47 protein-coding genes (2 of these 47 only partly in view) are annotated in these 57,671 nt (G+C 62.0%); 33 read left to right on the plus strand and 14 right to left on the minus strand.

Annotation, left to right across the window (positions count from 1 at the left end; genetic code table 11):
- Positions 1 to 500, plus strand: the 3' portion of a protein-coding gene (locus ACU8HS_RS23290) for an SDR family oxidoreductase (RefSeq protein WP_447016288.1). The gene continues 268 nt to the left of window position 1, outside the view; only the last 500 of its 768 coding nucleotides appear in the window; its start codon lies beyond the left edge, outside the window; the stop codon is at positions 498 to 500.
- Positions 501 to 789: 289 nt separating this feature from the next.
- Here the strand turns inward: ACU8HS_RS23290 and ACU8HS_RS23295 are convergent, their stop codons facing one another.
- The 3 genes from ACU8HS_RS23295 to ACU8HS_RS23305 are packed head-to-tail and all read right to left on the minus strand — an operon-like array spanning position 790 to position 4,548.
- Positions 790 to 2,469: an ABC transporter permease gene (locus tag ACU8HS_RS23295; RefSeq protein WP_113413289.1), complete on the minus strand. Its 1,680-nt coding sequence runs from the start codon at positions 2,467 to 2,469 to the stop codon at positions 790 to 792.
- Positions 2,470 to 2,480: 11 nt separating this feature from the next.
- Positions 2,481 to 3,440, minus strand: a complete 960-nt coding sequence (locus ACU8HS_RS23300; RefSeq protein WP_113413290.1) for an ABC transporter substrate-binding protein — start codon at positions 3,438 to 3,440, stop codon at positions 2,481 to 2,483.
- A complete protein-coding gene (locus ACU8HS_RS23305) occupies positions 3,433 to 4,548 on the minus strand; it encodes an ABC transporter ATP-binding protein (RefSeq protein WP_447016289.1) in 1,116 nt (371 codons plus the stop codon). Before ACU8HS_RS23305 ends, ACU8HS_RS23300 begins: the two co-directional genes overlap by 8 nt.
- Positions 4,549 to 4,989: 441 nt before the next feature.
- Here ACU8HS_RS23305 and ACU8HS_RS23310 point away from each other — a divergent pair, with 441 nt between their 5' ends.
- Positions 4,990 to 5,820 (plus strand): MBL fold metallo-hydrolase, encoded by an 831-nt coding sequence (locus ACU8HS_RS23310; protein WP_112570494.1) that lies wholly within the window; start codon positions 4,990 to 4,992, stop codon positions 5,818 to 5,820.
- Here the strand turns inward: ACU8HS_RS23310 and ACU8HS_RS23315 are convergent.
- Together ACU8HS_RS23315 and ACU8HS_RS23320 are read right to left on the minus strand one after the other, a co-directional pair.
- On the minus strand, positions 5,802 to 6,569 hold the full coding sequence (locus tag ACU8HS_RS23315; RefSeq protein WP_447016290.1) for a polysaccharide deacetylase family protein: 768 nt from the start codon (positions 6,567 to 6,569) through the stop codon (positions 5,802 to 5,804). The genes ACU8HS_RS23310 and ACU8HS_RS23315 overlap by 19 nt on opposite strands.
- A complete protein-coding gene (locus ACU8HS_RS23320; RefSeq protein ID WP_447016291.1) occupies positions 6,559 to 7,653 on the minus strand; it encodes a glycosyltransferase family 4 protein in 1,095 nt (364 codons plus the stop codon). The genes ACU8HS_RS23315 and ACU8HS_RS23320 overlap by 11 nt, the downstream gene beginning before the upstream one ends.
- Before the next feature lie 192 nt (positions 7,654 to 7,845).
- Here ACU8HS_RS23320 and ACU8HS_RS23325 point away from each other — a divergent pair, with 192 nt between their 5' ends.
- The gene (locus ACU8HS_RS23325) at positions 7,846 to 9,561 is read left to right on the plus strand and encodes an adenylate/guanylate cyclase domain-containing protein (protein WP_112703390.1); all 1,716 of its coding nucleotides are present in this window, start codon (positions 7,846 to 7,848) and stop codon (positions 9,559 to 9,561) included.
- Positions 9,561 to 10,439, plus strand: coding sequence for an FkbM family methyltransferase (locus ACU8HS_RS23330; protein ID WP_447016489.1), 879 nt, complete (start codon positions 9,561 to 9,563; stop codon positions 10,437 to 10,439). The genes ACU8HS_RS23325 and ACU8HS_RS23330 overlap by 1 nt, the downstream gene beginning before the upstream one ends.
- A gap of 3 nt (positions 10,440 to 10,442) precedes the next feature.
- On the opposite strand, the gene ACU8HS_RS23335 is transcribed toward ACU8HS_RS23330, so the two are convergent.
- On the minus strand, positions 10,443 to 10,922 hold the full coding sequence (locus ACU8HS_RS23335) for a class I SAM-dependent methyltransferase (RefSeq protein WP_447016292.1): 480 nt from the start codon (positions 10,920 to 10,922) through the stop codon (positions 10,443 to 10,445).
- Positions 10,923 to 11,042: 120 nt separating this feature from the next.
- On the opposite strand from ACU8HS_RS23335, the gene ACU8HS_RS23340 reads away from it, so the two are divergent.
- Positions 11,043 to 12,218 (plus strand): DUF3095 domain-containing protein, encoded by a 1,176-nt coding sequence (locus ACU8HS_RS23340; protein ID WP_112755200.1) that lies wholly within the window; start codon positions 11,043 to 11,045, stop codon positions 12,216 to 12,218.
- Here the strand turns inward: ACU8HS_RS23340 and ACU8HS_RS23345 are convergent.
- Positions 12,208 to 13,551: a nucleotide sugar dehydrogenase gene (locus ACU8HS_RS23345; RefSeq protein ID WP_447016293.1), complete on the minus strand. Its 1,344-nt coding sequence runs from the start codon at positions 13,549 to 13,551 to the stop codon at positions 12,208 to 12,210. The two genes, ACU8HS_RS23340 and ACU8HS_RS23345, sit on opposite strands and share 11 nt — an antisense overlap.
- Positions 13,552 to 13,977: 426 nt before the next feature.
- Here ACU8HS_RS23345 and ACU8HS_RS23350 point away from each other — a divergent pair, with 426 nt between their 5' ends.
- The 10 genes from ACU8HS_RS23350 (at position 13,978) to ACU8HS_RS23395 (ending at position 28,638) form a co-directional block, all read left to right on the plus strand.
- Positions 13,978 to 15,318: an adenylate/guanylate cyclase domain-containing protein gene (locus ACU8HS_RS23350; protein ID WP_112570508.1), complete on the plus strand. Its 1,341-nt coding sequence runs from the start codon at positions 13,978 to 13,980 to the stop codon at positions 15,316 to 15,318.
- Between the two features lie 183 nt (positions 15,319 to 15,501).
- Entirely contained in the window at positions 15,502 to 17,391 is a 1,890-nt protein-coding gene (locus ACU8HS_RS23355; protein ID WP_113497300.1) for an ABC transporter ATP-binding protein, read from the plus strand.
- Entirely contained in the window at positions 17,391 to 19,295 is a 1,905-nt protein-coding gene (locus tag ACU8HS_RS23360) for an ABC transporter substrate-binding protein (protein ID WP_112570512.1), read from the plus strand. The genes ACU8HS_RS23355 and ACU8HS_RS23360 overlap by 1 nt, the downstream gene beginning before the upstream one ends.
- Before the next feature lie 3 nt (positions 19,296 to 19,298).
- Positions 19,299 to 20,297, plus strand: a complete 999-nt coding sequence (locus tag ACU8HS_RS23365; protein ID WP_447016294.1) for an ABC transporter permease — start codon at positions 19,299 to 19,301, stop codon at positions 20,295 to 20,297.
- Entirely contained in the window at positions 20,297 to 21,472 is a 1,176-nt protein-coding gene (locus tag ACU8HS_RS23370; RefSeq protein ID WP_162702901.1) for an ABC transporter permease, read from the plus strand. The genes ACU8HS_RS23365 and ACU8HS_RS23370 overlap by 1 nt, the downstream gene beginning before the upstream one ends.
- Before the next feature lie 95 nt (positions 21,473 to 21,567).
- The gene (locus tag ACU8HS_RS23375) at positions 21,568 to 22,776 is read left to right on the plus strand and encodes a glycosyltransferase family protein (RefSeq protein ID WP_447016295.1); all 1,209 of its coding nucleotides are present in this window, start codon (positions 21,568 to 21,570) and stop codon (positions 22,774 to 22,776) included.
- 11 nt (positions 22,777 to 22,787) lie between these two features.
- A complete protein-coding gene (locus tag ACU8HS_RS23380; protein ID WP_447016296.1) occupies positions 22,788 to 24,035 on the plus strand; it encodes a glycosyltransferase family 4 protein in 1,248 nt (415 codons plus the stop codon).
- Complete coding sequence (locus tag ACU8HS_RS23385) at positions 24,032 to 25,165, plus strand: glycosyltransferase family protein (RefSeq protein WP_447016297.1); 1,134 nt, start codon at positions 24,032 to 24,034, stop codon at positions 25,163 to 25,165. The genes ACU8HS_RS23380 and ACU8HS_RS23385 overlap by 4 nt, the downstream gene beginning before the upstream one ends.
- Before the next feature lie 194 nt (positions 25,166 to 25,359).
- Positions 25,360 to 28,074, plus strand: coding sequence for an ABC transporter transmembrane domain-containing protein (locus tag ACU8HS_RS23390; RefSeq protein WP_112703381.1), 2,715 nt, complete (start codon positions 25,360 to 25,362; stop codon positions 28,072 to 28,074).
- A 96-nt stretch (positions 28,075 to 28,170) separates the two neighbouring features.
- Positions 28,171 to 28,638 carry a cyclic nucleotide-binding domain-containing protein gene (locus tag ACU8HS_RS23395; protein ID WP_025669918.1) on the plus strand — a complete coding sequence of 156 codons (468 nt, stop codon included), beginning with the start codon at positions 28,171 to 28,173 and terminating at the stop codon, positions 28,636 to 28,638.
- Between the two features lie 71 nt (positions 28,639 to 28,709).
- Here ACU8HS_RS23395 and ACU8HS_RS23400 read toward each other — a convergent pair whose 3' ends face one another.
- Positions 28,710 to 30,041 carry an MFS transporter gene (locus tag ACU8HS_RS23400; protein ID WP_112570524.1) on the minus strand — a complete coding sequence of 444 codons (1,332 nt, stop codon included), beginning with the start codon at positions 30,039 to 30,041 and terminating at the stop codon, positions 28,710 to 28,712.
- 375 nt (positions 30,042 to 30,416) lie between these two features.
- On the opposite strand from ACU8HS_RS23400, the gene cyoA reads away from it, so the two are divergent.
- From cyoA to ACU8HS_RS23425, 5 genes are read left to right on the plus strand one after another with little or no spacing between them, the layout of a single operon-like run.
- Positions 30,417 to 31,523, plus strand: coding sequence for a ubiquinol oxidase subunit II (cyoA, locus tag ACU8HS_RS23405; protein WP_447016490.1), 1,107 nt, complete (start codon positions 30,417 to 30,419; stop codon positions 31,521 to 31,523).
- Positions 31,524 to 31,572: 49 nt separating this feature from the next.
- Entirely contained in the window at positions 31,573 to 33,576 is a 2,004-nt protein-coding gene (gene cyoB / locus ACU8HS_RS23410) for a cytochrome o ubiquinol oxidase subunit I (protein WP_112570528.1), read from the plus strand.
- 6 nt (positions 33,577 to 33,582) lie between these two features.
- Complete coding sequence (gene cyoC, locus ACU8HS_RS23415; protein ID WP_112570530.1) at positions 33,583 to 34,203, plus strand: cytochrome o ubiquinol oxidase subunit III; 621 nt, start codon at positions 33,583 to 33,585, stop codon at positions 34,201 to 34,203.
- Positions 34,200 to 34,601: a cytochrome o ubiquinol oxidase subunit IV gene (cyoD, locus tag ACU8HS_RS23420; RefSeq protein WP_112703378.1), complete on the plus strand. Its 402-nt coding sequence runs from the start codon at positions 34,200 to 34,202 to the stop codon at positions 34,599 to 34,601. Before cyoC ends, cyoD begins: the two co-directional genes overlap by 4 nt.
- A gap of 43 nt (positions 34,602 to 34,644) precedes the next feature.
- Complete coding sequence (locus ACU8HS_RS23425; protein WP_447016298.1) at positions 34,645 to 35,403, plus strand: SURF1 family protein; 759 nt, start codon at positions 34,645 to 34,647, stop codon at positions 35,401 to 35,403.
- 69 nt (positions 35,404 to 35,472) lie between these two features.
- Here ACU8HS_RS23425 and ACU8HS_RS23430 read toward each other — a convergent pair whose 3' ends face one another.
- From ACU8HS_RS23430 to ACU8HS_RS23440, 3 genes are all read right to left on the minus strand, one after another.
- Positions 35,473 to 37,398: a PAS domain S-box protein gene (locus ACU8HS_RS23430; protein WP_447016299.1), complete on the minus strand. Its 1,926-nt coding sequence runs from the start codon at positions 37,396 to 37,398 to the stop codon at positions 35,473 to 35,475.
- A gap of 75 nt (positions 37,399 to 37,473) precedes the next feature.
- Positions 37,474 to 38,880, minus strand: coding sequence for an FAD/NAD(P)-binding protein (locus tag ACU8HS_RS23435; protein WP_112570661.1), 1,407 nt, complete (start codon positions 38,878 to 38,880; stop codon positions 37,474 to 37,476).
- Between the two features lie 273 nt (positions 38,881 to 39,153).
- A complete protein-coding gene (locus ACU8HS_RS23440) occupies positions 39,154 to 40,023 on the minus strand; it encodes an aldose 1-epimerase family protein (protein WP_447016300.1) in 870 nt (289 codons plus the stop codon).
- Between the two features lie 356 nt (positions 40,024 to 40,379).
- On the opposite strand from ACU8HS_RS23440, the gene ACU8HS_RS23445 reads away from it, so the two are divergent.
- The 5 genes from ACU8HS_RS23445 (at position 40,380) to ACU8HS_RS23465 (ending at position 46,956) form a co-directional block, all read left to right on the plus strand.
- On the plus strand, positions 40,380 to 42,188 hold the full coding sequence (locus ACU8HS_RS23445) for an ABC transporter ATP-binding protein (RefSeq protein WP_377312718.1): 1,809 nt from the start codon (positions 40,380 to 40,382) through the stop codon (positions 42,186 to 42,188).
- 24 nt (positions 42,189 to 42,212) lie between these two features.
- Positions 42,213 to 44,108 (plus strand): ABC transporter ATP-binding protein, encoded by a 1,896-nt coding sequence (locus ACU8HS_RS23450; protein ID WP_112570540.1) that lies wholly within the window; start codon positions 42,213 to 42,215, stop codon positions 44,106 to 44,108.
- A gap of 188 nt (positions 44,109 to 44,296) precedes the next feature.
- Positions 44,297 to 44,602, plus strand: a complete 306-nt coding sequence (locus ACU8HS_RS23455) for a hypothetical protein (RefSeq protein ID WP_112703372.1) — start codon at positions 44,297 to 44,299, stop codon at positions 44,600 to 44,602.
- Between the two features lie 480 nt (positions 44,603 to 45,082).
- On the plus strand, positions 45,083 to 46,123 hold the full coding sequence (locus ACU8HS_RS23460) for a LacI family DNA-binding transcriptional regulator (protein ID WP_447016301.1): 1,041 nt from the start codon (positions 45,083 to 45,085) through the stop codon (positions 46,121 to 46,123).
- A 20-nt stretch (positions 46,124 to 46,143) separates the two neighbouring features.
- The gene (locus tag ACU8HS_RS23465; RefSeq protein WP_447016302.1) at positions 46,144 to 46,956 is read left to right on the plus strand and encodes an inositol monophosphatase family protein; all 813 of its coding nucleotides are present in this window, start codon (positions 46,144 to 46,146) and stop codon (positions 46,954 to 46,956) included.
- Between the two features lie 7 nt (positions 46,957 to 46,963).
- Here the strand turns inward: ACU8HS_RS23465 and ACU8HS_RS23470 are convergent, their stop codons facing one another.
- Positions 46,964 to 47,896 (minus strand): LysR substrate-binding domain-containing protein, encoded by a 933-nt coding sequence (locus tag ACU8HS_RS23470; RefSeq protein ID WP_447016303.1) that lies wholly within the window; start codon positions 47,894 to 47,896, stop codon positions 46,964 to 46,966.
- 111 nt (positions 47,897 to 48,007) lie between these two features.
- Between ACU8HS_RS23470 and ACU8HS_RS23475 the strand changes: the two genes are divergently transcribed.
- The 3 genes from ACU8HS_RS23475 (at position 48,008) to ACU8HS_RS23485 (ending at position 51,541) form a co-directional block, all read left to right on the plus strand.
- Positions 48,008 to 49,168: an FAD-dependent monooxygenase gene (locus ACU8HS_RS23475; protein ID WP_112570549.1), complete on the plus strand. Its 1,161-nt coding sequence runs from the start codon at positions 48,008 to 48,010 to the stop codon at positions 49,166 to 49,168.
- A gap of 13 nt (positions 49,169 to 49,181) precedes the next feature.
- Positions 49,182 to 50,018 carry an alpha/beta fold hydrolase gene (locus tag ACU8HS_RS23480; protein WP_447016304.1) on the plus strand — a complete coding sequence of 279 codons (837 nt, stop codon included), beginning with the start codon at positions 49,182 to 49,184 and terminating at the stop codon, positions 50,016 to 50,018.
- Between the two features lie 62 nt (positions 50,019 to 50,080).
- Positions 50,081 to 51,541, plus strand: a complete 1,461-nt coding sequence (locus ACU8HS_RS23485; RefSeq protein ID WP_447016305.1) for an MFS transporter — start codon at positions 50,081 to 50,083, stop codon at positions 51,539 to 51,541.
- A gap of 62 nt (positions 51,542 to 51,603) precedes the next feature.
- Here the strand turns inward: ACU8HS_RS23485 and ACU8HS_RS23490 are convergent, their stop codons facing one another.
- Positions 51,604 to 52,896 carry an MFS transporter gene (locus ACU8HS_RS23490; protein ID WP_447016306.1) on the minus strand — a complete coding sequence of 431 codons (1,293 nt, stop codon included), beginning with the start codon at positions 52,894 to 52,896 and terminating at the stop codon, positions 51,604 to 51,606.
- Positions 52,897 to 53,069: 173 nt separating this feature from the next.
- Here ACU8HS_RS23490 and ACU8HS_RS23495 point away from each other — a divergent pair, with 173 nt between their 5' ends.
- The 5 genes from ACU8HS_RS23495 (at position 53,070) to ACU8HS_RS23515 (ending at position 57,367) form a co-directional block, all read left to right on the plus strand.
- Positions 53,070 to 54,335, plus strand: a complete 1,266-nt coding sequence (locus tag ACU8HS_RS23495) for a glycerate kinase type-2 family protein (RefSeq protein WP_447016307.1) — start codon at positions 53,070 to 53,072, stop codon at positions 54,333 to 54,335.
- A gap of 99 nt (positions 54,336 to 54,434) precedes the next feature.
- The gene (locus ACU8HS_RS23500) at positions 54,435 to 55,223 is read left to right on the plus strand and encodes an ATP-binding cassette domain-containing protein (RefSeq protein WP_447016308.1); all 789 of its coding nucleotides are present in this window, start codon (positions 54,435 to 54,437) and stop codon (positions 55,221 to 55,223) included.
- Positions 55,224 to 55,294: 71 nt separating this feature from the next.
- Positions 55,295 to 55,666: a hypothetical protein gene (locus tag ACU8HS_RS23505; protein WP_447016309.1), complete on the plus strand. Its 372-nt coding sequence runs from the start codon at positions 55,295 to 55,297 to the stop codon at positions 55,664 to 55,666.
- Between the two features lie 57 nt (positions 55,667 to 55,723).
- The gene (lhgO, locus tag ACU8HS_RS23510) at positions 55,724 to 56,941 is read left to right on the plus strand and encodes an L-2-hydroxyglutarate oxidase (RefSeq protein WP_447016310.1); all 1,218 of its coding nucleotides are present in this window, start codon (positions 55,724 to 55,726) and stop codon (positions 56,939 to 56,941) included.
- Positions 56,942 to 57,043: 102 nt separating this feature from the next.
- Positions 57,044 to 57,367 carry a hypothetical protein gene (locus ACU8HS_RS23515; RefSeq protein WP_447016311.1) on the plus strand — a complete coding sequence of 108 codons (324 nt, stop codon included), beginning with the start codon at positions 57,044 to 57,046 and terminating at the stop codon, positions 57,365 to 57,367.
- A 30-nt stretch (positions 57,368 to 57,397) separates the two neighbouring features.
- On the opposite strand, the gene ACU8HS_RS23520 is transcribed toward ACU8HS_RS23515, so the two are convergent.
- Positions 57,398 to 57,671 carry the 3' portion of a TenA family protein gene (locus ACU8HS_RS23520; RefSeq protein ID WP_447016312.1) on the minus strand. The gene runs 371 nt beyond the window's last position, so 274 of the gene's 645 nt are visible here — the last part of the coding sequence; the start codon falls outside the window, past its right edge — the gene reads right to left on this strand; it ends in the stop codon at positions 57,398 to 57,400.

Raw genomic sequence — 57,671 nt, forward strand, 5'->3', positions numbered from 1 at the left:
TCCTGATCAACAATGCCGGCATGCAGTTCCGCACGCCGCTGGAGGAATTCCCGGTCGAGAAGTGGGACGAGCTTTTCCGCACCAATGTGTTCAGCATCTTCTATGTCAGCCAGCCGGTGGCGCAGGCGATGATTGCCCGCGGCCGCGGCAAGATCATCAACATCGCCTCGGTGCAGGCCGAGCTCGCACGGCCGAACATTGCGCCCTATACGGCAACCAAAGGCGCCGTGCGCAACCTCACCCGCGGCATGGCGACCGACTGGGCCAAGCATGGCTTGCAGGTCAACGCCATCGCACCGGGCTATTTCAAGACACCGCTCAATCAGGCGCTGGTCGATGATCCGAAATTTTCCAGCTGGCTCGAAACGCGCACACCGGCCGGCCGCTGGGGCAACGTGGAAGAACTGGTGGGGGCGGCCGTCTTCCTGGCGTCGAATGCTTCGTCCTTCGTCAATGGCCATATGCTGATGGTTGACGGCGGGATCACGGCGTCGCTCTGAGGCTAATCGCCTCCTCCGTCACCACCGCCATCGCCTCCATCATCGCAGTCAAAACTCAACTTGAGGCCGGCTTCAGCTCGGCCACGAACGAAACGCCCTGGAAATCGCAGGCGTGTCCCCAGCGGGGGTTCCAAGGCAGGAATACGGCAGTACGACGATCAGGATAGAAACAACCGAGAGGCCTATGAGGATCTCCGTGACTGGAGCCAAGTTTGCTCCGAAGGTTGCCTGAGGAAATCATCCCAGCAATATCGGCGGGAAACAAGAACCATTCAATTTGGAGCATGCCTCAATCCGCGACCATATTGCCCCGCCGCATAAGCCCCATCAGGATGAGCGGCAGCAGCGTCGTGATGCAGATGGCAATAAAGGCCATCGCCATGCCGAGGCCGATCGAACCCTGCTCGAACTGGCGCCAGATGAACGTGGCGATCGTCTGCATGCCGACAGGCGCCACGACGACGGACGCGACCAGTTCGCGCGAGGCGAGCGCGAAGACCAGCAGCATGGAAGAGGCGAGGCTCGGAAAGACGAGTGGCAGCAGGATGCGGCGGAATGCCGTCACGCCACTGGCCCCGCAAACGCGGGCTGCCGCCTCCAGGTTGTCGCCGATCTGCTGGAAGGCTGCCGTCGTGTAGCGCACCGGCTGCGGCAGCAGGATGCAGCAATAGGCCAGCAGCAGGATGAAAGCGGTGTTGTAGGGCGTGAACGGCAGGCCCGGCATGTTCCAGGCAAGGATGAGGCCGACGGCAACGACGATGCCCGGCAGGGCATTCGGCAGGATGGTCATCACATCGATTGCCGTGCGGCCGGACATCCTGGTCTTCACCACCGTATAGGCGGCGGTCACGCCGATCAGGCCCGTTATCAGCGCCGTGCCGATGCCGAGCGAGAAACTGTTGATCAGCGCGGTCACCGCACCGGCACTGTTGCCGAAGACCGCCGTGAAATTGTCCAGGCTGACATTGTCGAAGGCGAGACCGCCGGATATCGTGCGGGCCAGTGCCGTTGCAAGGATCGCGAGCAGCGGCACGCCCGTCGCAAGAAACGCGACGACGGCAAAAGCGATCATGACAGGCACTTTCAGCGCGCCGAGCGGCCGTTTATCCTTGGCCGTCGGCTTGCCGCCCACCGTCTGGTAGGAGCGGCGGGCGAGAATCCAGCGTTGCAGGAGGAAGGTGACGAGCGACATGGCGACCAGCACCAGCGACAGGATGGCAGCTCCCGGCAGATCGATCGGCCAGTCGGTGACGCGCAGGTCGATGCCCGTCACCAGAACCTGAAAACCAGCGCGTCGGCCGAGCGCTGCCGGTGTGCCGTATTCTTCGATCGCAGCGGCAAAGACCAGCATCAGGCTCGCCGTCAGGCCGGGTGCCGAGAGCGGCAGCGTGATGCGCCAGAAGGCGCGCGCCGGCGAGGCGCCGAAGACGCGGCCGACATCGGCGTAGCGTGCGCCGACGGCCTCGACCGTGCGCGATACGGCGAAATAGACGACCGGGAACGTGTTGAAGGCCATGACCAGCGTCATGCCGAAGATCGAAAACAGGAAGGGCGCGAGATTGAAGCCCGCAAGCTGCTGCAGATAGCCGCGCGGCTGCAGCGTCATGATCCAGCCGAGTGTCGCGATATAGGGCGGGATCATGAAGGGCACGAGCAGAAGCACGTCCCAGAGGGGCGCAAACGGAATCCTGTAGAGGGCGCGGAATACGCCGAGCGGTACGGCGACCAGCGCCGAGGCGAGCACGACGCAGCAGCCAAGCAGGATCGTATTGCCGCCCATGCGGATCAGGGAACTGTCGGCAAGCGTTGCATAGAGCGAGGAGAAAGGGCTCGCAAACGAGCCCTGTCCGAGTTCGGGGAAAATGCCTTGCAGCACCACCGCGATGAAGGGAACGGCAACCACGAGAGCGAGGCCCGCTGTTGCCAGCCAGGCGGCCGGAGCCGTGCCGCCGATGCCGTTTCCTCTCATCAATCCGGACCTTACTTGGCGCCGTAGAGATCGGCGAAGGTCTTCAGCGTTTCCTTGCGCTTGCCGTAGACAGCGGCCGTGTCGTACTTCAGGAGCGTCAGGTCGCCGATCAGCGGACGGGAAGCGGCAACGTCGGTGCGCGACGGCATCAGCATTTCGCCGGCAACGAGTGCCTGACCTTCGTCAGACAGCATGTAGTCGATGAACTTCTTGGCGTCGTCCTGGTTCTTGGACCAGTTCATGATCATGGCCGGGCGCGGCGCGATGACCGTGCCGGACTTCGGGAACACGACTTCGATATTCTCGCCCTTCTTCTGGGCAGCAAGAGCGATGTAATCGACAGCGCCGAAGACGACAGCCTTCGCACCCTGCAGAACCGGGTTCAGCGCGTCGGCATTTGCACCGGCGATGATGGCGCCGTTGGCCTGCAAAGCCTTGAACAGCTTCCAGTCGTCCTGGCCGGCGAGAGCGGCGGTCAGTTCGAAGGAGGAGCCGGACTGTGCCGGGTCCGGAATGTTGACGAGGTCCTTGTATTCCGGCTTCGTCAGGTCGGCCCATTCAGCCGGCTTCGGCGTGCCGCTCTTGGTGTTCCAGACGATGCCGAGCGCCGAGATGCCCTGCGCAACGGCGCCTTCGGACTTCAGGAAATCCGGAACCTTGGCAGCGTTCGGGCTTGCATAGTTGACGAGCCAGCCGCGCTTGGCGAAGTCGTTTGCCGTATCCCAGGAAGCGGAGATGACAACGTCGACAACCGGGTTGGCGGCTTCGGCTTCGATACGGGCCATGACCTTACCGGTCGTCGCTTGGAATACGTTGACCTTGACACCGGTCTGCTTGGTGAAGCCGGCCGACAGCTTGTCGATCAGGCTCTGCGGGCCAGCGGTGTAAACAGTGACGTCGGCATGGGCGACACCGGCCATCAGGGCAGCGGCGACAACGCCAAAAGTGATACTCTTCAACGACTTAAACATGTTCCACTTTCTCCTCTATGGATTGGGGTATTTCCTGCTGAAACCAACGGATCTGCGCTGTGTCGATCACAAGGCCGATCGCCTCGCCGGCGCGCAGCTTGGCGCGGCTCAGAACCTGCAACTCCAGGCCCGGCAAGCCCGCGAGCGAAACGCTTGCCAGATGGCCGTCGCCGCGAAACTGCGAGCGCAGCACAGTCGCGGCAAGGCGGCCGGCAGAGACCTCGCCGGCCGCAATAGAGGCGACCGGGATCAGCACGCGGGCGCTGTTGCCCGCAACACCTTCGGCATCGCCGAGCACGATATCGCTGCCCTTGAAGTGCCAGACGTGCCCGCGCCGCTCGATATCGGCAAGGCAGCCAAGCCGCAGGAAATCGGCAACCTCGGGGCTCGCCGGCCGCTCGATCAGATCGTCGGGCGAGGCAAGCTGTTCGATCCGGCCGGAGCGCATGACAGCGACCTCGTCGGCCAGCGTCAGCGCCTCGCTATGGTCGTGCGTCACATAGATCGCCGTCAGGCCGAGCGTGGAGATGAGTTCGGCAAGCTCGCCCACCATGTTTTCGCGCAACTCGCGGTCAAGGTTCGAAAGCGGTTCGTCGAAAAGGATAAGCTGCGGCTCGGCGACGATGGCGCGCGCAATCGCCACGCGCTGCTGCTGGCCTCCGGAAAGATCGCTCGGCCGCCGGTCGGCATAGGCGGACAGGCCGACGCGCTCCAGCGCCCGCATCGTCCGGGTCTGGCGCTCGGCCCTGCCGACGTTGCGCATTTCCAGCGGAAAGGAAACATTGCCGCCGACAGTCAGATGCGGCCAGAGCGCGTAATCCTGAAAGACCATGCCAAGCCCGCGCCGCTCCGGCGGAACGAAAACGCCGGTCGCGCCATCGGCAACCATGGTACCGGCAATCGAAACGGACCCTCTGGTCGGCGCAAGCAGACCCGCCACCAGCCTCAAGAGCGTGGTCTTGCCGCATCCAGATGGGCCGAGCAGCGCCAGCGTCTTGCCTTTTTCCAGAGAAAAATCAATGCCTTTAAGGATCTGCGTCGATCCGTAACTCAATTCCAGACCTGCCGCTGCAACGGCGGAAGACGATCGAACTGAGGGGGTGTTCATGGGCAGACCAAATGTCGCTTAAAGAAAGTATGGCGACATTTAGGCATCCCGGATGACAGCTTTGCGACAGTTTTGCTTCAGTTTTATGACAATACCCTTGACGGAAGCGAGCCGCGGCTTTTCCCCGAGCCGGCGGCCGACATGCCAGCCGTTAGGGCCATAAAATCAGGGGGTTTGCATTTTCGGTCGCGCGCAACCATTTAAGATGAACGAACCCGCGGATGTGTCGCGACCTCGCATATGCCGGAACGTTTACCGAAAACGAACCATACCGGCTTGCATTCTGAGCCAAAAGCCGATTGCTTAGGAAAATCTACTTCTTCTTCGGCTAGCCGTTGGAAGAGTGCGAGGGGATATAGGCAAACCCGTGGAATTCTGCAGCTTCGGATCGGGATCGATGGTGACTACGATGATGAAGCGGGAAAGCTGGTTTGAAGGAAAATGAGCAACGATCTGTTTCAGGTAAAATTTTGGGGCGTCCGGGGAAGCATCCCCGTATCAGGCCCGGAATTCGACCGATATGGAGGCAACACCTCCTGCATAGAAATTCGCTGCGGCGAGCACCGGATGATCTTCGACGCGGGCTCGGGACTGCGCGAGGCCGGGCTTTCGCTTCTTGCGGACGAGGTCCGCGATGTCGACCTCTTCTTCAGTCACTGCCATTACGACCACATCATCGGCCTGCCCTTCTTCAAGGCGATCTACTATCCCTCGATCAACGTCAACATCTGGTCCGGTCATCTTGACGGCAAGATGAGCACGCGCGAGATGGTGGAGCAGTTCATCAGCCCGCCGTGGTTCCCGGTAAAGACCGATATCTGCCAGGCGACGATGAACTTCCGCGATTTCCACGCCGGCCAGACGCTGACCCCGCACAAGGGCGTCGAGATGCAGACCTATATGCTGAACCATCCGGGCGGCGCGATCGGCTATCGCATCCACTGGAAGGGCCGTATCGTGGCACTGATCTACGACATCGAGCACGTTCCGGGCACGCATGACCCGGTGGCGCTCGAGATGATGAAGGATGCCGATCTCGTCGTCTACGATTGCACCTATAACGAAGACGAGATGCAGCGATTCAAGGGCTTTGGCCATTCCACGTGGCAGCACGGCACGGAACTGGCGAAAATGGCAGGCGCCAAGCGCTTTGCCCTGTTCCATCATGCGCCCTCGCGCACCGACGAACAGCTTGCCGTGATGGAAAGCGAGGCGCAGGCCGCCTTTGCCGGCGCCTTTGCCGCCCGCGACAATCAGGTGATCGACATCTGATCCTGCACCAGCGACGCTGCTGAGACCCATTCCACTGCGGGATGGCCTGCCGTCGCCTCGAAGAGTTCGGCAAGGAAATCCCAGGCGGCCGCGTCATGCACCAGATGGTGCCCGAGCACGCCGATCGGCTCGCTGCGGCCCTCGAACCTGTCCTGCAGCTCCGCGACCAGTTCGCCGATCAGCTCAGCCATCGGCCGCCCGCCGCGCGTGCCGTGCCAGTCCATCAGGTCGACATGGGTGTTGACGATAGCGAGCGGGCCTTTTCCCTTGACCCGGCCGTAGGTGGAAAGCGATTGGAAGCCGAGTGCCGGAAGCTTGGGAACGAGGCCCTTGTCGATCCGGTTCCAGGGTGGGACCAGCATGGTCAGAAAGCGTGTCGGGTAGAGATCCTTCAGCTTCAGGAAGCCTTCAAAAAGCTCGCCGAGAACGGTTTCTTCCAGACGTGGTCCGCCCAGTTCCTGCTTCTTCTCATCGGGTCCGGCATGATTGTGATGCGCCCAGCCGTGGACAGCCACGCTGACATGCGCTTCCTCCGCAAGCCGCTGCGCGAGCGGCGTGCCTGTAAAGGCCGGAATGACGGCAAGAGTGATGGGGATATGATAGTTTTTCGTCTCGGCAATCAGCCGCTCAACCGCCGCCGTCGGCTCGATTGCATCGTCGTCCCGCAACCAGAGCCGCGCTACGCGGCCAGCGTCTCGCCAGCGCTCCAGCTCCCGATGCAACGGCTCGCGAATGGTGCTATCGATCATATGTTGCCCCTGCATGATTGCGTAGGATCAAATCCAGTTCTCTCGCCGCGCCGGCAAGCGAGCGCTCGTTGATGACAAAGCTTCGGGCGGCGAATGACATGGCCTCACGACGCGCCCCATCGTCCAGCAGCCCGGCAATGGCGCGCGCGTAAGCTCCCACATCGCCATCAGCCGTCAACAGCCCGGTGATGTCGGCCTCAACCACGGCGGCCACGCCGGCGGTCCTCTGCGCCACGACAGGAAGCCCCGCCGCCTGCGCTTCGAGATAGGCCAGTCCGTAGGCTTCGCCGCAGCCCGGCCAGACATAGATGCCGCCCCTTGATAGCAGGCTGGCTATGTCCTCCGGCTCCCTCTGGCCGAGCCAGTCGATACGACCGGACGCAAAGCCTGCAAACAGCGCCTCCACCTCGCTCCTCAGCGGACCGCCGCCGACGATGCCGAGCGTCCACGGCCGATCCTCGATGACGCGGAGCGCCGCAGAGAGCATCCTGTAGCTCTCCATCTTGTCGCCGGCCCGCATCATCGCCACGGTCATCAATCGTTGCGGATCGGGATCAGGCTTTACCGGCTCGAAGAGCGCCGTGTCGATAAAAGGTTTCAATCCTGCGATACGCGCTTCGGGAAAGGCGTCTTCCAGCCCTCGGCGATCGCGGTCCGTGAAGGCGATATTGATGGCCGCCCGACGGATCGCCTCGCCCACCGGTGTCTGAAAGTCCGTCCAGCCCGTCGCATCGCGCTTGCGCGAATAGGATGCTTCCGCCGTGACATAGGGAATGGCGAATTCGGCTGCGATCCCCGGCCCGAGGAGATCAGGGGATTTGTAATAGGGGTGATAGCAGAACCAGAGCTCCGGTTTCGGCTCCTGCTGCCACTTGCGTCTCAGCCTTTCGCGTTCCTCTTCGGCCTTCACCCGCAGTTCGGCTGCCGCTTCCGGCGTACCGGCATAGATGCGCAGTTCGGATACGACTTCGACCGAGTGGCCCGCCATTTCCAGCGCCCGCACCAATAGCTGCGCCATCAGCCGGTCGCCCGAAGGCACCGGATGGTTCGGCGATTTCATCGGCGCGTAGAAAGCGATCCGCATCGCGACACTCCGCCTGTGACAGTGTGTTTACAATCGGCGCTCGCGCCGCAAGCGAAAATTTCCGCTATTGTCACTATCCTTGAACGATACAGACAGGCATACCGAAGCGATCGTGATTAGACGAGACGATAATTCCGCCCTTTTTCGTCTTCTCTAGTGCATTTGCGATTTGAGCTTCAAGAACAGGAATTGATGACGACGGTCTGGGCCACAGGGATTTTTTCGGAGCGCGCAATCAGGAAGGCCAGGCTCGGCTCCGGCCTTGTGATGTTTGTCTTCATCATCCTGCACATGTCGAACCATGCGCTGGGGCTCGTTTCACTGACGGCGGCCGACGATGCGCGCCGGCTGTTTCTGGCGATCTGGCGCAATCCGCTCGGCACCGTGGTCTTCTACGGCTCGGTCCTGGTCCACATGTCCCTGGTACTGCGCGGGCTCTATATGCGTCGCAGCCTCGTCATGCCCAGGAACGAGATGGCACAGATCGTTCTTGGGCTTCTCATTCCGCTGCTGCTTATCGACCATGTCGTCGGCACGCGCATCGTCCATGCGCTCTACAGCTATACCGACAATTACGAGACGATCGTTCGCACGCTCTGGATCAATTCGCCCGACAACGGCGTGCGCCAGACGTTCGCGCTGCTTGCCGTCTGGATCCACGGCTGTATCGGCATCCATTTCTGGCTGCGCTATCGGCCCTGGTACGACAATTCCGCATCGCTGCTTCTGGCGATCGCCATCCTGCTGCCGGTGCTGGCGCTGCTCGGTTTCGTCGAAATGGGCCGCACCCTGTCCGATCCCTCCTATATCGAGGCAGAATCCGGGCACTACGAGGAAACGATCAATACGCTTTATTACAATAATCCTGATGCGCGCGCGCAAATCGCGACGATTCGCGCCGGGCTCTACGGCAGCTTCTCCGCAGCGCTTGCCCTCGTCATCCTCGCACGGGCGCGCCGGAAGCTGAAAGAGCGGACGAACCAGGTCGCGGTTCACTATCCCGGCGGCGAGACCGTGCGCGTTCCACGCGGCTTCACCGTGCTGGAGGCAAGCAGGCTTGGCGGTCTGCCGCATTATTCGGTCTGTGGCGGCAAGGGCCAGTGCTCCACCTGCCGTGTGCAGATCCTCGGCGACTACTGGACCCTGCCGCCGCCGGACAAGCTGGAGCAGACGACACTGAAACGCATCAACGCGGCACCTGACGTGCGCCTCGCCTGTCAGCTCCGCCCGGACAAGAACCTGACCGTCGCGCCGCTGCTCGTGCCGCAGACAGAGGCTGCCCTTCCCGCCAACAGCCAGGAAACCAGTCCCGGCCGCGAGCGCGAGATCGCAGTCCTCTTCTGCGACATGCGCCACTTCACAACGCTGACCGAGACCCGCCTGCCCTTCGACGTTGTCTTCCTGCTCAACCGTTATTTCGGGATCGTCGGCAAGGCGGTGGAACAGGCAGGAGGACGGCTCGACAAATTTATCGGCGACGGCGCCATGGCACTCTTCGGCCTCAACAGCACGCCCGAGGAAGCCTGCCGGCAGGCGGTGGCGGCCGCAACCACAATTGTTGCCGAAATTGAAAAGCTCGCCGCCGAACTTGCCGGCGAACTGCCCTTGCCGCTGGAGATCGTTATCGGCATCCACACCGGCCCGGCCGTCGTCGGCACGATGGGCTATGGGCGCGTGCGCAGCCTGACGGCCGTCGGCGATACGGTCAATGTGGCAAGCCGTCTGGAAACGGCAGCCAAGGAACTCAACGCCGCCATCGTCATTTCCGAGCCGGTCGCGAGGCACGCGGGCATCAATGCGGAGACGGTCGAAAGCTGCGAAATCAACGTGCGCGGCCGCGCGCTCCCCTTGAAAGTCTACGTGGTCCCGAGAGAGAAAGCGGCCGAACCGCTCAAGGAAAGACAATGATGCCCGGCCAAGCATGGCTTACTGCCAAATATTGGAAGCGCCGTCTGCGCAAGGCGCGCAATGCGCTGGCCACACGCTTCTTCGATACCCGCTTCGGCCGCCGGCTGCTGATCGAGAATATCGGGCCGCGCGTGACCTCCATGACGGTCGATGCCGGCGATCACCTGATGAGTTTTTCGCCCGCCGACTATATCGGCCGCAAGGTTTTCCGGAAGGGCCATTTCGAACGCGGAGCCGTCGACCGGCTGCTCGTGATCCTGCGCCAGCACGGCCTGCTGAAGAAGGACGGCACGCTTCTGGAGATCGGTGCCAACATCGGCACCCAGACGGTCTATTTTGCGCTGGCCCGCGCCTTTGCCGGAATCGTCAGCATCGAACCGGACCCGCGCAATTTCCGCCTTCTGGAACAGAATATCCGCCAGAACAGCCTCACCGACACGGTCCGCCTCGTCAACTGTGCCGCGGGCGAAGCCGAAGGCGAGATCGACTTCTTCCTCAACCGCGCCAATCACGGCAAGAGCAGCGCCATCCGCCAGAGCGCCAGCGACGAGAAGATCAGCGTACCGGTGCGGTCGGTGACGGGCATTCTCGACGGTCTCGGCATTGACGAAGCGGAGATCGGTCTCGTCTGGATGGATATCGAGGGTTACGAGCCTGTCGCCTGCCGTTCGATGCTGCCGCTGCTTGCCCGCCGCGCGCCGCTTTACATGGAATTCACGCCGCTCTTTTACGGCCCGGAGGGGACGCGGGATTTCGTCGCGTGGCTCGCCGGCTTCTACGAGGACTGCCTCGTCTTCTTCGAGGATCATGAGCAGGAGATGAAGGTGCGCGACCTGCCCGGCGGCCTCGACCAGTACGACGTGCTGTTCCTGCCGTAGGGCTTATTTCCGCCGGTAGAGGAAATACCGCCCTTCCTTGATTCCATCGGGCAGCGGCAGCGGCAAAAGGTCGGGGTGATCCAGCGGCAGGCCGCTGACGGCGATACCGTCATGAACCAGCACGCCAGCCATCAGTTGCGGCAGCCAGGTCAGCGTCACGGCATCGATCTCGTCATGGCCGGTGCCGATATCGGCATGGGCAAGCGCGGCGTCGATCCCGAGAAAGGCCTGGCCGGTATCGCGGATATTGCCCGTCACCATATTTTCGGCCGGCGGCGTGGAGGTGGAATAGGAGCGGATTTCCCAATCGAAGGCGATAATGCGGCGGTCGGGAAAATGCTCGCGCAGATGGTCGTAGGTGCGGCCGTTGCCAAGGCCGAATTCGAGCACTGGCCCTTCCACCTCTTCCACCAGACCAACGATGGCATTGAGAATATCGCGTTGAGCCGTCAATCGGCGAATGAAGCTGTCGAGGCGGCTCATCTTGTCCTGTCCGTCATAAAATATGTCAGCGGTGCTACCATATTGATGCCGTGCAAGTCGATTGCCGGAAACGCAAATTGCCGTTGCAGCGACAATAAGGGTCTGTGATAAACTCGGCGCATGAACGAGATGTCCGACGACGCATTCTTTGCCAACGTGCCTGTTTTCAGTGACTTCGAAGGCGTGACCGACGAAAGCAATTATCAGCCGCTGCCCGAAGGGTGGGTGCTGGCAATGGCCGATATCGTCGGCTCCACGAAAGCGATATCCGGCGGCCGCTACAAGGACGTCAACATGGCCGGCGCCAGCGTTATCTCCGCAGTGCTGAACGCCGTCGGCAAGGGTGACTACCCTTTTGTCTTTGCCGGCGACGGCGCGCTGATTGCCTTGCCCGCTTCGCTGGAGAAAGAAGCGCGCGAGGCGCTGGCGGCGACACAGGTGTGGGTGAAGGAGGATCTGGATCTCGATCTGCGCATCGCCATCGTGCCGATCGCCGATATCCGCGCGGAAGGTCTCGATGTGCGTGTCGCCCGCTACTCGGCCAGCCCCTATGTCACCTATGCGATGTTCTCGGGCGGCGGCACGAGCTGGGCCGAAAAGAACATGAAGATGGGCCGTTACGGCGTCGAAAGGGCTGCACCGGGCACCCGGCCGAACCTTGCCGGCCTCTCATGTCGCTGGAGCCCGATCGAGGCCCGCAACGGCGAGATCGTTTCGATCATCGCCGTGCCCGGCGAGGGCGGCCCCGGGCCGGAATTTCAGGCCCTCGTCACCGGCATCGTTTCCATCACCGCCGAACAGAACCGCAGCGGGCATCCCGTGCCGGAAGAGGGGCCGGAACTCGCCTTCTCGATGAAGGGCATCAATCGCGAGGTGAACGCCACCGCACCCGAGGGCAAGCGCCTGCGCCAGAGGCTCTTCATTCTCCTGCAGATCGGCCTGACCGTTCTTCTGCACAAATTCGGCATCACCTTCGCCCATTTCAACGCGCGCCGTTACAGGAAGGACGTTTCGGGCAATTCGGATTTCCGCAAGTTCGACGACGGCCTGAAGATGACCATCGACGTCGACGCCACCCACCTTGCCCGTATCGAGACGCTGTTGAAAGAGGCGCAGGAAAGGGGCGTGGCCCGCTATGGCCTGCACCGCCAGTCATCGGCACTGATGACCTGCTTCGTGCCGACGCCGCTGTCGCGCGACCACATGCACTTCATCGACGGTGCCGCCGGCGGTTATGCCGTTGCCGCCAGCCAGATCACCGGCAAGCAGCTTTCCGGCATTTTGGTTACGCCTTGATGAGGTGATCGGCCGAGAGGCCGAGCCGGCCGAACACGTTTCGGGTATCGACAATCAGCCTGGCGTTCTTCGAAAGAGCCGCATAGTCGATTATGTCGTGATCGGTCGCGATGAGGACCACGTCGTATCCCGCAACGGCTTCCGGCGTCAGATCGATGGATTTGCGGCCCTTCAGCGCCTGATATTCGCGGGTCGGCGGAATCTCGGCGACGAAGGGGTCGTGATAATCCGCCTTGCCGCCGCGTTCCTCGATGATCTCGATCAGGCGCAGCGACGGGCTTTCCCTGATATCGGCGACGTTCTTCTTGTAGGCGAGGCCAAGCACGAGGACGCGGGAGCGGCTGAGCGCCTTGCCCGCACGAATATCCAGCGCCTCGGCCAGCTTGCCGACGACATAGCGCGGCATCGCCGAATTGATCTCGCCGGCGAGTTCGATGAAACGGGTCGGCAGCTCGAATTCGCGCGACTTCCAGGTGAGGTAGAAGGGGTCGATCGGAATGCAGTGACCGCCAAGACCGGGACCGGGATAGAAGGGCATATAGCCGAACGGCTTGGTTTTGGCCGCGTCGATGACTTCCCAGACATCGATGCCCATTGCCGCATAGACGGTCTTCAGCTCGTTGACGAGAGCGATGTTGACCGAGCGGAAGATGTTTTCGGTGAGCTTGACGGCTTCCGCCGTCGCATTGGAGGAAACCGGAACGACGCTCGAGACGGCGGCACCGTAGAAGGATTTCATCAGCGACAGGGCTTGTGCGCCATCGCCCGCAACGACTTTCGGGATGGTGGCCGTGTGGTAATTCTGGTTGCCGGGATCCTCGCGCTCCGGCGAAAAACCGACGAAGAAATCGGAACCGGACTTAAGCCCGGTCTCTTCGAGAATGACCTTCACGATATCGTCGGTGGTGCCGGGATAGGTGGTCGATTCCAGCACGATCAGCTGGCCCGCGCGCAGATGGGCGGCAATCGACCGCGACGTCGCCTCCACGAAGGAAAGATCGGGATCGCGATGTTTCGTAAGCGGCGTCGGGACGCAGATGACGATCACGTCGCAATCCGAGAGGCCGGCGAAATCGGTCGTCGAGACAAAGCGCCCGGCATCAATCTCGGCCGTCAGCGCCTCGTTTGTCACCGCGTCGATGTAGGAGCGGCGGGCATCCAGCGCGACGATCTTCTTCGGATCGATGTCGAAGCCGGTCACGGCAAAGCCGCTGCGGGCGACCGCCATCGCCAGCGGCAGGCCGACATAACCGAGACCGATGATGCCGGCGCGCGCCGCGCGCGTCTCAATCTTCTTGGAAAGTGTCTCGAAAGTGGAAGAGCGTGCGTCCAAGGCCATGCCTCTTGCGAAAAGTGAATCCGAAGGCTGATCTAATGCATGATCCCGCCAAATTAAACCCGGCCTGCAACCGACACCTAACTGCGCCATGCGCCGGCTTCATCGGCCGGGTGTGGCCCGAATGACCCGGGGTCGGCCATCCCGGCAACCGGGACGCACAAAAAAAATCGCAATCCCATTGTTTCGCACTTTCAGCGTGCCTATTTTGGCAAATGATAATGAACCACTTTGCAAAGATTGCTCGCCCGTTTCCAGGAGGTCGGAAGCCGGCGGGTGTCAAAGCCGGTTGTCGGCAATCGTTGACACGATAATACCGCTCGTACATCCTGATTTTTTTTGTGATCTGCTCACCGTGAACGGGCAGGTCATGGTCGTTTTTGCATTTCGGGATGGACGTGCGACATGAGGATAATACCAAGAATGAGCACGATCGAATCCAGCGTATCCTCCATTTTGTTGGACCGTGTTGCTGAATGGCTGACGAATTCTTCGCTGGCCGGTGACGACCTTGAAAACATCGTGCGCGGTTTCTGCGAGCGGCTTGCGGCCGCCGGCCTGCCGCTCGCGCGCGTGCACCTGACCTTCTCGATGCTGCATCCGCTCTACGATGCGCTGAGCTTCACCTGGAAGCGCGCCAGCGGCGTGACCATCGAAGGCTTCCGCATGCCGGCCGGCCAGAAGCCGGACCGTTTCCTGCAAAGCCCCTATTTCCATCTTCTCGACAACAACCTGCAGCATATACGCCGCCGCATCATGCCTGACGGCCCGAGCGAGTTTCCGATCTTCGAGGATCTCAGGCAGGAAAGGATCACCGATTACCTCGCCTTCGTGCAGCCATTCGGCGACGGATCGGTGCAGGGCATGATGGGCTCCTGGTCGACCGACAGCTCCGCCGGTTTTTCCGACGACATGATCGATGCGCTGCTGCGCATGCAGAACCATCTGGCGGTGGCTGCCAAGATGGCGGTGCTTGCCAAGCTCGCCAACAATATGCTGACCACCTATCTCGGCGGCGACGCCGGCAAGCGCGTGCTGAACGGCCAGGTTCGCCGCGGCGACGGTGAAACGATCCGTGCCGCTCTCGTCATGGCCGACATGCGCGAATCCACCATGTATGCCGAGAAGGAAGGCCGGCAGGCCTATATCGATACGCTGAACCAGTTCTTCGACGCGATCGCCGCGCCCTTCAACCGCAACGGCGGCGAAATCCTGAGCTTCCTCGGTGACGGCTTCCTGGCCGTCTATCCCTGCGGCCGTCACAAGGACCCATCCAAGATCGCCTGCGAGGCAGCGCTTTCTGCCGTGCACCATGCGCAGGCGCGGGTTGCCGAATTGAACAAGGATCGCGAGGCGAAGGGCCTGCCGAAAATCGGCTACGGCATCGGCCTGCATGTCGGCAATGTCATGTTCGGCAATGTCGGCCTGAAGGACCGCCTTACCTTCTCCGCCTTCGGCTCCGCTGTAAACGAGGTGCAGCGCCTGCAGGTGCTGACGAAGAAATACGGCCGGGAGGTCGTCGCAAGCCAGGCCTTTGCCGGCTATTGCGGCGGCGAATGGATCACGCTCGGCGAGGAAAAACTGCGCGGCATCCGCCAGAAGGTCACAGTGCTTCAGCCGCGAGCGCCGACATCCGGCATCCACGTCGACGAAGGTTTCCGCGAATCCGTGCAGAACGGCCTTTCGGAAGCCGAACAGGTCATCATGCTTCACCGCGACAAGAAACAGGTAAAACGTACGCCGATCGAAAAATTCATTCAGTAATTACGCGCGAACATTGCAGCGGCGTTGGCCGCTGCACCGTATATGGCCACCCTCGCATCAGGCGCCTTGCAAAACAGGCGCCGTGCGTTGTTTTTCCCATGTCTGTCATCAACTGGACACCCCGTTTACGGTACGATAGTGTGCCTTAACGGGAACACATAAGGACTGGGGAATTTCATTGGTATGGCGTCTGCAGCCGATCTGTTGCGTATTGAGAACCTGGATGTCGCCTTCTCCGTCTTCGGCGACCGGCTGCGTGTCGTAAAGGAAGCCAATCTCCGCATTCTGCCAGGCAAAGTGACTGCCCTTGTCGGCGAAAGCGGCTCGGGAAAATCGGTCATCAGCCAGTCGATCATGGGCATCCTGCCGGCACCCGCCCAGGCGAGCGGCCGCATCCTGTTTACCGACCCGCTGGACGGCAAGGCGACCGATATTCTCTCCCTGTCGCGCGACAGCGCCGAGATGCGCGACCTGCGCGGCCGCCGCATGGCGACCATCTTCCAGGAGCCGATGACCTCGCTCTCGCCGCTCCACACGGTCGGCAACCAGATCAGCGAAGTGCTGTTGATCCATACGGATGCCGACAAGAAGGAAGCGCGCGAGCGCACCGAGGAAATGCTCGGCCTCGTCGGCTTTTCCAATCCGAAACGCACTTACGACATGTATCCGTTCGAGCTTTCGGGCGGCATGCGCCAGCGCGCGATGATTGCCATGGCGCTGATCTGCAAACCGGCGCTGCTGATCGCCGACGAGCCGACCACCGCGCTCGACGTGACGATCCAGGCGCAGATCCTCGAACTTCTGCGCGACCTGCAGGCCAAGCTTGGCATGGCCATGCTGCTCATCACCCATGACCTCGGTGTCGTCGCCAACATGGCCGACGAAGTGGTGGTGATCTATCACGGCGAGATCATGGAAGCCGGCCCGGTCGAGGCAATCTTCCGCAATCCGCAGCATCCCTATCTCAAGGCCCTGATGGCCGCGGTTCCGCATTTCGACATGAAGCCGGGCGAGCGGCTGAAAGCCCTGCGCGAGGTTCCGGTCAATCTGGAATCGCTGATCGGCAAGAAGAAGCCGGTTGAAAAGGAAGCGCCTGGCACGCTGCTTTCCGTCTCCAATCTTTCCAAGACCTACAGGACGCGCAAGCGCGGCTTTTTCGGCGGCCAGGAAGCGGCCATCGTGCATGCCGTGGATGATGTCAGCTTCGATATCCGCCGCGGCGAATGCCTGGGGCTCGTCGGCGAATCCGGCTGCGGCAAGACCACGGTCAGCAAGATTCTCATGCGTGCGATCACTCCGGATAGCGGCGCGGTCGTCTTCAACGACGGCAAGGAGACTATCGACGTCCTCTCCGTCAAGGGTTCGGAGCTGCAGGACCTGCGTACCAAGATCCAGATGGTTTTCCAGGACCCGGTCTCGTCGCTCTCGCCGCGCATGACGGTGCGCAATATTCTCAGCGAACCGCTGGAAATCCATGATCGCGGCGACAGCGCCGAGCGCAGGGCCAAGGTCGAGGCGCTGATGGGCGCGATCGGCCTCGACCGGCGTTATCTCAACCGCTATCCTCACAGCTTCTCCGGGGGGCAGCGCCAGCGCATCGGGATTGCGCGTGCACTGGCGCTCGGTCCCAAGCTCATCATCCTCGACGAGCCGGTCTCGGCCCTTGACGTCTCGGTGCAGGCACAGATCCTCAATCTCTTGAAGGATCTGCAGAAGGAACTGGGGCTCACCTATCTCTTCATCTCGCACAATCTAGCCGTCGTCGACTATATGGCAGACCGCATCGCCGTCATGTGCAAGGGCCGCATCGTCGAGATCGCCCCGCGCGAAATCATCCTGCGCAATCCGGTCCATCCCTATACGAAATCGCTGCTTGCCGCCGTTCCCTTCCCGGATCTCGACAGGCCGCTCGACTTCAAGGCGCTGCAGGAAAACGGTGCAGCCGACAAGCAGAATTGGGGCCAGGTCTTCACAGCCGAGCATGACGATGCCTCCGAACTCGCCTTTGCCGATCTCGGCGGCGGTCATCTGGTGCGCGCCCGCAAGGGCGCCGATGCAAAGGAACTGGTCTGATGGTGACGCGCCGCATCTTCCTCGGCGGTCTGATCGGCTCGGCTATCGCACCCTCGGTGTTGCGGGCACAGCAGGTCGCCGAGCCCGAATTTTTAAAGGCCCGGCTCGCCGACGGCAGCCTGCCGCCAATGGCGCAGCGCATCCCGGTCGAACCGCGTGTCGTCGATCTCAAGGAGATGGGCCGCGTGCCCGGCACCTATGGCGGCAACGTGCGCACCATCATCGGCAGCGCGCGCGATATCCGCTATATGACCGTCTACGGCTATTCGCGGCTCATCGGCTATGACACCAAGCTACAGTTCCAGCCCGATATCCTGCGCGACTTCACCTCTGAGGATGCTACGGTTTTCACCTTCCGCCTGCGCGAGGGGCACAAATGGTCGGACGGCCATCCCTTCACGGCGGAAGCCTTCCGCTACTGGTGGGAAGACGTCATCCTCAACAAGGAACTGACGCCCGGCGGCGGTGCGCTGGAACTACGCCCGCATGGTTCCCTGCCGCGCTTTGAAATGCTCGACGAACTGACGGTGCGCTATAGCTGGGACAAGCCCAATCCGGTCTTCCTGTCGTCGCTCGCCGGACCTCTGCCGCTCGTCATCTACGGTCCCGGCCACTACCTGAAGCAGTTCCACAAAGAATACCAGGACAAGGCCAAGCTCGACGATTTGATGAAGAAGAACCGGGCCAAGAAATGGGCCGACCTGCACATCAAGATGGCGCTCGCTTCGCGGCCGAACAATCCTGACCTGCCGACGCTCGATCCCTGGCAGAACCGCACGGCCCCGCCGGCCGACCAGTTCATCTTCGAGCGCAATCCCTTCTTCCATCGCGTCGACGAGAACGGCAGGCAGCTCCCCTATCTCGACAAGTTCATTCTCAACGTTTCATCCTCCTCGATCATCGCTGCCAAGGCGGGCGCGGGCGAATCCGACCTGCAGGCGACCGGCATCGATTTCAACGACTATACCTTCCTGAAAGAGGCGGAAAAGCGCTTCCCGGTGAAGGTCGATCTCTGGAAAGTGGCGCGCGGCTCGCGCATCACGCTCCTGCCGAACCTCAATGTCGCCGACGAAGCCTGGCGGGTTCTCTTCCGCGACGTGCGTTTTCGGCGGGCCTTGTCGCTGGCCATCAACCGGCATGAGATCAACATGGTCGCCTTCTACGGCCTCGGCAAGGCGAGTGCCGATACGGTGCTGCCGGAAAGCCCGCTCTTCAGGCAGGAATATGCCGACGCCTTCGTGAATTTCGACCCGGATACCGCCAACAAGCTGCTCGACGAACTCGGCCTCGACAAGCGCGCCAGAGACGGTATCCGCTTGCTGCCAGACGGCCGCCGCTGCGAGATTACCGTCGAGACGGCCGGCGAGAGCAATCTCGACACGGACGTTCTGGAACTGGTGCACGATCACTGGGCCAATATCGGCCTGGCACTCTTCACCCGCACCTCGCAGCGCGACGTCTTCCGTAACCGCGCCATGAGCGGCTCGATCATGATGTCGATCTGGTACGGGCTGGATAACGGCGTACCGACCGCCGACATGTCTCCTTATGGACTAGCCCCTACACTGGATGACCAGCTTCAATGGCCGCTTTGGGGCATGTACTATCTGTCCGCCGGTCAGGAGGGCAAAGCGCCCGATCTGCCGGAAGCGGCTGAACTTGTGGACCTGCTGAACCAATGGGGCAGAAGTGCTACGACGCAAGAGCGTGAGGTTATCTGGCACAAGATGCTGTCCCTCTATACCCAGCAGGTCTTTTCGATCGGCCTCATCAACAGCACGCTGCAGCCTATCCTCAGATCTGCCAGGATGCAGAACGTGCCGGAACACGCGCTTTTCGGCTTCGATCCGACCTCCTACCTCGGCGTCTATATGCCCGATACCTTCTGGTTCAAGGAGGCCTGAGCGATGATCCGCTACATCCTCTGGCGCATCGCTGCCATGGTGCCGACCCTGCTCGTAATCTCGGCACTGGTCTTCGTCATCATCGAACTGCCGCCGGGCGACTTCTTCGAAAGCCAGATCGCCGAACTGCGCGCCCAGGGCGAGACCGCAAACCTGCAGGAAATCGAGGAGCTGCGCCATCAATACGGTTTCGACCAACCGGAGATCGTGCGCTACTTCTACTGGGTCGGCGGCATGCTGCGTGGCGATTTCGGCTATTCCTTCGAATATCAGCTGCCGGTCTCCGACGTCGTGGGCGACCGGCTGTGGCTGACGATCCTCGTTTCATTCTCGACCATTCTCCTCACCTGGCTGATCGCCTTTCCGATCGGCATCTATTCGGCGACCCACCAATATAGCTGGGGCGATTACGGGCTGACCTTCCTGGGCCTACTCGGCATCGCCATCCCGAACTTCATGCTGGCGCTGATCCTGATGTATTTCGCCAATGTCTGGTTCGGGCTTTCGATCGGCCACCTGATGGATCAGCAATATCTCAACGAGCCGATGAGCTGGGCCAAGGCGCAATCCATTCTCGCCCATCTCTGGATCCCGGTCATCATCGTCGGCACGGCGGGTACCGCCGGTATGATCCGCCGCCTGCGCGCCAACCTGCTCGACGAGATGCAGAAGCAATATGTGACGACGGCGCGTGCCAAGGGCCTGCATCCGATGCGGGCGCTGGTCAAATATCCGCTGCGCATGGCGCTCAACTTCTTCGTCGCCGACATCGGCTCGATCCTGCCGTCGATCATTTCGGGTGCGGAGATCGTCGCCATCGTTCTGTCGCTCGAGACGACCGGGCCGATGCTCATCAAGGCGCTGCAGAGCCAGGACATGTATCTCGCCGGTTCATTCCTGATGTTCCTCGCCTTCCTGAACGTCATCGGCGTGCTGATCTCCGATATAGCGCTCGGCTTCCTCGATCCCCGCATCCGTCTGCAAGGCAGGAGCACCAAATAATGTCGCCCCTACCCGCACCTGGCGCGGCGCTGCCGCATTATGTGTCGACTGCTCCCTTCGATCCGATCGCAACGGAGACGATGACTTCGGCGCAGTCGCGCATCCACCTCGCCTCGCAGAAGCAGCTCATGTGGTGGAAGTTCAAGCGCCACAGGCTGGCGCTTGCATCCGGCATCTTCCTCGCAGCCGTTTACTTCATGATTCTGATCGTCGAGTTCCTGGCGCCCTACGGTCTGCACACCCGCAACGTCGATTTCATCCATTCGCCGCCGCAGCGGGTCCGTCTTTTCGACAGCCAGGGCAATTTCGTCGGTCCGTTCGTTTACGGCCGGAAGATGACGCTCGATATCAACACACTGCACCGCCTCTACACCAACAACGAAAACGACATCCAGCCGATCCGCTTCTTTTGTCGTGGCGATAGCTACAAGTTCTGGGGACTTGTCGCTTCCGACTTTCATCTCGTCTGCCCGGCAATCGGTGGACAGATGTTCCTGCTCGGCACCGATCGCCTCGGCCGCGACGTGCTTTCACGCATCCTTTACGGCGCACGAATCTCGCTCACCATCGGCCTGATCGGCATCGCCATCAGCTTCATCCTCGGCATCGTCATCGGCGGGCTCGCCGGTTACTGGGGCGGCGTCTTCGATCTCATCGTCCAGCGCCTGATCGAGGTGCTGCAATCGCTGCCCTCGCTGCCGCTCTGGATGGCGCTCGCCGCCATCATGCCGGTGACGTGGAGCCCGATCGTCATTTATTTCGGCATCACCGTCATCCTCGGCATCATCGACTGGACCGGGCTTGCCCGTGCCGTTCGCTCCAAGCTCCTGGCCTTGCGCGAGGAAGATTATGTGCAGGCCGCGCAACTGATGGGCGCCAGTACGCCGCGCATTATCGGCCGGCATCTGGTACCGGGCTTCATGTCACATCTCATCGCCTCCGCGACCATTTCCATTCCGGGCATGATCCTCGGCGAGACGGCACTTTCCTTCCTCGGGCTCGGGCTGCGGCCACCGATCACCAGCTGGGGCATCCTGCTGACGGAGGCCAAGAGCGTCAGCGTCATCGCTTTCTATCCATGGCTGCTGTTTCCGATCGTTCCGGTTGTGCTGGTCATTTTAGCGTTCAATTTTCTGGGAGACGGCTTGCGCGATGCGGCAGATCCCTACAAATAGCGTCGAGCCCGGTGGAGCGCGTCGCCTCCGCCGCCTCATGGCCTCCGATCGGCGGGGGTGGTAGAACTATGTCGTCCACCTCAGAGGGCACCCCCATGGCCAGACGTCTCGAAGATGCACGCATCCTCATGTATAGCCACGATACGTTCGGCCTCGGCCATCTGCGCCGCTGTCGGACCATTGCCCATGCGCTCGTCGAGGATTATCGCGGCCTGAACATTCTGATCATTTCAGGCGCGACGATTGCGGGCGCCTTCGACTACCGTGCCCGAGTCGATTTCGTGAAGATCCCAAGCGTCATCAAGCTTCGGAACGGCGAATATACCTCGCTCGCCAGCCACATCGACCTTCAGGATACGCTGAAGATGCGCGAGTCGAGCATCCGCCACACCGCCGAGACCTTCGAGCCCGATATCTTCATCGTCGACAAGGAACCATTGGGCCTGAAGGGCGAGGTCGAAGAAACGCTTGCCTATCTCAAGGCGCGGGGCACCACGCTGGTTCTGGGCCTGCGAGAGATCATGGACGCGCCGCATCTGCTCGAAGCCGAGTGGAAGAAGAACAGCGTCATGCAGAAGATCGACCAGTATTACGACAGCATCTGGGTCTACGGACCGCCGGATTTCTACGATCCGCTTGTCGGCCTCGACGTGCCCCCCGGCGTTCGCCGCAAGATGGATTTCGTCGGCTTCCTGCAGCGCAGCGTTTCCAAGGGAAAGAAATCGCTCAACGCACGCAAGGACGACTATATCCTGGTCACGACCGGCGGCGGCGGCGACGGCTCCGATCTGGTTCACGACGTGATGAACGCCTATGAAGCCGACACGACGCTGACGCAGAAGGCGCTGGTTGTGCTCGGCCCCTATATGCCGGCGGCAGAGCGCGCCAGACTCGTCAAGAAGGGTGAGCTGATCCCCTATATCGAAGTGATCGAGTTCGACAATCATATGGAAGAACTGATCGACGGGGCGACCGGCGTCGTCGCCATGGGCGGCTACAACACCTATTGCGAGATCCTGTCCTTCGACAAACCGGCGCTCATCGTGCCGCGCGTCGCGCCGCGCGAAGAGCAATTGCTGCGCGCCCGCCGCGCCAGCGAGCTTGGCCTCATCGATATGCTGCTGCCTGAACAATCTGCCGATCCCGCCGTGATGGCCGAATCGCTGAAGCGCCTCCCGTCGCGGCTTCCGCCATCGAAGAGCGGCTGCAACATGCATCTCGAAGGGCTGGATCACATTTCCCGCACCGTCGGCGACTGGCTGGACAGCCGCGGACGCCACCTGTCTCTCGTCGGCGCAGAATAAAGAGCCGTCCTTTGCCGCTACGCCGCAAGATCCTCGTCGTGCTGAAAGGCTACCCCCGCCTTTCGGAAACCTTCATCGCTCAGGAATTGCTCGGCCTTGAAAAGGCCGGCTTCGACCTGACGTTGATTTCCATGCGCCGGCCGACCGACAAGAAGCGTCATCCCGTGCATGACGAGATCAAGGCGCGTGTCGTCTACCTGCCGGAATATCTGCACGAAGAGCCGATCCGCGTGCTGAAGGGCCTTTTCGCCGGTTTTTCGAAGCCGGGCTTCGGCGCCTTGATGAAGCGCTTCTTTGCCGATCTGCCGCGCGATGTTTCCCGCAACCGTTTCCGCAGGCTCGGCCAGGCGCTGGTGCTGGCGCGCGAATGGCCCGACAAGGGCGAATGGCTGCATGCCCATTTCATCCATACGCCGGCCTCGGTGACGGAATATGCGAGCATCCTGACCGGTACGCCATGGACCTGCTCGGCCCATGCCAAGGATATCTGGACCTCGCCCGACTGGGATCTCGGCCAGAAGCTCGCAAGCGCCCGCTGGGCCGTGACCTGCACGCGAAACGGCTACGAGCACATGAAATCGCTGACCGGCCGCAAGGATGCGGTGCATCTGAGCTATCACGGCCTCGACCTTGCCCGCTTCGGCCATTTCGCGGGCGAACGCTCGAACCGCGACGGCAGCGACCCCGCCGATCCCGCCCTTATCCTCAGCGTCGGCCGGGCGGTGGAGAAGAAGGGTTACGACATATTGCTGCGCGCCCTTGCGCTGCTGCCGAAGGAACTGAATTGGCGCATGGACCATATTGGCGGCGGCGAGCAGCTTTCGAAGCTGAAGAAGCTTGCGGCTGAACTCGGCCTTGGCGAGCGCATCGCCTGGAAGGGCGCGCTAGCGCAGGAAGACGTGCTTGAACATTATCGCCGCGCCGACCTCTTCGCGCTTGCCTGCCGCATCGCCGCCAACGGCGACCGTGACGGACTGCCGAATGTGCTGGTTGAAGCGTCCAGCCAGCGGCTTGCCTGCCTCTCCACCAATGTCTCCGGCGTGCCGGAACTGTTGATCGATGGCGAGAACGGCCTGGTCGTGCCGCCGGAAGATCCGGCAGCCCTGGCAGAAGCGCTCGAAACGGCGATCCGCAATCCCGATCTGCGCAAGCGGCTGGGGGATGCGGCCGAAGAGCGCGTGCGCGGCCATTTCGACTATCACTCCAGCATCCGGCAGTTGAGCGACCTGTTCGAGGCAGAATGGCAGAAGGCGTCATGACGGCTCCCCGCATCTTCTTCTACGTCCAGCACCTGCTCGGCATCGGCCATATTGCGCGCGCCAGCCGCATCGCCAACGCTTTGGTGAGCGACGGTTTCGACGTGACGGTCGTCACCGGCGGCCTGCCTGTGCCGGGCTTTCCGGGCGAAGGCGTCAGAACGATCGAACTGCCCCCCGTCGTCGCCAGCAATGTCGGCTTTTCCGGCCTTGCTGACTCTCAAGGTCAGGCGGCCGGCGAGGGGTTTCTTTCCAGACGCCGCGACCTGCTTCTGAAGGCTTTCGAGGAAACGAGACCGGATGTCGTCATCATCGAGGCCTTCCCCTTCGGCCGCCGGCAGATGCGCTTCGAACTGCTGCCCCTGCTCGATGCGATCGAAAAGGCCAATCCGCGGCCGAAGCTTCTGAGTTCGGTGCGCGACATCCTGCAGGAAAACCGCAAGCCTGGCCGTGACGAGGAAACCGTCAGGCTGGTCAAGGACCATTTCGACGCGGTGCTCATCCATGGCGATCCCGACTTCGTGCGCCTGGAGGACACTTTTCCGCTGACGGCCGAGATTGCCGACCGGCTGCGCTATACCGGTCTCGTTGCTCCGCCGCCGGCGCCGGAACCTTCCGAAGCATTCGACATCATCGCCTCGGCCGGCGGCGGTGCCGTCGGTCTGGACGTGATGCGCGCCGCGCGCGATGCGGCCGCGCTGCTGCCTGCCGATCTTCGCTGGCTGCTGATTGCCGGCCCCAACCTTCCCGGAGCCGACTTTTCCGCATTGTCCCAGGATGCGCCTGCCAATGTCACCCTGGTGCGGTTCCGCAAGGATTTTCCCTCGCTCTTGCGCGGCGCCAAAGTGTCGATCTCGCAGGCGGGCTACAATACGGTGGGCGATCTCCTGCGCACCCGATGCCGGTCGATCCTTATCCCCTTCGTGGCGGCCGGCGAGACGGAACAGACCGTGCGCGCCGAACGGCTGCAGGCACTCGGCCTTGCCGAAATCCTGCCGGAGAATGGGCTGACGCTCGACGCCGTCAAGGCCGCGGTCGAACGGGCGCTTGCCGCGCCGCCGCGTCCGGCCGTTTCGCTGGATCTCGACGGTGCCGCAAAAAGCGCAGCCATCATTCGCGCAATGATCGGCTGAAACCCTCGCCTATTCTAAAATTCATGTGATATAAGAAAAATTCCGGCGAGAATCGGCGTTTCGACATTAGTCCGCTCCGCCTTGTTTTCGTTGCGATATCGGCGGTCTGACTGCATGGTCCTGTACTTGGAGATTCCCCCTTGCCCGGCACCAGGATCGCTGTTCGGACTTTTCCCACAGTCTGACGGTTAGCCATGGAAAAAAGCCTCGCCCGCTACATCTGGAAGAACACGCGGCTGCAGCAGCTCTGGATCCTGCTGGTCGTCGCAGCCTCCATGGTGCCCTACTTCCTGTCCTTCGACCTGCCCAAGCAGATCGTCAACGGGCCTATTCAGGGCGACGGTTTCGAAGGACCGGGCGCAAGACAGACCTTCATGCACATTGCCTATGACATCCCGCTCATCGGCCATGTCGAAATCTTCAGGGGCCTGGAACTCAACCGCTTCCAGATGCTGATGGCGCTGAGCCTCGTCTTCCTGGCGCTGGTGGTCCTGAACGGCCTCTTCAAGTTCTACATCAACACCTATAAGGGCCGGCTCGGCGAACGCATGCTGCGCCGCATTCGCTTCGAGCTCATCGACCGCGTGCTGCGTTTCCCGCCTGCCCATTTCAAGCGCGTAAAATCCGCCGAGATCGCCACCATGATCAAGGACGAGGTCGAGCCGATGGGCGGCTTCACGGGTGATGCCTTCGTCTCGCCCGCCCTTCTCGGCGGCCAGGCGATTACCGCGCTTGCCTTCATCATCGTTCAGAATTTCTGGCTCGGCATGATCGCCGCCTCCATCGTCGGCGTACAGGCGGTGGTCATCCCCCGCATGCGCAAACGCCTTCTCGAACTTGGCCGCCAGCGCCAGCTGACCGCCCGCGAACTTTCAGGACGCGTCGGCGAGATCGTCGAGGGCATCGGCACGATCCACGGCAACGATACGTCCAACTTCGAGCGCGCCGATATCGCGACCCGCCTCGGCCGTATCTTCTCGATCCGCTACGACCTTTATCAGTGGAAGTTCCTGGTCAAGTTCATCAACAACTTCCTTGCCCAGGTGACGCCTTTCCTGTTTTACGCGATCGGCGGTTATCTGGCGCTGCAGGGCAGGCTCGACATCGGTCAGCTCGTCGCCGTCATTTCCGCCTACAAGGACCTGCCCGGCCCGCTGAAGGAACTGATCGACTGGGACCAGATGCGCCAGGATGTGCAGGTCAAGTATGCGCAGGTCTACGAGCAGTTCAACGTCGAACCGCTGATCGACAGCCGCATTCAGGAACTTGCGACAGCACCGGTCGCCCCGCTGACAAGCGCTTTCGTCGTCACCAACCTCTCCGTCAGCGACGACAGCGGCGCGCGCCTCGTCGACCATGTCTCGGTCGAGATCAAACCGAACGAGACGGTCGCGATCGTCGGGCCGAACGGCAGCGGCGCGGAAGCCTTCGCCGAAGCGCTTGGCCGGCTCGTCTGGCCGGATTCCGGCCGGATCACGATCGACGGACAGGACCTGCTGGACCTGCCGGAATCGATCACCGGCCGGCGCATCTCCTACGCCTCTGCCGACAGCTATTTCTTCCACGGGACGCTGCGCGACAACCTGCTCTACGGTCTCAAACATGCGCCGATGAAGGAGCCGGAATATGACGGCAAGGCGGCGCAGGAATATAAGTGGCATGTCGCGGAATCGCAGAAGGCCGGCAATCCGATCCTCGATTTGAACAGCGACTGGGTGGACTATAACGCTGCCGGCGCCAACGGCCCCGACGACCTGCTGAAAGCGATCCGGCCGGTGCTCGATGCGGTGCTGATGTCGCAGGATATCCTGGATCTGGCGCTGCGCTCCACCGTCAATACCGAGGTTCATACCGCGCTCGGCAGCCATATCGTCGAACTCAGGACATCGCTGCGCGAACGGCTTGCCGCCGAAAATCTCGATGCCATCGTCGTGCCCTTCGATTTCGACTCGTACAACACGCAGGCGACCGTCGGCGAAAACCTGCTGTTCGGCACGATGAAGCGGCCGCTGATGAACAACCGGCGGCTTGCCGGACATCCCTATTTCCAGCAGCTCTTCCGCGACACGGGGCTGAGCACAGACCTCTATGCGATGGGCCTGGAAATCGCCGAGAACGCAGTGGAACTCTTCCACGACCTGCCGCCGGACCATCCCTTCTTCCAGCAGCTCACCTTCATGACGGCGGATGATATTCCGACCTATCAGGCACTGCTGCAGAAGCTGCAGGGCAAGCGTTTCGAAGATGCCACGCCGGAAGACCGCGCAAGCATCATCCGGCTGAGCTTCGCCTATATCGAGCCGCGGCACCGTTTCGGTCTCCTGACCCAGACGCTGATGGACAAGATCGTCGCTGCCCGCAAGCAGTTCCACGAGAACATTCCCGACGATCTCGCCGAACTGATCGAGCGCTACGACGTCAACCGCTTCACGGCCTCGGCAAGCCTGATGGACAATGTACTCTTCGGCCGCATCGCCTATCAGCAGGCCGATGCCTCGGACCGGATCCGCCTTATCATGGGGGAACTGTTCGATGCGCTCGATCTCTATGACGACGTCCTGTCGATCGGGTTGGAATTCGATGTGGGTTCCGGCGGCAAGCGCCTGACGGGCGTGCAGCGGCAGAAGCTCAATCTCGCCCGCGCGCTGCTCAAGCGCTCCGACTATTTCATCTTCAACAGGCCTATCCCGGCGCTCGACCAGCGCATCCAGGACCAGATCACCCATAACATCATCGAGGGCCTGCACAAGGAAGGCAAGCGCCCGGCAATCATCTGGGTTCTGTCCAACGCCAAGCTGGCGGAAATCTTCGATCGAATCCTGCTCTTCGATCGCGGCGATCTTGCCGAGGCGGGCAACTATCCGGAACTTTCCGAGAAAAACGGTATGTTCAAGGAACTGTTATCGTAATATTCTATTGGGGCGGCAGAGATGGCGCCCGCAAGGCGCCTTGGAGTTGGTTTTTAGCGCATGATCCAGGACCATGCGGCAGGGGGTGTAACACTCATGCTGTTGAGAGATGAAGTCGAAATGCTGCGGCGGGTGCCGATCTTCTCGAGGATCGCACCAGCGAAACTCAAGCTCTTGGCTTTCACCTCCGACCGAATGACTTACAATGCCGGCCAGAACCTGTTCCGTCAGGGCGATGTCGGCGACGCGGCCTATGTCGTTCTGTCTGGCACGGCCGATATCATCGTGTCCTCGCCTGCTGGCGAGATCAAAGTTGCCGATGTCGAGGTCAATTCCATCGTCGGCGAAATCGCCATTCTCTGCGACGTTTCCCGTACCGCAACTGTGCGCGCCACCTCGCCGCTCGAAGTCCTGCGTATCAGCAAGGAACATTTCCTCAAGCTTCTGAGCGACTTTCCTGAAATGGCCGTGGAGATCATGCGTGTGCTCGCCGACCGTCTTAACCACACGACCGCCGAACTGACCGCTGCGCGCGCCGCCAAGCAGCCGCAGATGGCGCAGTGAAATTCAAAAATTGATATCAAAAAGGCCCGCCGGCTCTCCGCGCGGGCCTTTTCGTTGTGCCTGTCTGTGCCCTATTCGCGCTGTTCCAGCGCCCTGTTGAAAGCAAGCGCCGCGAGCGTGCAGATCGCGCCCGAGAGCAGGTAGTAGCCGACGAAGGTCAGGCCGAACTGGCTCGACAGGCTAAGGGCCACCAGCGGTGCGAAGCCGGCACCGATCAACCAGGCAAGGTCTGAGGTGAAAGCCGCACCGGTGTAGCGATAGCCGCGGCCGAAGCGCGACGAGATCGAGCCGGTCGCCTGACCGAAGGAAAGGCCGAGCACACCGAAGCCCATGATGACGAAGGCGTCATGACCGCTATTGCCGGCGCCAATCAGGAACGGGCCGATGAAGCTGAAGATCGCGATCAGCACAGCGCAGATCGCAAGCTGCTTGCGCCGGCCGATGCGGTCGGCGATCACGCCCGAGGCAATGATGGCAACAAAGCCGACCATGGCGCCGATGACCTGCACCACCATGAAGGCGCCGATCGGCTGGTTGCCGTAAAGGCTCATCCAGCCGAGCGGGAAGATGGTGACGAGGTGGAACATGGCAAAGCTTGCGAGCGGCACGAAAGCGCCGATCAGGATATCGCGGCCATGAACACGCAGCACGTCGAGGATCGGTGCTGCTTCAAGCTCGTGCTGTTCCAGCAGCGTGCCGAATTCCTTGGTCATCACAAGCCGAAGACGGGCAAAGAGCGCGACGACGTTGATCGCGAAGGCGACGAAGAACGGATAGCGCCAGCCCCAGGAGAGGAAGTCTTCCGACGACAGGTTGGCCACGAAATAGCCGAACAGGATGCTCGCCAGCGCAAAACCGATCGGCGCGCCAAGCTGCGGGATCATCGCATACCAGCCGCGATGATTCGGCGGCGCGTTGAGCGCCAGAAGCGAGGCAAGTCCGTCCCAGGCGCCGCCGAGCGCGAAGCCCTGGCCGAGCCGGAACAGCGCCAATAGCGCGATCGACCAGTAGCCGATCTCGTCATAGCCCGGCAGGAAAGCGATGGATGCCGTCGAGCCGCCGAGCAGGAAAAGCGCAATGGTGAGCTTGGTGCCGCGCCCGTAGAGACGGTCGATCGTCATGAAGACGACGGAGCCGACCGGACGGGCGAGAAAGGCCAGCGAGAAAATGGCGAAAGAATAGAGCGTCGCCGTCAGCCGGTCCGGCGCAAAGGGAAAGACGAGCTGCGGAAAGACAAGTACGGATGCGAGGCCGTAAACGAAGAAATCAAAAAACTCCGACATGCGACCGATCACCACGCCGACGGCGATGCTGCCGGGCGAAACCGGCTTGTCGTCGTGAATGCGCCGCGCATCCCGTTCCAGCGATGATGATGATGGTCCTAAATGGGCTACAGTAGCCATATGAAACGCCTCCCTCGTTTAAGGTGCTTTTTGCAAAGCGCCTCACGCTGATCTTGTTCCATATTTGCAGCTTATCAAGTCCTGATTGCGCAAATAGTTGCCGCTGAATCCTCAAAAATCGCTGCGACGGAAAAATCGCGTGATACCTATGCCAACCTATTCCAGAGTTTTATTGGGCAAAGCTTCGCTTTTCAGCTATACACGAGGCGGCGCCGGGAAAATTCCTTCTTTCTTTATCAGGATTTTATGGGCGCCGTGGAAGCTGACTTCTCCCGCGGTGCGAAATGCATGTTGCACTGCGACCAAAGACCTCATATCGCTGCTCGTGCCAGTGCTTTAGTCGGCAATCGAACGAAACAAAAAGAGCTTAGAGACGTGCAAAAACTGCCGAAGTTTTCCCGCCTTCTATTAATCTTGCCGCTGTTTTTTTTGGCAGGATGCAACATGGTGGTCATGTCGCCTTCGGGTGATATTGCTGCCCAACAGCGCGACCTCATCATCGTCTCGACGGTGCTGATGCTGCTGATCATCGTTCCGGTGATCTTCCTCACGTTATTTTTCGCCTGGCGCTACCGGCGCTCCAACACGGCTGCGACCTACGCGCCGGAATGGCACCATTCGACCCGTCTCGAAATCGTGATCTGGTCGGCGCCGCTTGCAATCATCATCGCTCTCGGCGCGGTCACGTGGATTTCCACGCATAAGCTTGATCCCTACCGGCCGCTGGACCGCATCGACGCAGATCGCGCCATTCCGGCGGATACCAAGCCGCTGATCGTGGAGGTCGTGGCGCTCGACTGGAAATGGCTGTTCTTCTATCCGGACCTCGGCATTGCCACCGTCAACGAGCTTGCAGCGCCGGTCGACGTGCCGATCAATTTCAAGATCACCGCCTCCTCGGTGATGAACTCCTTCTACATCCCCGCGCTTGCCGGCCAGATCTACGCCATGCCGGGCATGGAAACGAGGCTGCACGCCGTCATCAACAAGGAAGGCGAATATGACGGCTTCTCCGCCAATTACAGCGGCGAAGGCTTCTCGCACATGCGCTTCAAGTTCCACGGCCTGAACCAGCAGGGCTTCGATGCCTGGGTAGCCCAGGTCAAGCAGCGGGGCACGATGCTGAGCCGCGACGCTTATCTCAAGCTCGAAAAACCGAGCGAGAAGGAGCCGGTGCACTATTATGCCAGCGCCGATGCCGACCTTTACGACGCAATCCTCAACATGTGTGCCACGCCCGGCAAGATGTGCATGAACGAGATGATGCACATCGACATGATGGGTGGCGGCGGCAAGGAAAGCGAAGAAAACCGCGAAAAGCTGACTTACGACAACCGCCATGCGGAAGAAGGCAGCGAGCCTGCCCAAAGCACCGAGGGCGACAGCATGCAGAACATGCCCGGAATGGACATGCAGCATGACGGCCATTCCATGCCCGGCATGAGCAATGGCGGCGATCCTGCGCCGGCGCAGCCGCAATAACAATTAACCTGGCGCTTTGCGTCGCAAGACATAATGAACGGGTTGTTCCATGTTTTCCAATCCTGACCTCCTGAAGTTCATCTTCGGCCGGTTGACCCTCGACGCCATCCCCTATCACGAGCCGATCCTGGTCGTGACTTTCATCGGCGTCGTCATCGGCGCCATCGCGGTGCTCGGCATCATCACCTATTTCAGGTTCTGGGGTCCGCTCTGGCGTGACTGGATCTGCAGCGTCGATCACAAGAAGATCGGCATCATGTATGTGATCCTGGCCGTCATCATGCTGTTGCGCGGCTTCTCCGACGCCATCCTGATGCGCGTGCAGCAGGCGATCGCCTTCAACGGCAATGAAGGCTACCTTCCGCCGCACCATTACGACCAGATCTTCACCGCCCACGGCGTCATCATGATCTTCTTCGTGGCGATGCCTTTCGTCACCGGGCTCATGAACTTCGTGGTGCCGCTGCAGATCGGCGCGCGCGACGTCTCCTTCCCGTTCCTCAACAATTTCTCGTTCTGGATGACGACGGCAGGCGCGATCATCATCATGATTTCGCTCTTCATCGGCGAGTTCGCCCAGACCGGTTGGCTCGCCTACCCGCCGCTGTCGGGGATAGCGTATAGTCCGAATGTCGGCGTCGACTATTATATCTGGGGCCTGCAGGTCGCCGGTGTCGGCACCACGCTGTCGGGCATCAACCTGATCGCAACCATCGTGAAGATGCGCGCCCCGGGCATGACTTTCATGAAGATGCCGGTCTTCACCTGGACCGCGCTCTGCACCAACATCCTGATCGTCGCGTCCTTCCCGATCCTGACGGCCACCCTCGCCCTGCTGTCGCTCGACCGCTACGCCGGCACGAACTTCTTCACGAACGACCTCGGCGGCAATCCGATGATGTATATCAACCTCATCTGGATCTGGGGCCATCCGGAAGTCTACATCCTGGTTCTGCCGGCCTTCGGCATCTTCTCGGAAGTGGTCGCGACCTTCTCCGGCAAGCGCCTGTTCGGCTACGCCTCCATGGTCTACGCCACCTGCGTCATCATGATCCTGTCCTACCTCGTGTGGCTGCACCACTTCTTCACGATGGGCTCGGGCGCTTCGGTCAACTCCTTCTTCGGCATCACCACGATGATCATCTCGATCCCGACAGGGGCGAAGATGTTCAACTGGCTCTTCACCATGTATCGCGGCCGTATCCGCTATGAAGTGCCGATGCTGTGGACCGTCGGTTTCATGGTGACTTTCGTCATCGGCGGCATGACCGGCGTCATGCTCGCCGTCCCGCCGGCCGACTTCGTGCTGCACAACTCGCTGTTCCTGATCGCCCACTTCCACAACGTCATCATCGGCGGCGTTCTCTTCGGCATGTTCGCCGGCGTGAACTACTGGTTCCCGAAGGCTTTCGGCTTCAAGCTCGACCCCTTCTGGGGCAAGATGAGCTTCTGGTTCTGGCAGATCGGCTTCTGGTTCGCCTTCATGCCGCTCTACGTGCTCGGCCTGATGGGTGTCACTCGCCGCATGAGCCAGTTCGACGATCCGTCGCTGCAGATCTGGTTCATCATCGCTGCTTTCGGCGTCGGCCTGATCGCGATCGGCATTGCCTCCTTCCTGATCCAGATCGTCGTCTCCTTCCGCAAGCGCGAGGAACTGCGCGACGACAGCGGCGATCCGTGGGACGGCCGCACCCTGGAATGGTCGACGTCTTCGCCGCCGCCGGACTATAACTTCGCCTTCACGCCGGTCGTTCACGATCACGACAGCTGGTACGACATGAAGAACCGCGGCTACGAGCGTCCGCTCGGCGGCTTCAAGCCGATCCATATGCCGAAGAACACGGGCACAGGCGCGATCCTGTCCGCCATCAGCGTGGCACTCGCCTTCGGCCTGATCTGGTACATGTGGTGGCTGGTCGTTCTCTCCGCCGTCGCCATGTTCGTCGTGGCGATCGGCCATACGTTCAACTACAAGCGCGACTTCTACATCCCCGCCGATGAAGTCACCGAAACGGAAGGCAAGCGCACCAAGCTTCTTGCCGAGCAGGTGTAAGAGACCATGAGCGATCATTCTATCGACACGGCCGAAAAGCCTGAATTCTATCTCACGGAAGACCATCACCCCGAGAACAGCACCAATCTCGGCTTCTGGCTCTATCTGATGAGCGACTGCCTGATCTTCTCGGTGCTCTTTGCCACCCATGCCGTGCTCGGTCGCAGCTATGCGGCAGGCCCCTCACCGGCCGATCTCTTCGATCTGCCGATGGTGGCGATCAACACCTCGATGCTGCTGCTCTCCTCCATCACCTATGGTTTTGCGATGCTGCAGATGGAGCGGAACGCAAAGGCGGAAACGCTGTTCTGGCTGGCGATCACCGGCCTCTTCGGCGCGGCCTTCATCGGCCTCGAACTCTACGAGTTCGTCCACCTTATCCGCGAGGGTGCCGGCCCGCAGCGCAGCGCCTTCCTGTCGTCCTTCTTCACGCTGGTCGGCACGCACGGTCTGCACGTGACCTTCGGCATCATCTGGCTGGTCACGCTGATGGTGCAGGTGTCCATGCACGGCCTGATCGAGGCCAACCGCCGCCGCCTGATGTGCCTTTCGATGTTCTGGCACTTCCTCGACGTCGTCTGGATCGGCGTCTTTTCCTTCGTATACCTGATGGGAGTTCTTGGATGAGTTCGCAAGCACCCGCACATGAGGATGCCCACGAGGCTCACCACGGCCACAGCCACGGGCATCAGGCCGGCCACGGCACGTTCAAGAGCTACATGACGGGCTTTGTCCTGTCGGTCATCCTGACTGCCATTCCCTTCTGGCTGGTCATGGCAGATGTGCTCGCAAGCCCGACCGCCACCGCCATCGTGGTCATGGCGCTCGGCGCCGTGCAGATCGTCGTCCACATGATCTACTTCCTGCACATGAACACGAAGTCGGAAGGCGGCTGGACGATCATGGCGCTGATCTTCACGATCATCATCGTGGCGATCGCGCTCTCGGGCTCGCTCTGGGTCATGTATCATCTGAATACGAACATGATGCCGATGAGCCCCGAAATGATGAAGAACATGCCGTAGCGGCAAAAGGACGGGCGGCGGCGACGCCGCCCGTTACGGTTCCATGACCGACACCTCTTCCGAGCAACAGGACAAGCCGCGTTCGGCCGTCACACTTGCCATCCTCGGCCTTGGCCTGCTGGCGCTCGTCGCCCTGCTGATTGCCCTCGGCACGTGGCAGGTCCATCGTCTGTCCTGGAAGCTCGATCTGATCGCCCGCGTCGATGCGCGCGTCCACGCCGAACCCGTCGCTCCGCCCCCGCAAGCCGACTGGAGCAAGGTCAACGCCGCCGATGACGAATACCGGCGGGTGACGGCATCCGGCACTTTCGAAAACGACAAGGAAACGCTGGTGACGGCATCGACGGCGCTTGGCGCCGGTTATTGGGTGCTGACGCCGCTCCGGCTCGCGGACGGCAGCGCGATCCTCGTCAACCGTGGCTTCGTGCCGCCAGACCGCCGCGACCCGGCCTCGCGACCGGGCAGCGAAATCGTCGGAGCGGCCCATGTCACCGGGCTGATGCGCATGAGCGAGCCGAAGGGCATGCTGCTGCGCTCCAACGATCCGGCTGCCGACCGTTGGTATTCGCGCGATGTCGCAGCCATTGCCGGCAAGCGCGGAATTGCGGAGGCCGCGCCCTTCTTCATCGACGCGGACGCGACCGCCAATGCCGGCGGCCTGCCTGTGGGCGGGCTGACGGTCCTGGACTTCCCGAACAACCACCTCGTCTATGCGATCACCTGGTATGTGCTGGCAATCATGGTGGCAGGGCTGCTCGCCTATATCGTGAGAAACGAGGTCAAGGCGCGCCGGGGACGGTAAGCGGTCGCGGAGCCCCCGGCCCCGCCATTGATCACAATCTCAAATCGCACCCTGTTGCCGGGACAGGCGTCAAACCACGACCCGGCAAATCGCTTCGGCAAGCTGGACTTGCGAAAAGGGTTTGCCGAGCCGCGGTACGTCGATGATATCGGCGCCTTCCGGAATCTCGGCAAAGCCGGTCGCCAGGATGATCGGCATGTCCGGCCATTCGCTGCGGATCGCGGCCGCAAGCTGGGAGCCGGTCATGCGGGGCATGGCGTGGTCGGAGATAACGAGATCGACCTTTTCCCGGCGGAGGATGTCGAGCGCATCGGCGCCGGCTGTCGCCTCGAACACGGTATGGCCGAGATCTTCCAGCATCAGCGCCGTGTTCATCAGAACCAGTCCGTCGTCATCGACGGCAAGGATGCGCAACGGCCGCAGGCCGGTGACGGGTTCGGACATAGGCGGGTCCGGCGGTTCGGCCGGTTTTTCGGCCTGCGTGACCGGAAACCACAGCTCGGCGGTGGTGCCTTCCCCAAGCCGGCTTTTGAGCACGAGCCTGCCGCCGGACTGGCCGGCGAGACCCTGCACCATGGAAAGGCCGAGGCCGGTTCCCTTGCCGACGCCCTTGGTCGTGAAGAACGGGGTCGCCGCTTGCTTCAGCGTCTCTTCGTCCATGCCTTCGCCCTCGTCGGCGACGGCGACGCGCACGTAATGGCCGGCCGGCAAGGTGCTGCCGTCAGGCACCATCTCTTCGGAGGCTTTGATCCTGATAAGCCCGCCGCCGGGCATGGCGTCGCGGGCATTGACGACAAGGTTGAGCACCGCCGTTTCCAGCTGGTTCGGGTCGGTCGCGATCATGGGCAGGTTCTCGGGAAATTCGGTTTCAAGCGTCGCGATCGGGCCAAGCGAACGCGAGACCATGTCCATCATGCCGCGCAGAAGATCGGAAACATCGATCCTCTCCACCTGCAGTTCCTGGCGGCGGGAAAAGGCGAGCATGCGCTGGGTGAGCGCCGCGCCGCGCTGCGCCCCGAGCATGGCATTGTCGACAAGCGGCGACAGAGCGGGATCCTGCGGCATGCGCTTCTTGAGGATTTCGAGACTGCCCAGCACCGCCATCAGCAGATTGTTGAAATCGTGCGCGATCCCGCCGGTCAGTTGGCCGATCGCTTCCATCTTCTGCGCCTGGAAAAGCTCCTCGCGGGTTCGCTCCAGCGCACGCTGCGTTTCCAGCTTCTCGGTAATGTCGCGGGTAATCTTGGCAAAGCCGATGATCTCGCCGAAATCGTCCCTGATCGCGTCAATGACGACGCTTGCCCAGAAGCGTGAACCGTCCTTGCGTACACGCCAGCCTTCCTTTTCGAACCGTCCGTCGCGGCTGGCAGTGGCCAGCGCACGCTCAGGCAATCCGCCAAGACGGTCCTCATCGGTGTAGAACGTGGAGAAATGCCGGCCGATAATCTCTTGCGAGCTGTAACCCTTGATGCGTTCGGCACCGGAATTCCAGCTCGCCACATTGCCTTCCGGGTCGAGCATGTAGATCGCATAATCGGAGACGCCCTGAACGAGAAGACGAAACTGCTCTTCCCTGCGCTTCAGCGCATTCTCCGCCGCCCTGCGTTCCGTCAGGTCGCGAGTGATCTTGGCAAAGCCGATCAGCTCGCCGGACGCATGACGGATCGGATCGATGATGACATGTGCCCAGAAGCGCGTACCGTCCTTGCGCTGGCACCAGCCCTGCCCCTCGAAGCGTCCTTCCGTCGCGGCAATTGCAAGCGCCCGCGCGGGCAGACCGGCTTCCCTGTCGGCCTCGAGATAGAAACAGGAGAAATGCTTGCCGAGGATTTCGGAAGCGCGATACCCTTTGAAACGCTGGGCGCCGGGGTTCCAGCTCGCCACATGACCTTCGGGGCTCAGCATATAGATCGCATGGTCGGCAACGGCATCGACGAGCACCCGGAAACGCCCCTCGTCCCGAAGAGACGTATCATATCGATCCACGGCTTCCATCTGCCCCTCAAACGATTTACCAGCGCAATATAACGCCGGCTCGCGCCGATGGTTCCAGAACGGCCGGGAATTTCCTCAGACGGCCTTACTCTGCGGATAGAAGCGTTCCGCGATCCGTTCCGCCGCCGCATAGGCCTGCGTGACGATCTCAGGCACGAGATCGATGTCGGGCAGGCTGCCGAGGCCGAGCGGCCCGACCGCAAAAAGCCCGTCGATTGCCGAACCGTCGTCCAGGAACGGTTCGCCGCGGGCGTTGACCGCCAGCCCAAGCGCAAGCTCGTCAGGCATGGCGAGACGTGCTGCAATCAGGCTCTGAATCAAAGGGGCCGATAGATCAGGCGCATGGCAGCGGCAATCGATGATGCGTTCGGCGTGGATGACCTCCTCGCCCGACGAACCGGCGGGCGTGAAGAACAGGCCGCTCAAACCCCTGCGCCCGGCGCGGCCGCGTCTGAGCACCGTGCGGCCCTCGGCAAGTTCCCGCTTGAGGCGCAGATACATGGTTTCCGGCAGGCGGTTGCGATGACTGTCATAGATCGCCCGCAGATGCCGGTTGAATTGGCGCTTCTCGCGGGCGGGCAGCGACCGCCAGAGCGAACGGGCGTGCCTGCGAAGACCGTTCATGACCGACTGCCAGCTTCGTCCCTCCTCTTCCGCCTCGCGGCAGGCCTGGCGGATGAACCTGACGATCTCGGGCAGGCTCTGCGGCAGCGCTTCGGCGGGGAAGACCGGATCGGCGGAATTCGGCGTGTGGCTCTGCGGCAGGAAACCGTGCCGCGAAACAATCGTTACCTGTCCGGCATAACCGGCGTCGCGAAGCTGCAGCAGCTGGTCCACGACGCGGATGCCGCTGCCGAGCAGCACCGTATGCGGCCGGGCGACGAGGCGCTGCGCCCTGACCGGCGAGACCTCCTGCTCCTCGGCCTCGGGTCGAGGCAAGCCGTAGCCGGTCGCCAGGATCACGGTGTCGAAAAGCGGATTGGACGGATTGGCGCTCTCCAGCAGGAACCGGCTGCCGTGGCTCCTGCGGATTGCGACGACCGGATCATGACAGACCTGCACGGTGATGTCCCGGCGGGCGGCAAGCGCTTCGGAAAAGCGCTGGTAGACGTAGTCACTGAAGATTTCCCGGGGGACGAAAATCTGCCGGAAGCCCGGGATTGCGGCCGGCACGGCGGCGCGGAATTCGGCGTTGCTACAGAGCCAGTCGTTGAAATCGTCGGGATCGCCGAGCGAAACGGAAAGGTCGCGCACACGCGTATTGAGAATGGTCGAGGACCGTGCCGACGCCAATGCCTGGCCACCATTGACCGTGGAGTTCGGATCGAAAAGCTGGAGGTGGAACGGCGCACGCACCGTGCGCATCAGCGCCACCGCCATCATCATGCCGGAAAAGCCACGGCCGACGATTGCAATGCGCGGCACCGCGGAAATCTGCGCGGCCGCATTCGCCTTCCCGGAAAAGAGTCCCTGAACCGTCATCTCAACTCCCTTGCGGCTCATCCGCATGTGTCTCGATCGAGGTTTCAACGCAGGACGTCTGAGGCCATGCGTTGGGCAGGTTCACGCGGCCACGCAAAACGTTCGCCACCAAATCGGGTTCCGTCCGGAACCGCTGGCTGGAAGGGGCACTCTCGTTCCAGCCCATAGTCTATTAAACTAGTCGTGTATGAAAGCGCGAAAAACAGGAGGTGGCAAGAAGTTTATTTTGGCACCCGCTCAACGCGCTGTTTCAAAACGGAAAACGAATCCGGCCTATGCGAGAATTTCGACGGTGAAGGAAAAGCGCGCCGTTTCCCCCGGGGCAAGCACCTTCGTATAGGGGCGGCCCTCCAGATCGTCCGGACCGCTGTTTTCGGCAGCCGTTCCGTGCCAGGGTTCGACGCAGAGGAAGGGCGCACCGGGCTTGGTCCAGAGCGCCAGATTGGGCAGGTTCTCGAAGCTGAAATGCATGGCTGGGCCGCCTTCGGCCCCATAACGCAAGCCGGGGCCGGCACCTTCCGGGAAGATCATCGCATCCTGCTCGAACATCGAATGGTCAAGCACCAGGTTGCCCGCCTTGAAGGGCGATGCCAGCTTCTTCGGCGAGATCAGGCCGCCTTCCAGGCGCACGAGCGCCGGCTCGGCGCCGTTGTCGAGCGTGACGCTGTGCGGCTTGTCTGCAGCGCCCGGCAGCGGCCAGAGGAAAGCGGAATGGAAGCCGAGGCCGAAAGGCATCGGCCTGATGTCGCGGTTGGTGACTTCGGCGGCAACGGTCAGGGCCTGGCCTTCGACGCTATGGATAACCGCCAGCAGAAAATCGAAGGGATAGACCGCCTTCGTCGTTTCGGATGCGGCAAGCTCGTAGCGGCAGCTCGTTTCTGAAGAGGATGCCAGGACGAATTCGCTGCGGCGAGCAAAACCGTGCTGGGCCATCGGCGCGCTGTGGTCGCCGACCTTCAACGTGTCGTTCGGCGCCTTGCCGACCATCGGAAACAGGATCGGCGAACGGCCGGTCCAAAAGGCGGCATCGCCGTTCCAGACCCAGGAGCGCCCGTCGCTCGACGTCAGCGCCTGCATCTCGGCGCCGAGCGAGGAAACGTCGATCGTGAGAAACTGATTTGCAATCCGCACCGTGGATGACATCGAACGCCCTCTTCTGCTGGTTGGCGAGGGGACCATACATGCGCCGGACGCGGATTTCCACTGGCGACGCGCCGCTGCGGGGCTTTCGTTTTCAGGCAGAAAAATACGCCTCCTGCGTGTGGGCGGCGGCCACGTACGGTAACGCTACCGTCCAAAGCGAGGAAGGCTCACGTAAAAATAACCGACTGGTGAATTCTTTACTTGAACCCCCTGCCGGAATCGGCAAATGTGGGTGCGCTATCAATCCCTTCATGGATTTGCCGTCTTTCCGGGCCACTTGGTCCGAGCACACATCTATTGGAAAAAATACCGTGAGCAGCGATGCGTCCATACGCGCGACGAAGCCTTCGGCTTCGATGGCGCTTGCAACCGCGGCAGGGTGGGGCAAGGGCCTCTTTACGCTGTTCCGCATCACCGTCATGGCCTTCCGCCATCCCTGGCAGGCAGGCCTCGCCATCAGCGCGACGCTGATCGCCTCCACCTTCCAGCTCCTGATCCCTCGCCTGCTCGGCCAGGCGGTCGACCATACGCAGGTGGCGCTGCATGGCGGCACGATCGGCCAGCAGGCGCAGGATGCGCTCCTGACGACGGCGCTGCTGCTTTTGGGCGCCAGCATCCTGCGCGGCATCTTCACGATGATCCAGAACTATTACAGCGAGGCGGTCGGCCACCATATGGGCTACGAATTGCGCCTTGCGTGCTACGAAAAGATCCAGCGCCTTTCCTTTTCCTTCCACGACAGCGTGCATTCGGGCGACCTCATCACCGTCGGCCTGCTCGATCTGGAAGGGGTGCGCATGTATTTTTCGACCGCACTCGTGCGCGTCTTCCTGCTTTCCATGCTGATCGGTATCGGCGCCTATATGCTGCTGTCGACGGATGTCGTGCTCGGCCTGCTGGCGCTCTCCTTCGTACCTTTCGTCGGCTGGCGCTCTTCGGTCACACAGCTTCGCCTGCGCGCCACATGGCTCGACCTGCAGCAGCGGCTGTCGGTGCTGACGCGCATCATGGAGGAAAACCTCGGCGGCATTCGTGTCGTCCGCGCCTTCGCCGCGCAGGAACACGAGCTTTCGAAATTCGAAGCGGCCTCGAAGAATGCGCTGGAGCTCGCCCATCAGCGCGTCGGCATCCGCGTCGTCAACACCAGCGCCATGACCTTCTCCTTCTTCGCGGCGATGGGTCTGGTTCTGTGGGTCGGCGGCGGCAAAGTGCATTCCGGCGAGATCACCGTCGGTACGCTCGCCTCGTTCCTGACCTTCATGACCATTCTGCAGATGCCCGTGCGCCAGCTCGGTCTGATGGTCAACGCCTTTGCCCGCGCCTCGACCTGCGGCACACGCCTCTTCGAACTGCTGGACCTTGAAATCGCCGTGCGCGACGCACCCGATGCCAAGGAATTGACGATCACGGACGGCACGCTTCGCTTCGAGAATGTCAGCTTCGCCTATCCGGCCTCCCCGATGCACGAGGTCCTGCACGACATCAGCTTCGAGGCAAAGCGCGGCGAGACGATCGGCATCGTCGGCCCCCCCGGCAGCGGCAAGTCGACGCTCGCGCACCTGATCCCGAGATTCTACGATGCAACGGCGGGCAGGATCACCATTGACGGGCAGGATATCCGCAAGACGACGCTGCAGTCGCTGCGCCGCTCCGTCGCCGTCGTGCAGCAGGATTCCTTCCTGTTCACCACGACGATCGAAAACAACATCGCCTATGGCGATCCCTGGGCCAAGGAAAGCCGCATCGAACGCGCCAGCGAAAGCGCGCAGCTCCATAACTACGTTCTCGGCCTGCCGACCGGCTACGGCACGGTCGTCGGCGAACGCGGCGTCTCGCTTTCGGGCGGCCAGCGCCAGAGGCTTTCGATCGCCCGCGCGCTGATGCTCAAGCCCGCCGTCATGGTCTTCGACGATTCGACGGCGGCGATCGACGCGGCGACCGAGCAGCGCATCCGCAGCGCCATGCGCCGCTATGCCGCCGATCGCGTGACGATCATCGTCGCCCACCGCCTGAGCTCGCTGATGCATGCCGACAAGATCTTCTTCATCGAGGACGGCCGCATCGTCGAACAGGGCACGCATGAGGCGCTGCTGGCGCTCGGCGGGCGATACAAGGCGCTTTACGATTTGCAGGTGCGACCGGGCGACGACGCTTTGAGCGCGTAAGAAACCGGCGCAGGAGGAAACACGATGGCCGAGGAACTGGAAACCGAGCGTCCGGACGTTCGCGAGGATGGCAGACGCCCGCCGAGGGCAGTCGTCGGATCGCAGCGCGTCGAAGAAGAGATCTTCGGCAAGGTCTTCGATTCCAACATCGTCAAGCGCATCTGGGCCTTCGTGCATCCCTACCGGCGCGACGTCATCCTGTCGGTGATCTCGGTTCTGGTCTTTACCGGCATGCAGCTTCTCATTCCGCTGATCATCCGCTACGCCATCGACCATGGCATGCAGGCGAACGAGAGCGGCTCGGCACTGACCTGGGCGATCCTCGCCTTCCTCGTCGCCATCCTCATCAATTATGGCGCCAGCTACTGGCAGGAAACGCTGGTCGGCGGTGTGGCGGAAAACGTGCTCTTCGATATCCGCAAGGCGATGTTCTCACATCTCCAGCGCGTTTCGCTCTCCTTCATGGACAAGACCGAGGTCGGCCGGCTGATGTCCCGCCTGCAGGGCGACGTCAACTCGATGCAGGAATTCCTGGAAACCTGCGTGCTGTCGGTGGGCGATATCTTCCTGCTCTTCGGCATCGTCTTCGTGATGCTTTATCTCGACTTCAAGCTCGGTTTGCTGACGCTTTCCGTGCTGCCGGTGCTCTTCGTGGTGCGCCTGTTCTGGCTGCCGCTTGCCCGCAAGTCCTTCATGGCCGCCCATGAGACGAATTCGGTGGCAAACGGCGCGCTTGCCGAAGCGATCCACGGCGTGCGCGCCGTCCAGAGCATGGACCGGCAGGAGGTCAACTTCACGCTCTACGACGACAAGGCGCATGCCAACCTGCTGACGCATCTGACGGCAGCGCGCTACGCGCAGATCATGGTGCCGATCGTCGATACGCTGACCGGTATCGCCATGGCGCTCGTCATCGTTGTCGGCGGCGCGCGTGTGCTGAACCAGGCGCTCGACGTCGGCGTTCTCGTCGCCTTCCTCTTCTACATCCAGCGCTTCTTCGACCCTATCCGCTCGCTGACGCTGCAATATTCGGTCATGCAGCGCGCCATGGCGTCCGGCCAGCGGCTGACCGACGTGCTCGACGTGCCGGTCGAAATCCAGGATGCTCCGGATGCCAAGATACTGTCACCCGACATGGACGGCTCCGTCGAATTCCGCGATGTCGTGTTCGGCTACAATCCCAAGCATCCGGTGCTCAAGCATGTGAGCTTCCGGGTCAATCCGGGAGAGACGGTCGCCCTTGTCGGCCCGACCGGCTCGGGCAAATCGAGCTGCATGTCGCTGATCCACCGCTTCTACGAAGTGCAGCAGGGACAGGTTATGGTCGGCGGCCATGACGTGCGCGAACTCACGCAGGATTCTCTCGGCCAGCAGATCGCCATGGTGCTGCAGGAACCTTTCCTCTTCACCGGCACCGTCTTCGAAAACATCCGCTACCACAAGACGGAGGCCACGCGCGAACAGGTGATCGAAGCCGCCAAGGCGGTCGGCGCGCATGATTTCATCATGCGTCTGCCCCAAGCCTATGACAGCATGCTTGGCGAGCGTGGCGGCAATCTTTCGCTCGGCCAGCGCCAGCTTCTCTCCTTCGCCCGGGCTCTGGTGGCGGACGCCAAGATCCTCGTCCTCGACGAAGCAACCGCCAATATCGACAGCTATACCGAGATGCTGATCCAGAAGGCGCTGGTGAAGCTGCTCGAAAACCGCACCGGCCTCGTCATCGCCCACCGGCTGGCGACGATCCGCGAAGCCGATCGCATCATCGTGCTGCAGAATGGCGAGATCGTCGAAAGCGGCAATCACCAGCAGCTGATGAAAAACGGCAAGCTCTATTCGAAGCTCTATAACCTCAACTACGCGTCCTTCGACGATATTCCCGAGGACGTGCTGGAAGAGACGGTGACGGAATCGGCGACCTGACACCCTCGGTTGCCGTTGCGCATAGTCCACGACGAATTTCGCTTTTCCGCTGTAAAAACGCGCAAAATGGAACCCTCGCCGCCGCCTTTTGAGCTGCCTTGCCTCAAAAGGCGCAAGATTTCGACGAACAAACGCCGTTCTGAGGCATTTATCTCCTATAGGGGCGATCTGCCACTAAGGAGAATGTCATGAAGAGAATTGTTAGCGGTCTGTTGATCGCGACGGCCCTAATGGGCTCGGCTGTCCAGCCTGCTGCGGCACGCGACCATCATCACCACGACAATACTGGGCGTGCCATTGCCGGCGGCCTTGCGGCGGGTGTGGTCGGCGGCCTGATCGGCGGCGCAATCGTCAACAGCGGTCCGCGCTACGTCGATGGCCCTCGCTACTATGATGCCGGCCCGCCGCCCCCGAGATGCTGGTATGAGGACCGCGACGTCCGCAACCGCTATGACGGCGGCTATCACACGGAAACCGTACGGGTCTGCGACTAGCGGATCTGGAGAATCCGTAATGCATTGAGGCGGCGCTGGCCTGATCCTTGGTCATCGCCGCTGCCTTTCGCCCCTTTCGGCCGGGATTGCAGCCGCAATCTCGGCCTCGCTCCACCCGAATAGACGGAAGCCACCGGCGACGTCGGTTACGGCTCGCTCCGCCCAGCCGGAAAAATCCGCCATTTGTCATGCGGCTGCAAAGAACCGCCGTTACTTCTCGGCTCGGGCAATTGCACGGCTGTGCGACATGATTGCACCTGTGCAACGGGCGGAGAAATGGACCGGTTCCTGAAACGACAAATAGTGGTCAGCGCCGCGGCCCGACCAATGTCAACTTGCTGCCATTGCCTCCCTGTAGATGTGCTGCGGGGGATTGCCAGATCGCATCATCCGTCCTTCCGCGACCCGTCCTGTACCGATCTCCGGCGCGGTTCGTCGCATCGTTTTGGCGCGCGGATGTAGGGTACTGAGGGAAAGCCGATGAGTGATGGTCCTGCGAACGACGGGAAGGCGCCGAAGAAGGAGCGCATGCGTTTCGTGAGCGCCGAGCAGGTGGCGCAGCTTGCCGGCGTTTCCCGCTCGGCGGTATCGCGAACATTCACGCCAGGGGCCAGCGTTGCGCCCGCGACGCGCGAGAAGGTGCTGCGCGCAGCCCAGGAGCTCGGCTACCATGTCAACGATCTTGCCCGCGGCGTGCTTGCCAATCAGAGCCGCCTCGTCGGCATCGTCGCCACCAAGCCGGAGATCGGGTTTCGCGCCCATCTCGCCGCAGCGCTTGCCAAATTCCTGATCCAGCGCGGCAGCATTCCGATCCTCATCAACACCGGCCAGACCGAGGATGAACTGCTGGCTGCCCAGAAGATGCTGATCGGCCATCGTGCCGAGGCGATCATCATTCTGTCGGGCTCGCCCCCGGCGAGCTTCTTTGAGCTTGCCCAGCGTAACGGTCAGCCGCTCATCGTCATCGGCCGTTCCGAACCGGATGCAGATCATGTGCGCGCCGGCAACTCGGAAGCCTCCCGCAAGGCGGCGACCGTGTTCTTCGAGGCCGGGCGGCGGCGGCTGGCGGTTGCCGGTTCCAACACCGGCACACCGAGCATCATCGAGCGCGAAAGCGCCTTTCTGTCGACGGCCGACGGGCTCGGTGCCGAAGTCTTTATCGGCCGCGGAGCGGATTCGGATTACGAGAGCGGAATTGCCGCAGGCCGCGCCCTGTTCTCGAACGCCGTGCACCCGGACGCGGTCTATTGCGCCAACGACCAGATCGCCTTCGGCCTCATGGATCATGTGCGCCAGGTGGTGAAGCTCAGGATTCCCGAAGATGTCGCCATCATCGGTTTCGACGACGTTCCCGAAGCGTCCTGGCTCAGCTATCAGCTGACCACCTTCCGCCAGGACCCGCTCGTCATGGCAATGCGAGCCGTCGAGCTGATGGAACGGCGTCTCGCAAATCCGGACTTGCCGCCGGGCTATGAACGCGTCATTCCGGAGCTCGTCATCCGCCAGAGCTTCAGGCCCTGATTCCCTTTCGAAAGTTTCCCATGCATTGCGAATTTCCTGATGATGCCCGCTTCGTTCTTGCCAGGGACGTAATCCTCCACGCGGCGGGAAAGGCGCTTTCCTTTTTCTCCGATCTCGCCTCGCTGGAAACAGGCCACAAGCTGAACTGCCAGGATGTGGTGAGCCAGGCCGACAAGGCCGTGGAGGCGATGATCCGTGATCGCATCGCTGCCGCCTTTCCCGATGACGGCGTTCTCGGCGAGGAGGAGGGATTGGCCGAAGGTCCTTCCGGCTATCTCTGGGTCGTCGATCCCATCGATGGCACGAGCTGCTTCGTGCACGGCATCGACCAGTGGTGCATTTCGATCGCCGTCATGAAAGGCGACGAAACCGTACTCGGCCTTATCTGCCAGCCGACATCGGGCGATGTTTTTGTCGCGAAAAAAGGTGAAGGCGCCTTTCTGAACGGCAGGGCGATCAGCGTTGACGGGGCCGCGAGCATAGGCACCGGGCTTCTCGGTATCGGCGCCAATTTTCGCATTCCGCTGAAACAGGTATCGGTCTTCGTCCACCTGCTGCTGGAAGACGGCGGCATGTTCATCCGCAACGGCTCCGGCGCGCTTATGCTGGCGCAGGTCGCCTGCGGCCGGCTCGCCGGTTATTACGAGCCGCATATCAACGCCTGGGACTGCATGGCCGGGCTTCTGATGATCCGTGAGGCCGGCGGCTGGACCGAAGCCTTCCCCGGCAAGGGCACGCTTCTGACCGGCGGCCCGGTGATCGCCGCTGCTCCCGGCGCGAAGGACGATCTCATGGCGCTCGTCAACCGATCGCTGCAGGATGAACCGGCGTAGAACGCCGTTAGCCTGCGTGCCCGGACCCGCTGTTTCCGGATGAGCTTGAGGCGATCTTCTCCGTCAGATCGACAAAATTCCTGATGAGGGCAAGCCGCGCATCGGCGCGGTGGGCGACGTAAAGCGGCAGGGGCGGCAGTTCCCCAGGCACCAGCGCCCGATAGACGACCGATTCCCGGTGCAGGACCCGCATCGACGCGGGCACGACGGTCAGGCCACGCCCACCGGCCACAAGGTTGATGGCGGCGATAATTCGAGAGACTTCGTCGACGATCCTCGGTGCGACGCCGGCGGCGCGGAAAGTTTCCGTCAGGCGCTCGAAGATCCCAGGCCCATCCGTGCGCCGATAGACGACCATATCGACGCCGTCGAGCATGCCGAGCGTCAGGGGCCCGCCGTCCGCATCCGCATAGGGGTGGTTGCGCGGCACCGCGACCAGCATGTCCTCTTCGGAAAGAGCCCGCGCCGTCAATTCGGGAAACCGCTTCGCATCGATATGCAGCAGCGCGACATCGATGCGCTGCTGCTGCAGGGCCAGAATCAGCTCGTAGGTTTCGCTTTCCTCGACCACGATCTCGGCAAGCGGAAAGGCCCGGCGAAACTGCTGGAGGAATTGCGGCGCGAGCACATGCAGAGAGGCCGAACTCGTAAAGCCGACAGACAGACGGCCGCTTTCGCCCTGACTGAAGCGCCGCACGTTGTCGACCGCCAATTGTGCCCGCCTCAGAATATCGCGTGCCTCCTCGAGAAAAAGCTCGCCCGAGCCGTTCAGCGCGACCCTGCGCGGCGATCGATCGAACAATTGCACGCCAAGCTCATATTCGAGATCGCGAATCTGCTGCCCCAGAGGTGGCTGCTGGATATGCAGCCGCTCGGCGGCGCGATTGAAACTCCCCTCCTCGGCTACAGCCACGAAATATCTGAGATGCCTGAGTTCCATCCAGCGTCCTAGAACTTTTTGAGTTTAAGTGTTGAACAATATAAATATTTTACATGGTCATGTCACGTCTCTAGGCTCCTCCCAACTTGACCGACCCAAGGAGGAGACGACATGGCCAAGAGCAAACCGAAGATCGCAATCATTGGCGCCGGCATGGGCGGGCTCGCCGCCGCGGCGACGCTGCGCAAGGTCGGTATCGACGTCCAGGTTTACGAACAGGCGCCGAAATTCGCCCGCGTCGGCGCCGGAATCCAGATGCTTCCGAATTCGTCACACGTGCTGCGCGGCATCGGCGTGCTCGACCGCCTCAAGAAGATCGCCTTCGAACCCTATTCCCACCTCAACCGCGTCTGGGACACCGGCGAACTCAAGCGTGAACTGCCGATGCCGGAAAGCCTTTATGGCGCGCCGTTCCTGTGCATGCATCGCGCCGATCTGCATGAGGCGCTTTATTCCGTGCTGCCGCCTGAGATCGTGCATCTCGGCAAGAAACTGGTCGGCCTCGACCAGAAAAACGGCGGCGTCAGCCTTTCTTTTGCCGATGGCACCAAGGTCGAAGCAGATGCGGTCGTCGCCGCAGACGGCGTTCACTCGCTGGTGCGCGACCTCATCGTCGGTCCCGATGCGCCGCTCCACAAAGGCCGCATCGCCTATCGCGCGGTCTTCGACGCCAGCCTGATGAACGGCGGCACGATTGCCCCCTCCAGAACCAAGTGGTGGGGCCTCGACCGGCATATCGTCATCTATTACACGGCAGCCGACCGCAGCTCGCTCTATTTCGTCACCAGCGTTCCCGAGTCGGCCGACTGGATGACCGCCGAATCCTGGTCGGCAAAGGGCGACGTCAAGGAATTGAGAGCCGCCTACGAAGGCTTCCATCCGGAAGTGCAGATGGTGCTCAACGCCTGCCCGGATTGCCACAAATGGGCAATTCTCGAACGCGAACCGCTGCCGCGCTGGAGCGACGGCCGTGTCGTGCTCTTGGGCGACGCCTGCCATCCGATGACGCCGTACATGGCCCAGGGTGCGGCAACCTCCATCGAGGACGCCGCCATTCTGGCGCGCTGCCTCGAGGCTGCCGACAATGACGACATCGAAGGCGCCTTCCGCCGCTACGAGGCAAACCGCAAGCCCCGCACCTCGCGTATCCAGGCGATCTCCAGCGCCAATACGTGGATGTCGGGCGGCAACGACGACACGACATGGCTCTATGGCTACGACGCCTGGAACGTGCCGCTGGTCGGCGAAAACGAACTCGCCATGGCCGGCTGATCGGAACAGCGCAATGTTGCAGCAAGAACCCCTTGAGATGGACGGTCGTTACGAGTTCGTGACCGTCTCGGATGAGGCAACCATCGCCTACCGGCGATATGGCACGCCGGGAAAGCCGCGCCTGCTGCTGATCCATTCGCTCGCTCTTGACGGCAGCGTCTGGACGGACGTCGTCTCCGCCCTGAAGGGGCAGGCCGAGATTATCTGCATCGATTGCCGCGGGCACGGCTGGAGCAGCCGCGGCCCCCTCTCCCGGGCGATCGAGCGCTTTGCCGACGATGCCGCCGAGGTTCTGGACAAGATCGGCTGGGATGAGGTGGTCGTTGCAGGCTGCTCGATGGGCGGCTGCATCACACAGGCTTTTGCCGCGCGCCACGCAAAACGGGTCTCGGCCATGGTCCTCATCGATACGACGGCCTGGTACGGGGAAAAGGCGCCCGAGGAATGGCGGGCGCGTGCTGCCAAAGCGCGGGCCGAAGGCCTTGCCTCGATGGCCGCTTTCCAGGCGACCCGCTGGTTCGGCGAGCGGTTCAGGGCGGAAAACCCGCGCAAGATCCAGGAGATGATGGAAATCTTCGTCCGCAACGATCTCGATTCCTATGAAGCGACCTGCATCATGCTCGGCGATGCCGATCTCCGCAGCGCCCTTCCCGGTTTCGATTTCCCGGTCGCGGTCATTGTCGGCGAGGAGGACTATGCCACGCCGGTCGAAAGCGCGCGCCAGCTCGCCGAGGCAATCCCCGGCGCGTCCCTGACGATCCTGCCGGGCGCCCGGCACCTGACGCCGATCGAATGCAGCGATGTCATCGCCGCGGCGATCGGCAAGATGGTTGAAGCTGCCGCCCATTAGGGTGAAGCTGGCGGCAGGGGGAGCCGCCAGCCCGTTTAACCGTGCTGATCTGGGAGGATGATATGCACGATAACAATAGCATACTGGTTGCCGGCCCTGCTGCGGGCGAGGTTTCGCAAGACGGTTCGCAGCAGATGCAGCTGGCCGGCCGCGCCGCGGTTCTGACGGCCCGTTTCGAAGCGGTCCCGTTTACACCCTGGCATCGCCGGGCGCGGATCATCATGGGCGGCGCGACGTTTCTCGATGCCTTCGATGCGCTTTCGCTCGCCTTTGTCCTGCCGATCCTGATCAAACTTTGGGCGCTGACGCCAGCTCAGATCGGCTGGATGATCGCGGCAAGCTACATCGGCCAGCTCATCGGCGCCCTCCTCTTCAGCCGCCTTGCCGAAACGCTCGGTCGCGTTCACATGGCCGCATCCGCCACCGCGCTGATGTCGGTGATGAGCCTTGCCTGCATCATGGCCGGCAATTTCCAGATGCTGTTCGTCTGCCGCCTGATCCAGGGTATCGGGGTCGGCGGGGAAATGCCCGTTGCGGCCGCCTATGTCAGCGAGCTCCTGCGCGCCAAGGGACGTGGACGCAACTTCATGCTCTACGAATTGATCTTCCCCGTCGGGCTGATGGTGACGGGCCAGCTCGGCACGTTGATCGTGCCGGTTTTCGGCTGGAAGTCCCTCTTTCTGATCGGCGGCATCCCGGGGCTGCTGATCGCCTACCTGCTTTACCGCCTGCCGGAATCACCGCGCTGGCTGATCGGCCAAGGACGGTTCGACGAAGCCGAAAAGGTGATCCGCCAGGCCGAGGACAGTGCAAGGCGCAAGGATCCCGGCTATTCCTTCGACGACCGCGCCTATAACGAAGCGACATTGGCGCTCGGCAGTCAAAGCCAGGCCGCTGCACCGCGGCCGCGCAGCCGCTGGCGCGAACTGCTCTCGCCCACTTTCCGCATGCGCACCATCATCGCATGGATCCTCTGGGCAAGCTCGTTCTTCGTGGCCAACAGCCTGAACAACTGGATGCCGACGCTCTATCACACGGTCTATTCGCTGGAACTCGGCAGTGCGCTGAGGGCCGCCTCGATGACCAATGTCGCGCAGGTCATCATTCTGCTTGCCTGCGCCTTCTGCATCGACCGCATCGGGCGGCGCACCTGGGCCGTCGTCTCGTTCCTTGTCGGCGCCGTTCTGCTCGCAGCACTCGCCGCAGGTGGCGCAAGCAGCCTCTGGTCGCTCATTCTGCTGGCGACGCTCGCCTATGGCGTCGTGGGTTCGATCAACGCCGTGCTCTACCTCTATACGCCCGAAATCTACCCGACGCGCATGCGCGCAGTCGGCACGGGCCTTGCCACGTCCTGGCTGCGCATCGCCTCGGCGGTCGGTCCTGCGACGGTCGGCTACATGGTCGGCGCACAGGGCATCAAGTCAGTCTTCATCATGTTCGGGATTGTCGCCGTGATCGGCGCGCTTGCGGCAACGCAGATGATCGAAACCGGAGGACGCAAGCTCGAGGAAATTTCCTCCTAAGCCACGCCCGCCCACAGCATTTCCCCGGCACCCATGTGCCGGGGTTTGGCATTTTACGATCTTCAGGCGCTGCGTGGCACGGCGTCATGCTCCCTGCGCGCCATCATCATGGCCACGGCGAAGACCAGCAGCGCGCCGGCGGCAAGGCAGATCGCCAGGAAGAACATCGGCGCGATCGTGCTTCCGGTTTCGTCCTTGATCCAGGGTACGACGTTCTGGGCAACGAAGCCGCCGAGATTGCCGACGGAGTTGATGGCGGCAAGGCCGGCCGCAGCACCCGCTCCCTTCAGGAAGCGCGACGGAAGGCTCCAGAAGACCGGCTGCGGGGCAAAGATGCCGGCAGCGGCGATGCAGAGAAAGATGAACTGCAGCACATGGTTCGGAACGAGCGCCGAGAGCAGCAGGCAGGCCGCGCCGATGAAGGCGGGAATGACGATATAGGGCGTCTTCGCCTTCACCTTGTCGGCAGCAGCCGGCACCGCCCAGAGGGCGAGCGCCACCAGCATCCACGGAATGATATTGAGGAAGCCGTTGACGCTGTTGCTGACGCCGAAAGCCTTTACGATGGTCGGCAGCCAGTAGCTGAGGCCATAGGCGGCAAGCGGAAAGGCGATGTAGCAGAGCGCCATCAGCAGGACGCGGGGGTCGATCAGCGCCTTGAAGCCGTTTTCGGCATTGTGGTCCATGCCGGAATTCTCTGACGCGAGCCGCTCTGCCAGCCAGCTCTTCTCCTCGCCGTTGAGGAAGCTCGCATTTTCGGGCCGGTCGTAGAGATAGAGGTAGGTGACGACACCGGCGATGACGGCCGGAATGCCTGTCGCCAGGAAAACCCATTGCCAGCCGGCGTGGCCGAGGAAACCGTCGAGATCGAGCAGCATGCCGCCGACGGGGGCGCCGACGGCATTGGCAAGCGCACTGAAGATCATGAAGAGGCCGACCATGCGGCCGCGATAATCCGAGGGGAACCAGAGCGTCAAAAGATAGAGGACGCCTGGAAAGAAACCCGCTTCGCAGACGCCGAGAAGGAAGCGCAGGATATAAAACATCGTCGCGTTCTGCGTGTAGGAAAGAAGGATGGTGACGATGCCCCAGGAGACGAGAATGCGCGCAAACCAGACACGCGCGCCAAACCTGTCGAGGAAGAGGTTGCTCGGCACTTCAAATAGGAAATAGCCGATGAAAAAGAGCGAGGCGCCAAGGCCATAGGCATATTCGCTCATGCCGAGCGCACCGACCATTTCCAGCTTGGCAAAACTGACATTCTGACGATCGATATAGGCAATGAGGTAGAGGATTCCGAGGAATGGCATGAGCCGCCAGGTGATCTTCGAGATCAACTGCTGTTCGCCGACCATTGCAAATTCTCCAAATGATTGTTGCTTTTCATGCCAATAGATAGCTGCCTCCGGACGATTATCAATCACACCGAACGGATAGGAGCGGCTCCTGCATTGACAAGCGATATGTCGACAGTCATGCCTAGGGACGCGGAAGCCATCCTTGCGCCCGTATCTCCAGAGAGATCATCATGACCCTGTCCTCACCCCGCGATTTCCTGGCCAGCCTGTTTTCCGCAGCCGTTCGCGCCGCCGATCCGCTGACCGGTATTGCTGCGCATCTGCCGGAAAAACCAAAGGGCAGAACGATCGTGATCGGCGCCGGCAAGGGGGCCGCGCAGATGGCGCGGGCGCTCGAAAGCGTGTGGGACGGGCCGCTCGAAGGCGTGGTCGTCACCCGCTACGGCTATGGCTGCGAGACCGATCGGATCGAGATCATCGAGGCCGCTCATCCGGTTCCCGATGCAGCCGGCCTTGCCGCCTCCAGGCGGCTGATGGAAACCGTTTCGGGCTTGCGCGAGGACGACCTCGTCATCGCGCTGATCTGCGGCGGCGGCTCGGCGCTGCTGCCCTCGCCGCCGGAAGGGCTGACTCTGCAGGACGAGATCCTGCTCAACGAGCTGCTGCTTGCCTCCGGCGCACCGATCTCGGCCATGAACGTCGTGCGCAAGCACCTGTCGACCATCAAGGGCGGGCGGCTGGCGGCTGCGACCAGGGCCCGTGTGGTCAGCCTGATCGTCTCCGACATTCCCGGCGACAATCCAGCCCATGTCGCATCGGGTCCGACCGTTCCCGACGGCTCGACCCGCCACGATGCGCTTCAGATCATCCGTCAGTACAGCCTGAAGCTGCCGCAGGCGGCGATCGATCATCTGAACTCTCCGAGAGCCGATGCGCCGCAGCCGGACGATCCGGTCTTTGCCCGCCATGCGCACCACATCATCGCCTCGGCCGGCGTATCGCTCGAAGCCGCGGCCGAGCTCGCACGGTCGCAGGGCATTACGCCGGCGATCCTGTCCGATTCCATCGAGGGAGAAGCGCGCGACGTGGCACTGGTGCATGCGGCCATCGCCCGCGAGGTCGCCGGCCGCGACAGGCCGTTCAAGAAACCGGCCGTCATCCTTTCCGGCGGCGAGACGACGGTGACGCTGCGCGCCAAGGGCGGCAGGGGCGGCCGCAACGGGGAATTCGCGCTCGCGCTGGCACAGGCGATCGACGGTGTCGGCGCCATCCATGCGCTCGCCGCCGACACCGACGGCATCGACGGTTCGGAAAACAATGCCGGTGCGTTTGCCGATGGCGGCACCGTCAAACGGCTGCGCGCCGCCGGCTTCGATCCACGCCGCCTTCTCGACGGCAATGACAGTTATTCCGGCTTCAAGGCGATCGGCGACCTCTTCGAAACCGGCCCGACCGGCACCAATGTCAATGATTTCAGGGCAATCCTGATCCTCTGACTGCGCGCTCCAGATGCGCTCTGCGACCGCGTCGTCGTACTGCGCGATGGCGTCGTCGCCACCATCGCGCGCACAGCCGAGATTGGCGCCGACGAGCTGGTGCAGGCAATCATCGGCCGCCCGCACGATCAGATCTTCGTCCGCCCGCCGGCGTCGCAGAAGCGCGAAACGGTGCTGAGCCTCGAAGGCGTCGAAACCGCTGACGTCGGTCCGATCGATCTAGTGCTCGGCCGCGGCGAGGTCATCGGTCTGCGCGGCGCCGGTCAGGACGCAATCGGCAAGGCATTGTTCGGCACGGAAAAGATCGCCTCAGGCACCATCCTCCTCGCGCGCCAGTCCTATCGGCCACGCGATCCCTTCGATGCAATTTCGAAGGGCGTGCTGATGGTCGCGGGCGACCGGAACGCCGCATCCATTGCCCAGGACATGAGCATCCGTGAGAACATGTTCCTTAACCCGGTGGCCGCCGGACGCGGCCTCCTCGGCCTGCGCTCGCACGGCTCGGAGGAACACGAGGCGGAAGCGATGGGCGCCAGGGTACGCCTGCGGCAGAACGTACCCGCAGCGCCGATCGAGACGCCGTCCGGCGGCAACCAGCAGAAGGTGGTGATCGCGCGCTGGATGCGGATCGGCGGCAAGGTGCTCGTGCTCGAGGACCCGACGGCGGGCGTGGACGTTGGCGCCAAGGCGGAGATCTGCCGCCTGCTCGCCGATGCGCTGGCAAGCGGCCTCGGCGTTCTGCTGATTTCGACCGATTTCGAGGAAGTCACTGCCATCTGTCATCGCGCCTATGTTTTCCGCTCCGGCCGGGTCGCGGCCGAGCTTCCGGAAGAGGCGCTGTCGATCGCAGGCCTGCTCGGCGCCGCGTCGCTTTCACCCGCAGCCTGACCTCAACCCGCACTTAGAGATGCCGGCCGAGCCGCGACGAGCCCTTCCTCATCAAGGTGCGCGATAAGGATATGGCGATCGTTCCCTATTCGCTGAACCTCAACGACATCATCCAGTTCGAGGCCTACAAGTTCTCGACCGGAGAATACGAGCAACAGCTGAAGGACGAGTTCGACCAACTTTACGAAGAAGGTGCCTCCCGCCGACGCATGATGGCGATCTCCACCCATGACCGCATTCAGGGCCGGCCCTACCGTGTGCGCTCGCTCGCCCGCTTCCTGGAATATGCGAGCAAGCACAAGGGCGTGACCTTCCTGCGCAAGGACGAGATCGCCGACATCATCTATTCCGACCCGCAGCCGCTGCGCGACATCAACGAGCACGATGCCTGGGCCGAATGGGAACGCAAGAACGGCAAACAGAAGATCCTCCCGATCGTCTGATGCGATGAGGGGCCGGCGCGACCGGCCCCTTCCCCATGAATACGGGAATTCACGCCTATGAATTATGATCTTGCAATCATCGGCGGCGGCATCGTCGGACTGGCGACGGCGCTGGAAGTCAGCACCCGCTATCCTGGCCTGACGATCGTCATCCTCGAGCGCGAAAACGATGTCGCCCTGCACCAGACCGGCCGCAACAGCGGCGTCATCCATGCCGGCGTCTACTATCAGCCGGGCAGCCTGAAGGCACGCTTCTGCAAAGAGGGTGTCTTGGAGACGATCCGCTTTTGCCAAGACCATGGCCTGCCCCACGAGCAATGCGGCAAGATGCTGGTGGCGACGGATACGACTGAACTCGACCGCATGGCCGCGCTGCACGAACGCTGCATCGCCAACGGCCTGCCGGTCGAACGCCTCGACGCCGCAGAATTGCGCCGGCGTGAGCCGCATATATGCGGGGTAGGCGCCCTCTTCGTTTCGACGACGGGCATCGTCGACTACGGCCTCGTCGCGCGCACAATGGCGAAACTATTGAGCGAACGCGGCGTCGAGATCATCACCGGCGCCGCAGTCGACCGCATTGGCGAAGAGCCGGCCGGGGTGACGATCGGTGCCGGTGCAATCGTGATCAAGACGAAGAACCTGATCGCCTGCGCCGGGATCATGGCCGATCGCATCGCCAGGCTCGGCGGCCTCGACCTCGATTTCCGCATCGTGCCCTTCCGCGGTGAATATTATCGTCTCGGTGCCGACAAGAACGATATCGTCAGCCACCTGATCTATCCAATCCCGGATCCAGCCCTGCCCTTTCTCGGTGTCCACCTGACGAAGATGATCGGCGGTTATGTCACTGTCGGCCCGAATGCCGTGCTCGCTTTTGCCCGCGACGGCTATCGTTTCGGCGATGTCAGCCTGCGCGATCTCGCCGAGATGATTACCTATCCCGGTTTCCGCAGTGTGATCCGCGCCAATTTGCGCTCCGGCATCTCGGAAATGTGGAATTCGCTGAACCGACGCGCCTATCTCGCGCTCTGCCAGCGTTATTGCCCGGAACTGACGCTCGACGATCTCGAACCCTACCGCCCCGGCATCCGCGCGCAAGCCGTCCTTGCCGACGGCACGCTGGTGCATGATTTCCTTATCCATGAAACCGCCCGCAGCATCCATGTCTGCAACGCGCCCTCGCCCGCCGCCACTTCGGCGATCCCGATCGGACGCGGCCTTGTCACGCGCGCAGCCGCCCAATTCGGTTGGCGCGCAACGATCTCCGCTTGACCTTGGGGGGAGAGCCCGGAAGACAGGTTACCGCTCTCAACTGGCGTAGCTGCCAGGATATCAAAACAACGAATACAATCTCAAAGCGTCATAGACAGCTGCATGGATGTTGCGGCTGGAAATCGCATCGCCGATCTGCACGAGGTCGAACAGTCCCTCGCTGGTGCGCTGCTGCAGCGGTGGTCGGCGGGCGAGCAGCGCGGCACAAATGCATCTGAGCAAATCGCATTCATCGGTTTCGACGAGCAGCCGGCAGCGAGGCGGCCAGCCCCAGCGTCATCGACAATGTGGACAACGTCGATCTCGGGCACTTGCCTCGTGGAGGGCCATCAGAAAATCTTTGCCCGTCTGATCCAGACTTCGAAACCGGTCGCACGGCCGCAAATCCTTGATCTGACGGCGGGCGGCAGCAACGTCGCCTGTTGACGTCGATACCGCCGATCGTAGCACGATCTTTCATGAGTAGGCGGCCTCGTGGAAATCGATCTCGAGACGTTGAGCACGCCCGAATATGGCGCTCAACCGCTTGCGCTCGGCAGCATCCATGTTCTCGCCCGCCTCGTCCAGAACAGTCTTCAGCCAGCGCGCCTGAGCTTCGAACTCGGGCTCCGCGTGAAGCTTGACCCATTCGCTGAGCAAGGGATCGCTGATTGCCGTCGAGTTCGCCGCCGTCGACCAGGTCCAGTACATCCATTCGGCGGCGAACATGGCAGCGATCGTGTCGAGAAAA

It is taken from the genome of Rhizobium sp. KDH_Rht_773_N (genome assembly GCF_052946295.1).

Coding starts and splice junctions, on each gene's coding strand:
- ACU8HS_RS23435 (WP_112570661.1), bottom strand. CDS start 38,880: ATGACGGTTCAGGGACTCTTTTCCGGGAAGGCGAATGCGGCCGCGCAG.
- ACU8HS_RS23425 (WP_447016298.1), top strand. CDS start 34,645: ATGACCGACACCTCTTCCGAGCAACAGGACAAGCCGCGTTCGGCCGTC.
- ACU8HS_RS23305 (WP_447016289.1), bottom strand. CDS start 4,548: ATGAACACCCCCTCAGTTCGATCGTCTTCCGCCGTTGCAGCGGCAGGT.
- ACU8HS_RS23370 (WP_162702901.1), top strand. CDS start 20,297: ATGTCGCCCCTACCCGCACCTGGCGCGGCGCTGCCGCATTATGTGTCG.
- ACU8HS_RS23375 (WP_447016295.1), top strand. CDS start 21,568: ATGGCCAGACGTCTCGAAGATGCACGCATCCTCATGTATAGCCACGAT.
- ACU8HS_RS23335 (WP_447016292.1), bottom strand. CDS start 10,922: ATGAGCCGCCTCGACAGCTTCATTCGCCGATTGACGGCTCAACGCGAT.
- ACU8HS_RS23390 (WP_112703381.1), top strand. CDS start 25,360: ATGGAAAAAAGCCTCGCCCGCTACATCTGGAAGAACACGCGGCTGCAG.
- ACU8HS_RS23495 (WP_447016307.1), top strand. CDS start 53,070: ATGACCCTGTCCTCACCCCGCGATTTCCTGGCCAGCCTGTTTTCCGCA.
- ACU8HS_RS23325 (WP_112703390.1), top strand. CDS start 7,846: ATGACGACGGTCTGGGCCACAGGGATTTTTTCGGAGCGCGCAATCAGG.
- ACU8HS_RS23480 (WP_447016304.1), top strand. CDS start 49,182: ATGTTGCAGCAAGAACCCCTTGAGATGGACGGTCGTTACGAGTTCGTG.
- cyoD (WP_112703378.1), top strand. CDS start 34,200: ATGAGTTCGCAAGCACCCGCACATGAGGATGCCCACGAGGCTCACCAC.
- ACU8HS_RS23455 (WP_112703372.1), top strand. CDS start 44,297: ATGAAGAGAATTGTTAGCGGTCTGTTGATCGCGACGGCCCTAATGGGC.
- ACU8HS_RS23340 (WP_112755200.1), top strand. CDS start 11,043: ATGAACGAGATGTCCGACGACGCATTCTTTGCCAACGTGCCTGTTTTC.
- ACU8HS_RS23320 (WP_447016291.1), bottom strand. CDS start 7,653: ATGCGGATCGCTTTCTACGCGCCGATGAAATCGCCGAACCATCCGGTG.
- ACU8HS_RS23460 (WP_447016301.1), top strand. CDS start 45,083: ATGAGTGATGGTCCTGCGAACGACGGGAAGGCGCCGAAGAAGGAGCGC.
- ACU8HS_RS23440 (WP_447016300.1), bottom strand. CDS start 40,023: ATGTCATCCACGGTGCGGATTGCAAATCAGTTTCTCACGATCGACGTT.
- ACU8HS_RS23395 (WP_025669918.1), top strand. CDS start 28,171: ATGCTGTTGAGAGATGAAGTCGAAATGCTGCGGCGGGTGCCGATCTTC.
- cyoC (WP_112570530.1), top strand. CDS start 33,583: ATGAGCGATCATTCTATCGACACGGCCGAAAAGCCTGAATTCTATCTC.
- ACU8HS_RS23465 (WP_447016302.1), top strand. CDS start 46,144: ATGCATTGCGAATTTCCTGATGATGCCCGCTTCGTTCTTGCCAGGGAC.
- ACU8HS_RS23445 (WP_377312718.1), top strand. CDS start 40,380: ATGGCGCTTGCAACCGCGGCAGGGTGGGGCAAGGGCCTCTTTACGCTG.
- ACU8HS_RS23300 (WP_113413290.1), bottom strand. CDS start 3,440: ATGTTTAAGTCGTTGAAGAGTATCACTTTTGGCGTTGTCGCCGCTGCC.
- ACU8HS_RS23485 (WP_447016305.1), top strand. CDS start 50,081: ATGCACGATAACAATAGCATACTGGTTGCCGGCCCTGCTGCGGGCGAG.
- ACU8HS_RS23400 (WP_112570524.1), bottom strand. CDS start 30,041: ATGGCTACTGTAGCCCATTTAGGACCATCATCATCATCGCTGGAACGG.
- ACU8HS_RS23350 (WP_112570508.1), top strand. CDS start 13,978: ATGAGCACGATCGAATCCAGCGTATCCTCCATTTTGTTGGACCGTGTT.
- cyoB (WP_112570528.1), top strand. CDS start 31,573: ATGTTTTCCAATCCTGACCTCCTGAAGTTCATCTTCGGCCGGTTGACC.
- ACU8HS_RS23330 (WP_447016489.1), top strand. CDS start 9,561: ATGCCCGGCCAAGCATGGCTTACTGCCAAATATTGGAAGCGCCGTCTG.
- ACU8HS_RS23310 (WP_112570494.1), top strand. CDS start 4,990: ATGAGCAACGATCTGTTTCAGGTAAAATTTTGGGGCGTCCGGGGAAGC.
- ACU8HS_RS23295 (WP_113413289.1), bottom strand. CDS start 2,469: ATGAGAGGAAACGGCATCGGCGGCACGGCTCCGGCCGCCTGGCTGGCA.
- ACU8HS_RS23315 (WP_447016290.1), bottom strand. CDS start 6,569: ATGATCGATAGCACCATTCGCGAGCCGTTGCATCGGGAGCTGGAGCGC.
- ACU8HS_RS23355 (WP_113497300.1), top strand. CDS start 15,502: ATGGCGTCTGCAGCCGATCTGTTGCGTATTGAGAACCTGGATGTCGCC.
- ACU8HS_RS23430 (WP_447016299.1), bottom strand. CDS start 37,398: ATGGAAGCCGTGGATCGATATGATACGTCTCTTCGGGACGAGGGGCGT.
- lhgO (WP_447016310.1), top strand. CDS start 55,724: ATGAATTATGATCTTGCAATCATCGGCGGCGGCATCGTCGGACTGGCG.
- ACU8HS_RS23385 (WP_447016297.1), top strand. CDS start 24,032: ATGACGGCTCCCCGCATCTTCTTCTACGTCCAGCACCTGCTCGGCATC.
- ACU8HS_RS23505 (WP_447016309.1), top strand. CDS start 55,295: ATGGCGATCGTTCCCTATTCGCTGAACCTCAACGACATCATCCAGTTC.
- ACU8HS_RS23515 (WP_447016311.1), top strand. CDS start 57,044: ATGGATGTTGCGGCTGGAAATCGCATCGCCGATCTGCACGAGGTCGAA.
- ACU8HS_RS23475 (WP_112570549.1), top strand. CDS start 48,008: ATGGCCAAGAGCAAACCGAAGATCGCAATCATTGGCGCCGGCATGGGC.
- ACU8HS_RS23450 (WP_112570540.1), top strand. CDS start 42,213: ATGGCCGAGGAACTGGAAACCGAGCGTCCGGACGTTCGCGAGGATGGC.
- ACU8HS_RS23470 (WP_447016303.1), bottom strand. CDS start 47,896: ATGGAACTCAGGCATCTCAGATATTTCGTGGCTGTAGCCGAGGAGGGG.
- ACU8HS_RS23360 (WP_112570512.1), top strand. CDS start 17,391: ATGGTGACGCGCCGCATCTTCCTCGGCGGTCTGATCGGCTCGGCTATC.
- ACU8HS_RS23490 (WP_447016306.1), bottom strand. CDS start 52,896: ATGGTCGGCGAACAGCAGTTGATCTCGAAGATCACCTGGCGGCTCATG.
- ACU8HS_RS23365 (WP_447016294.1), top strand. CDS start 19,299: ATGATCCGCTACATCCTCTGGCGCATCGCTGCCATGGTGCCGACCCTG.